The organism is Pseudomonas sp. Pme6b, assembly GCF_058129925.1.
This window is the reverse complement of the sequence record NZ_CM176704.1, coordinates 3270243-3327913: the sequence shown is the minus strand read 5'-3', so window position 1 is coordinate 3327913 and position 57671 is coordinate 3270243. Positions and strand designations below refer to the sequence as shown.

Below are 57671 nucleotides of genomic sequence, written 5' to 3'. Positions count from 1 at the left end.
TATTGGCTGATTGCCTTGGGCCAAGCGGTCTTTGGCGAGAACCTGTTCGGCGTGCGCATTGCTTCGGCGATAAGCACCGGTTTAAGTGTCTTGCTGGCCTACCTGCTGGCAGGAAAGATCTGGAGCGACCCGCGCAAAAGCTTTGCCAGCGCACTGCTTTTCATGAGTTTCGGTTTCGTCGCCGGCCAGGCCGGTTACAGCAATCTCGACCCGCAATTTACCCTCTGGACCAACTTGACGCTGGTAACGTTCTGGTACGCCGTGCACAGCATCGGCCGAGCCCGCCTGGTAGCCTGGACGGTGGTCGGCGTAGCCTGCGGTATGGGGTTCATGACCAAGGGATTTCTGGCCTGGGCGTTACCGGCCATCATCACCCTGCCCTACATGCTATGGCAAAGACGCCTGACTGAACTGCTCAGGTTCGGCCCGCTTGCGGTGGTGATTGCCATTGCGGTCTGTCTGCCATGGGCTCTGGCGGTACACCAGCAAGAGCCCGACTACTGGCGTTACTTTTTCTGGCACGAGCACATTCGCCGATTTGCCGGGGACAATGCGCAGCATGCCCAACCCTGGTGGTTCTACCTGCCTCTGCTGATCGCCGCGTGCCTGCCTTGGGCGCTGCTGCTGCCAGTGACGTTTAAGCAGGCCTGGCAACGAAAAAGCAGGCCCGATACTGCCTTCCTGCTGCTATGGCTGGTCCTGCCGCTGGCATTTCTGAGCCTGAGCAAAGGTAAATTGCCGACCTACATACTGCCTTGCCTGCTGCCGCTGGCATTGCTCATGGCTGACGCTCTGGTCGAACGTCTCAATCAAGGCCGTGGCAGGGCGTTGCGTGTTAACGGAATAGTTAACGCAGCATTGACCTTCCTCGGACTTTTAGCGCTGATCTACGTGCAGTTGAAACAGCCCTTGTACGAAAACGAACCGATGCACTTGTTGCTGGCGGTCATCGTACTTACCGGGTGGACGCTCACCAACGCCCTGCAAGGCATCCGCCCTTTGACCTTCTGGGCGCTGCCAGCGGTGGGAAGCTGGTTGCTGATCGTATTGCTGCCCGCGGCCCTGCCAAACGACGTGGTGTACAACAAGACTCCCGACCAGTTTGTCGCCAGACATCAAGCGGAGCTGGCAGCCTGTACACATTTGCTGAGCAATGATCTGGGCGCTGCCTCTGCCCTGTCGTGGCGCCTGAAACGACCGGACATTACGCTTTTCAATACCTGGGGCGAGCTTGAATACGGCTTGGGCTATCCGGATGTACAGGGCCGCCAAGTCCGTCTGCAGGGCATCGACGCCTGGGTTACAAAAGCCCGAAGCGAAGGCCGGGTCGGCGTGATCATGCGCGGCAAGAGTGATGAGGAGTTGCGGGAGCTTGAACTGCTTCCCAAGGATGGCCAGCGTTACGACGAAGGCAACCTGGCCATCCTCATTTATGAGAAGTCAGCGCCATGACCTGGCAGATGCTCCTGGGCGCATGCCTGCTGACGTGCCTGGGCCAGATCGCGCAAAAGTACGCCGTGGAAGGCTGGCGCGAGACATTTCCCGGCGTATTGGCTGCACTGCGTTCTATGTGGCTGTGGCTGGCGATCGCCTGCCTCGGGCTGGGTCTGCTGGTCTGGCTGTTGGTGTTGCAACGCATGGATGTAGGCATCGCGTATCCCATGCTGGGCCTCAACTTCGTGCTGATCACCCTGGTGGGACGCTATGTTTTCAAAGAGCCGGTTGACCCACAGCACTGGCTTGGTATCGCGTTGATCCTTGTCGGCGTATTTCAGCTGGGACGTCAGGCATGACTCGCCGTAGAGCAACGATGTGCGCCTTGACCAGCGTTGTACTGGTCAGTTCGGCGCAATTGGGCATGCGCTGGAGCATGAGCCGCCTGCCCTCACCTGGACAATGGCTCGACCTGCAGGACATCGGGCAGGTTCAGTCCAGTGCCATCGCCGTCATCTGCGCCTCGATCACAGCCTATGCACTCTCCATGCTTTTCTGGCTGCTGGCGCTGCGCGATTTGCCCCTCAGCCGTGCCTATTCGCTCCTCAGTATCAGCTATGCACTGGTTTATACGCTGGCTGCAACTCTGCCATTTTTCCACGAGACGTTCACGGTATCGAAAACTGTGGGTGTCACGCTGATCGTGGCAGGTGTCTTGACCATCAACCTGCGGCGCATCTCCAGCCCGTCACTTCAGGATCTTTCCCATGAGAATCAGCGTTTTCGGTAGCGGATATGTAGGTCTGGTACAGGCGACCGTACTTGCCGAAGTCGGCCATGATGTTGTCTGTATGGACATTGACCAGGCCAAAATCGATCAACTGCGTCAGGGTCAGGTACACATTTACGAGCCTGGACTGGCCAATCTCGTGCGTGACAATCTGGATCATGAACGTCTGCACTTCACCACCGACGAGCGACTGGCGGTGGAGCATGCCGAGGTGCTTTTCATCGCGGTTGGCACGCCCTCCCGAGCAGATGGCTCGGCCGATCTCGGCGGTTTTTTTGCGGTAGGCGAAGCCATTGCCCGGCATCGCTGCGAGCCGCTGATCATCGTCGAGAAGTCCACCGTGCCGGTCGGCAGTGGCGACGCCTTGCGAGGCCATATCGACAAGGTATTGCGTCAGGCCGGTCGCCTGTTGCAGTTCGATATAGTGTCCAACCCCGAGTTTCTCAAGGAAGGCTCGGCGGTCAACGATTGCCGGCGCCCGGACCGGATTGTCATCGGCTGCGAAAATGAAGCGGTGCGCAAAGTCATGCGCGAGCTGTATGCACCGTTCAACCGCAACCATGACCGCATCATGTTCATGGACCTGCGCAGCGCCGAACTGACCAAGTACGCCGCCAACTGCATGCTGGCGACCAAAATCAGTTTCATCAACCAGATCGCCGAGCTGGCAGAACATCTGGGCGCAGACGTTGAGTCCGTCAGGCTGGGCATCGGTGCCGACTCACGCATTGGTTATGACTTCATCTACCCCGGTTGCGGCTATGGCGGCTCATGCTTCGGCAAGGACATCCGCGCCCTGATTCACAGCGCCAGAGAGGCGCATTGCTCCAATGACCTGCTGTCGGTGGTCGAGGCCATCAACGAACGACAGAAGAACAAACTGTTCGAGCGGGTCAACGCGTTCTATCAGGGCGACCTGCGCGGCAAGACCTTTGCCCTGTGGGGCCTGGCATTCAAGCCCAACACCGACGACATGCGCGATGCCCCCAGCCGCGTGCTCATGGAAGCGCTGTGGGACGCGGGGGCCAGCGTGCGCGCGTTCGACCCCGAGGCCATGCAGGAAACCCAACGCATATATGGTCATCGCAAGGACCTGATTCTAATGGGAACACCTGAGTCCGTTCTCAACGATGCCGATGCGCTGATCATCTGCACCGAGTGGCAACAGTTCAAAGCCCCGGATTTCGAGCAGATACAGCAGCGGCTGAATGCACCGATCATCTTCGACGGCCGGAATCTGTATGACACCGAACGGCTGGCAAAGCGCGGCTTTCACTACTTCCCCATCGGTCGTGGTGAATCGTGCGATCTGCCAATCCCGCAGAAGCGGTGGACACCCTATGACCAGTTAACCAGCAGTCAGGCCATATGAATGGCCCTGCTCCGCCCGCCGTACAGAGGGGCTGTCAGTTACTGACAGCCCCTGCCCCTGGTGCCTGACTGACGAAATAGTAGACACGATCCCCGACCTTTACGCTGTCAACAATCTGCAGAGGCGGTTCGGGTGGCTGCATGCTTTCCATCACAGCGACATTGCCGTCAGCGCTGGTAAGAAAACCAGTCAATTCAGCGTTACTATTGAGTGTTTTCAGAAGGCTCTGACTATAGAACACGCTGGCCCCCGCCAGCCGTTCGCTGGGCTGGAACAAGGCAACCTGCCGTCCCTGCAACTGCAAGGTATGGACTTTGTCGGTCAGCGGCAGAAATGACAACTGCCTGTCGGCTTGTGGCGCGAGCCATAGGGCTGCACTTAGATAGCAAGCTACAACCAGCACAACGCCTGCAGCCATGAGCGCCTTTCCATTCCTCACGATAGACGCCGCAAAAAATGAGCGTCCCGAGCGAGCCTGCAATCGCTCACCCAGAACAAAAGCATATTCCGCAGCAATCACTGCCGCCGCAGGTGCCAACGACATCAGATAAACCATGCGTTTACTGGAGGCCAGCGACAACAGCAGGAACTGCGCGCCCAGCCACAGGGCGAAGAACAGCAGATAACGATTGGCCATTAACTGCTTTCGAAAATGCCACAACCCCAGATAAACCAGGATATTCCATGGCAAAAATGCTTCAAGCAGTTTTGTCAGGTAGTAATAGGCAGGTTCGTAGTGCCCCGCCTCTTCGAAGGAACCACTGAAGCGTCCAACGCTGTTGGTCCACAGCACGTCCTTCAATGACTGCGTGCCACCCTGTCCGTACAGGAAACACAGCCACACGAGCAGCGGAGTCAGAGCAACAAGGGTGAACATTGCCGGGCGCAACCAGTGAGCAATAGCAATGCGTTTGTTCTGCAACGACTCGCAAACAAGCCAGGCGAAAATCACCACGCCCGGCATTGCCAGCCCCAGCACGCCCTTGCTCAGGGTCGCCAGTGTGATACCCAGCGTGAACAGCAACCAGGGCCCTGTAGAGAGTCCGTCACCACGCAGGCGATTACTGGCATGGAAGAATGCCAGCAAGGCCGTGGTTACCCCCAGCGCCAGCAAGGCGTCCTCGCCCACTTGCCGCGAATTGCTCCAAAAGCTGGCCTGGGTCGCCAGCATGAAAGCAGCTACCCAGGCCACGAATACCGGCCGGCCGAAACGCCGCAGCATGCTGTAAAGCAGCAACACGCTGAGCAGGCCGGCGCAGGCAGAAGCCAGTCTCACCGCCCATGGGGCAGGACCGAACACCCGAATAGCCGCCGCATCCAGCCACACACTCATCGGCGGTTTTTCCAGGAAAGGCTGGTTGTTCAATTTCGGCGTAATCCAGTTGCCACTCAAGTGCATTTCCATGGCGATGCCAGCAACGCGCGGTTCCGTCGAATTTTGCAACTGGTGATTTCCCAGTGCGAGAAAAAACAGCAAGACACCCAGCAGTAACAGCAACGGCGAACGCACACGAGAAGTCATCAAGGGAGATACCGGTTTGACGAGAAAGAGGATACCGACAGGCAACAGGACGACAAATTATAAACAGTGAGTTGTTGAATAATTGTTGAACAGCTCTTAAACATTTTTTTCACGCCTGCGCAACCAAATACTCACCCTTGTGTATAAATAATTGGCTAACACTAATTAATAGAGCGTGCAGGATGCACTGTCTTTCCGCGTGTGTTTATGATTACAGAAATTTGACAACGCGAAAAACTCTTCTAACTTTCATGCCGCAGCAGTAGACGCTGATGCTCAACACTTCACCCTGAAATTTCAGATTTTTCCCGTCCAAGGAATTGACAAATGCGGATTTATTCAACAGCCCCAGCCCGATTCTTGCTGCTGGCGACTGGTACATGGCTGATCATTTTCTTTCTGACACGCCTTTTTTTATTTTCGACTCATATGGATGAAGCAGGAACGCAGTTTTTCGCGACCTTCGCAACAGGACTTCTCTGCGACCTTGCATTCCTGAGCTACGCTGCCGTCCCCCTGGGCATTTACGTCTTCCTCTGCCCGCCGGTGTTGTGGCGTGCCCGCGGGCACCGCTGGTTCCTTCAGGGAGTCATGACGTTAAGTATATTCGTCATGCTGTTTGTATCGGTCGCCGAATGGCTGTTCTGGGATGAGTTCGGGGGGAGGTTCAACTTTATCGCGGTGGACTACCTGGTCTATTCCGATGAAGTACTCAATAACATTCTCGAATCCTACCCTGTTGGTAAACTGCTCGGCATTCTGGCGCTGGTTGCTATCGCCGTTAGTCTGCTGATCAGTCGAGCAGTAGCCGCAGCAGTGAAAGCGCCCCTGCCGTCCTATCGTGGTCGTCTTGCCGCCAGTGCATATTGCTATTGTTCGCGGGTATCAGCCTGCAATGGGTCGATCAGGACACACCACGCGGCATGGGCGGCAATGCCTATCAGCGGGAACTAGCCAGTAACGGGCCTTATCAGTTTTTTGCCGCGTTCCGCAACAATGAACTGGACTATCAACAGTTCTACGCCACTCTCCCCGATGCTCAGGTCGCCGGTCAAATGCGCCAGGAGCTTGCCGAGCCCGACAGCCAATTCACTGGCAACGACCCTCTGGATATTCGACGGTCGATCAACAACCCGGGAACGCCACGCACGCCTAACATCGTACTGGTCACCATCGAAAGTCTCAGTGCCAAACACCTGGGCAGCAATGGCGACACACGCAACCTGACGCCCAACCTCGATGCGCTACGCAAACAGGGTCTTTACTTCAACAACTTCTACGCCACAGGTACACGCACCGACCGTGGTCTGGAGGCAATAACCCTTTCCATTCCGCCCACGCCAGGGCGCTCGGTGGTCAAGCGCGTGGGTCGTGAGAGTGGTTTTGCCAGCCTGGGTCAGCAATTGGCCCATGTGGGCTATGACAGCGTTTTCGTTTATGGCGGGCGTGGTTACTTCGACAACATGAATGCTTTTTTCAGCGGCAACGGTTATCGCGTCGTTGATCAGAGCAGCGTCAAGGAAGAGGACATTCACTTCAAGAATGCCTGGGGTATGGCTGACGAAGACCTTTATCGTCAGGCGCTGAACCTGGCGGATGCCGATTTTGCGGCAAAAAAACCGTTCCTGCTGCAACTCATGACGACGTCCAACCATCGCCCTTATACGTATCCCGAAGGACGTATCGACATCCCGTCGGGTAACGGCCGTGATGGCGCAGTGAAATATACCGATTACGCCATTGGCAAGTTCCTGGCGGACGCGCGCCAGAAACCATGGTTCGACAACACAATATTCGTCTTCGTCGCTGACCACACCGCGGGCAGCGCCGGAAAGGAAGACCTGCCTATCGATAACTACGCTATCCCGCTGTTCATCTACGCCCCCAAGCTGATCCAGCCGGCAGAAATATCCCGTCTGGCCAGCCAGATCGACCTGGCGCCCACCTTGCTGGGGTTGTTGAACCTGGACTATCAATCGACGTTCTTCGGCCGCAACCTGTTTCTGGACACCTCGTTGCCGCCTCGCGTGGTAGTCGGCAATTACCAGCACCTGGGCCTGTTTGACGGAAACAACCTTGCGATCCTCAGCCCCCGCCAAGGCCTGCGTCGTCACGACAATGCGCTGGGAGAAAGTGTCGAAAGCAAGGCGACCAGCGATGATCCGTTGATCACTCGTGCCATCGCTTATTACCAGGTTGCCAGTTACGGGTTCAAACACAAGTTGCTTGGCTGGAAGCCTGAAAACGCCAAACCATAGCCGTAACGCAACATCGCCACTTATAGAGGGCAAGCCACGACTTGCCCTCTATCCGAGCAGACCCTCTTCGATGCGCGCCGCCCTCAGTCACTGCCAAGTTTCACCAAGTACCTGGCAACTCAGCGGCTTTTCTGCTGCGCCAGTTGCGTCCAGTCCTCCGGGTTTATAATTCCCCGGATAACGGGTTTACCCTGGCTGTCGAGCGAAATGAAAAGCGCACTGTCGTACTCGCTGGTGGCAGCATGAGGATACCCATGCAGACTTTCCAGCTGACCGATACAACCGCTGTGCGTCACCAGAATCAGATTTCGATTCAGAGACTTGTGCGCCACGACCTCATTCAGCATTGTCTCGTCACAGTTGTACAACCATTCCTGAGCCTCCACCGGATGGCCAAACATGGCTTGTGCGGTCTGGGCGGTGCGGGTCAAGGGGCTGGTTATTACATCGGTGTGTGCGAGCCCGAGTTCGCTGAACGACCGGCCGACATCTGTCGAAACGGAACTGCCGTAGCGAGTGATGCCGTCGTTTGCATCAAGGCACTCGTTGCTGGAGCGGTCGCAGCGTTCGCCGTGGCGAACCAGTACCATCACATCACCTTTCTTCCAGCTGGCATACAAACCGGACATGGCCAGATTCTCGCCCTGAACAAGCCGAACTGGCGAACGCGGCCAATAGGTGTAACCCGTCAACACGAGCAAGGAAATCACAATGGCGGCCCCCATCAGAACAACGTTTATCCTGCCGCCCAGAAGCGAAGATGCCCTGAACGCGGATTTACCATAACTTTTCATCAAGTTGCCCCGCATGCCTGCCTGTTCAATGGACAGCCGAACACGCTGGCTCTGTCCTTTTAAGGCCGCCAGCTTGATCAAGGACGCGTCATCGTCGGGTCAATGACATGTGAAAAAAATGCCAAAGCTGAATGAAACGGTTTTCATGAAACTCCCGCTAGGAATTGAACAGGCGGCTACGTATATTCTGCCTCGCAGAAGACTTGCGCACATCGATATGAACTCTCAAACCACGCAAATGACTACGGAATAAAAAAGAGTGCAAAGCGAAAAATCAAGATTCTATGCGTGGAACTTCGGCGTGCCGATGGCAATAGCGCTGTTGACCTTTGTCGTTTTTGATCTTACTTCGCTCGACGAAGCGATCAGCAACTGGCTGTACTACCCGCTTCAGGTATTTCCGTTTGAGCATGACCGCCTATTTGAAAATCTGACCCACCGCTGGCCCAGGATCATTCCCGACTGGACGGGAGAAGCCGCGGTGATCGGGCTATTGCTGTCCTTTATATGGCCACTGCTGAAACCCGGGCGCAATGACCGAGTGATTGGCTTGCTTGAAACCGCTCGGGTAGCGCCATTGTTACGCTTCACTGCTCGTCACCGTCGCGACCTGCTGTTTATCGTGGTCTCTTTCGCGGTGATCACCGGCATGATCCACTTTTTCAAAAGTCACACGAGCATTTACTGCCCTGTGGAAACCACTCTGTATGGCGGCACAATGGAGAAAAAGGAGTGGTTCGAAAACTTCAGCCTGTTCCATGAAGCAGGCGCGGGTCGTTGCTGGCCAGGAGGTCATGCCTCGGGTGGTTTTACCATGGTGGCACTGTATTTCGTTGCACGCCGTTACTGCTGGCGCCACGCCAAGGCAATCCTCTACGCATCGACCGTACTGGGTGCAATCTACGGCACCACGCGAGTGGTTCAAGGCTGGCATTTCATGTCCCACACGTTCTGGGCTGGTGTGATTGTCTGGCTCAGTGCGCTGCTTACCGCGCTTGCTTTTTATGGCTGGCGGCAGTTGGCGCAACCGCTTGAAACCAGAACGGATAAACCACTCAACTGACTCTGACGGGCTCGCTGTCCGCATCCTCCGGTTGCAGTTCCACCCGGAAACTGCAACCGCCAGGCAGATTGCTTGATGTCACCTGCCATCGCTGGTAGGCACAGATCCGATTAACCAGTGACAGCCCTACTCCCATCCCTTCACCACGTTGTTCATCGCCCCGTGCGAAGGGTCGGGACAACGCATTCTGCGTGTCGTCGGAAATGCCCGAACCGCTGTCCTCTACAGAAAACCCGGTCTTGAACAGCGACAGCTTGATATACCCCGTATCGGTGTAATGCCAGGCATTACGCAGCAGATTCCCCATTACCGAATGCAACAGGGTCGCGTTGTAAGACGCACCTGCGTTCGCGTCAGGACTGAAAATCAACTCCAGCCCCTTTTCTTCTATCGGCTTTCGCCATACCTCAATCAGGTCGCACGCCACTTCATGTACGGTCGCCCGAGGGCCATTGCGCGCATGGGCTCCATTGTCCCTGGCCAGCATGAGAAATGTTTCCACGAGCTGGCGCATATCGGACGTCGCCTGGGTGATACGCAAGACCTTCGCTCGCCCCACCTCATCCAGGCAGGGACTCTCAAGCAGTAACTCACTGGACGAGGCAAGTACCATCAAAGGAGTGCGCAACTCGTGACTGACATCACTGGTGAACAACTTCTCTCGGCCCAGTGCCGCTCGCAATTGCCCGAGCGTATGGTCAAAAGAAACAGCCAGCTCACCCACTTCATCATCGGCATAGTCCGGAGACAACGGCGGCGCAATAGACAACAGTTGATCACGGTGTCGAACCTGACGCGACAAGCGCGCGACCGGAGCGATGACGCGTGTGGCGAGCACACGCCCAAGCAACACGGCAAGCAGCACGCTGAGCACAAAACCGACAAATACAATGGCCAGCAACATCCTTTCGCGCTTTTCGAAACCACTTTGATCTCGCAACAACACATAGCGACGGTCGGCGACGGTACTCACCAGCGCGTAATACTCCTTGCCCTGACGGGTGATTTCCTGAAACCCCGGATGCAGATATTCCAGATCCTGCGGAACAGCCAAATCTCCTGCGCCTTCTTCGACGTAGAACAATTCCTCGCGCTCAGGCCGATGACTCCACTCATTGGTACTTTGCGCATTCAAGAGACGGTGCAGATCGTTTTCAAGATCAATGGTAATGAGCCTGGATTCAACGAAGTGCTCGGTCATGTATATACCGATGCCAAACATGGCCGCCACAAATGCGCTCATCAGCGCAAACACCACCACAATACGACGTCTCAGGTTGGTTTTTATATTCATGGCTTACCAAAACGACACGTTTGTGCATCACGCACGGGCGGGATATCGCGACGCTGGACACTTTACGCAACCGGTTCAAATCGACGATAGCTTATCGGTATAGCACGCAGGATCAGAATCTGCGACAGCGCCAGCCCACGTGCGGCAAGCGTATTGAGCGGCAACGCCAGAACACGCCAGCAAGGCATACGTCAGTCAACAAGACAATTGGCACGCTTGTTCTGTGCTTTATCAATGAGATTGTTTATTGTATGCGTATGATTCTCTATAACTTCGGAGCGACTGCTTTCTCATGACCTGCTCAAGCGCTCCTGATCAGACCCGCATCGACGACCTTTATGCACAGCACTCCGGCTGGCTACGTCAGTGGCTGACCCGGCGCTTTGGCAACTCGTTCAACACTGCCGACGTAGCGGACCTGACTCACGATACCTTCCTGCGCCTGTTGCTCAAGCCTCGAGTATTCAGGCTGCCCGGTGAAGCGCGGTCGTTCCTATGTACCGTTGCACGCGGCCTGTGCATAGATCAATGGCGTCGTGGGCAGATAGAGCAGGCATGGCTGACAGAGCTGGCAAACCGCCCCGAGAACCTGCACCCCTCCCCCGAGTACGTTGCCATTCTTCTCGAGACACTGCATGAAATCGACGCCATGCTGCGTGACTTGCCGCACAAGGCGCGAACCGCCTTTTTGCTGGCGCAACTGTCAGGCAACACTTACCGCGAGATTGCCGAACAGATTGGCACCAGCGAGCGCATGGTGAAACAGTACATGGCACAGGTCATGTATCAGTGCATGGTGCGTGAACTGTCCGCACGTGAACTGCCCCCCAAAAGTTGGACGGTTTTAGCTTGCCGCCTGAGCCCTGTATTTTACGGGGCTTTGGCCGTTGAGCTTCAGCTTGATGCGGTCATGGTTGTAGTAGTGGATGTACTCATCCAGACCTGCTTTCAACTCATCGATGCTTTCAAACTGTTTCAGGTAGAAAAACTCGGATTTCAGTGTACCGAAAAAGCTTTCCATTGCCGCATTGTCCAGGCAGTTGCCCTTACGGGACATGCTTTGTTTGACGCCTCGTACCGATAGCTTATGGCGATACTGCGCGTGTTGATACTGCCAGCCCTGGTCCGAGTGCATCACAAGCTTCGGCTCGTCCTGCAACTGCTGAAGCGCCTTGTCCAGCATGCTGGTGACCAGCTCAAAGCTCGGCCTTGTCGACACTTCATACGCCACGATTTCACCGTTGTACAAGTCCATCACGGGTGAGAGATACAGCTTTCGATTGCCTACCTTGAACTCAGTCACATCGGTCACCCACTTCTGGTTCGGGCGTTGCGCGCTGAAATTGCGCTCCAGCAAATTCGGCGCAATGGTTCCGATTACGCCCTTATAGGAGCGGTATTTTTTGGGGCGCACCACTGATCGCAGGCCCAGTTCTGCCATCAGTCGTTCTACAACCTTCTTGTTGACCAAAATACCTGCAGTGCGAATGACCGCCGTGATACGCCGAGCGCCATAAAGGCCTTTCTCCTCGTGGTAAATGCTTTCGACTAACTGTTTCAAAGCAGCATAGGGATCGGGTCTGGATTGCACCTGAACCTGATAGTAAAACGTGCTGCGTGCCAAGCCCGCCAGCCTCAGCAGAGCGCAAAGCGGGAACCGGCCCCTCAGTTGCTTGATGCTCAGGGCTTTTTCGGTTGCCGTCGTTTCTGCTCCTTCAGCTCTTCCAACTTTTTTAGGTAAGCGTTCTCCATGCGCAGATATTCAAGCTCGCTCATCAACTGGTCGCGCGTCTTCTGCGTATCGTCGGCGGTTACTGGTTTGGCGGGATAAGGCTTCTTTGGCATGGCGACAGGCTTTCTTCTGGCAGGAACATACGGGGCTGTACCGCTACTGTAATGCCGCTTTTCCCAAATGACTATTTGGCCGGGATCCCCGATACCAAAATGCGCAGCGGCCTGACGGAGCGATAGCTTGTGTTCACGCCTGTGCTCAAGCACTGAGCGCTTGAAAGCTTCGCTGTATCGAAGACCAGGCTTGCGATGGCCGGTGTGACCATGACTCTTGTAGTTAGCGACCCAGCGTCGAAGCAGGCTGAAATCGATCGAGAACTGGCGGGCTACCATACGAAAGCCCATGTTGTCTTCAAGATACGCTTTGACGACAGTGAGCTTGAACTGCTCTGAATACTTACCCATTTGAACACCCCCGTGAGGTCGGATTGGTGTCCAACTTCTTGGGGGCAGTTCACACGTGCCGATGAGTGTCGACCATGAACAGTCCTCGCAGTGATCACTATGCTGTTCTCCAGCAAGCTGCGGCATGGTATGCGCGTCTGGGTGCAGAGGATGCTGGCGATTCCGAGCGACGCAAGTGGCAGAATTGGCTGAGCCAGAACGAGGAACACCGCAAGGCCTGGGCACTGGTGGAGAAGATAGGTGGACGCTTCGCCCAGTTTCAGGATCCGCTAGAAAGAAATGGCGCTTACAAGGTTCTACAGTCCACCAGCTCTTCATTGATGAGTCGTCGCCAAACTCTTCTTTCAATGGGCGTTCTCGCACTGGGCGGGGCATTGGGCTGGCAACTGCTGAACAACGGTGAGAACGGCTCGCTGTTTGCTTCTATTCGGGCCGATTTATCCACCTCAACGGGCGAAACACGAGAGTTCACGCTGGCTGACGGCACCCGAATCTGGCTCAACACCGCCAGCGCATTGAACGTTACTGTCGCCCCTGATGTTCAAGCGTTGCAACTGCTGAAAGGCGAAGTATTGATCGACGCTACCCGCTCGCGGAACAAGCGGACGCAGGTAAAAACCCTTCATGGGAAAGCGCAGGCATACAGCGCACGGCTACTGAATGATGACGCCACCTGCATCACGGTCTATTCAGGCGAGGTGTCGGTCATGGCAGCCGATCAACGCTGCGATGTACATGCAGGACAGCAGATAACCCTTTATGGGGATCGACTCGACAGCCCGCAACCCGCTCCTGCCTCTGGCCACGCGTGGACGTCCGGCATTCTGGTCGCTGAAGGTATGCCGCTCCTGCAGTTCGTCAATGAACTGTCCCGCTACCGGCATGGCTACCTTGCTTGTGACGAGAAGATTGCAGGGCTGCGAGTGGTCGGCACCTTTTCCATCAAGGATACAGACAGGGCACTGGCTGCCCTCGCATCGGTACTGCCCGTGGCGATCAAGCGCACGCTGCCCTGGTGGGTCACTGTCGAGGCGCGGGCATAATTGCGCGGTCCTGTTTTTTTTGCACGCGGTGGTTCCCCTTTTGCCCTGCTCGTCCGGTGTAGATGAAAGCCAATATTTTTTCCTTTCATCAGCGTGGACGCCAGCACTATGCATTTCCATAAACGACGCCCGTTTTATCTCAGCCTGACGCCGCTGGCCATGATCATTCCATTGACGGTGGGCGGTGTAAGTGCATCGTGGGTCTCAACCGCCTCTGCCACCGATGCAAGCGCATTGACTCACCGGTTCAGCATCGAGAAAGGCCCACTCACCGGGCAACTTGTCCGCTTTGCCCAGCAGGCAGGTATCGAGTTGGCCGGAAATGCGGCGTATACCGACGGCAAGGTCGGACCGGGCCTTGACGGCAACTACTCGGTCACTGAAGGACTGACCGTATTGCTCGCAGGCAGCGGCATCTTTGCCGCGCAGCAAAGCAACGGCAGCTACACGCTGGTTGCCTCAGAGTCGATGGAGTTGCGCGCGACACAGGTTGAAGCCAACTCCGATCGCAGTACCAGCTACCAGCCAACCGGTGCGAGTTCGATCCTGCACAGCGACAGGTCGACGCTGGAAGTGCCCCAGGTCGTGAACGTGGTTTCTGCGCAAGTTCTGCGCGATCAGAAACCGCGCAATCTGGACGATGCGCTGGCCAATACCAGCGGCATCACTCAGGGCAACACCCTGGCGGCGACGCAAGACACCTTGATGAAGCGTGGCTTTGGCGGCAATCGCGACGGTTCGATCATGCACAACGGAATGCCCATCGTTCAGGGACGTGGTTTGAGCGCTACTGCTGACAGCGTGGAAGTGCTCAAAGGTCCGGCATCGCTGCTTTACGGCATCATGGACCCGGGTGGCGTAGTCAACGTCGTCAGTAAACGCCCGCAGCTGGAGAGCTACAACGCAATCAGTGGTCGCGCCTCCGCCTATGCGCATGGCCGCGACGGTAGCGGTGGCAGCTTTGACAGCACCGGCGGGCTGGGCGACAGCCGTCTGGCTTATCGCATGGTGATGGATTATGAAGACGAGGATTACTGGCGTAATTTCGGCATCCATCGCGAATCGCTGGTCGCACCATCGCTTGCCTGGTACGGCGACACGACACAAGTGGTGCTTTCATATGAGCACAGGGAATTTCTTTACCCTTTCGACCGCGGCACGGCACTGGACCCGCGCACCAATCACCCGCTGGATATTCCCAGAACCCGGCGCCTGGACGAACCGTTCAATGAAATGGAAGGTCGCTCGGACCTCACGCAACTGAGCGTCGACCATCAGTTCAACGACAACTGGAAATCTCATTTCGGCTACAGCTGGAACCGTGAAACCTACGATGCCAACCAACTGCGAATCAATGCCATCAATGCCGCCACGGGCGCAGTGACGCGCAGTAACGATGCAACCCATGGTGCTGTGAGCACCGACAGTTTTGCAATTGCCGACCTGGAAGGCACCTTTCAGATCGCAGGCTTCCAGAATGACTTGCAGGTCGGCGTCGATGATGAGAAACGCAAAATCTTCCGCTCGGACCTGCTGCGTCAAACGGCGCGGTCCAGCTTCAATTATCTGAACCCTGTCTATGGCCGGGAATCGCCGTCCAGCACGGTATCGGCCAGCGACAGTGACCAGACCGATAAACTGCGCGCCACCTCGTTATTTGCTCAGGACTCGTTCCACCTCAACGAGCAGTGGATTCTGGTGGCCGGTGCGCGCTACCAAACCTACGATCAAATAGCCGGACGCGGTCGCCCCTTTGTGGCAAACACCAATATCAATGGGCAGAAATGGCTGCCCCGCGGTGGCATCGTCTACAAATACAACGATGTGTTGTCGTTCTACGGCAGCTACACGCAATCACTGAAACCCAGCTCAACCATTGCGCCGTTAAGCAGTGGCGTGGTCATTGACTCTGCCGTGCTGCCTGAGCAAGCCAGGTCCTACGAACTGGGTGCCAAACTGGACATTCCGGGACGCATTACGGCTACCGCAGCGGTCTTCGATATTCGCAAGAAAAACATTCTGGTCTCCCAGTTCAACGATGCGACCAAGCTCACCGACTGGCGGACATCCGGAGAAGCCCGCTCGCGAGGCATAGAACTGGACGTGGCTGGAGAATTGACCGATCGCTGGAGCGTGATCAGCAGCTTTGCACTACTGGATGCGAAGATCACCAAGGACCCGCTCTACAAGGGCAACGAGCTGTGGAACGTGGCCCGGCGCACAGCGGCAGTGTCTGCGGTATACGACTGGGGCAGCATTATCGGCGGCGGTGACCGCTTGCGCACCGGCGCTGGCGCACATTACGTCGGAGAGCGCCCGGGAGACTCTGCCAACTCATTCGCACTGCCCGCCTATACCGTGGCGGATGCCTTCGCGTCTTACGATACAAAAGTCGATGAGCACAAGCTCAACATCCAGTTCAACGTGAAGAACCTGTTTGACCGCACGTATTACACCTCCAGCGCCAACCGTTACTTCGTGTCCGTTGGTGATACGCGGCAGTTCATTCTTTCCACCACTCTGGAGTTTTAAGCCGATGATGTCGTTGATCAGGTGGCTCAAGGTGACGGGATTACAGATTTTTGCCAGTGTGTTCACGCTGCTGGCACCTCTTTCGGCTCAGGCGGATGACTCGCTGCTGTACACCACCCGCGCAGCAACCGTGCTGCCAGGCGCTGGCTACAGTTGGGGGTTCGCGGCATTGCAGCCGGCACAGCCTCATTTGTACATCGCGCGCCGCGAGAACGGTTTATCCGTGTTCGACGTCGAACGGCAGGTTCTGATCAAGACCCTGGACAACTCGACCGGTGCCAATGCCGTTGCCTTTGCACCCGAGCACAATCGCGCCTATGTCGCCAACATGGACGGGACATTAGGCATCGCCGCGCTGGACCGCATGACCGTACAAAACCGGCTCAAACTGGACTCAGGCAACCTGAACAATGTCATCTACGATGCCGGGCATCAGCGAGTGATCGTTACCAGCGGCCGTCGCGGCAACCACTCCACACTGTATTTCATCGACGCACGTACCGACGCACTCGTGGGTTCCCGGCAGGTTCCGGCACAGAAACTCGACGCGCCGATCGTCCTCAGCGACGGCACGCTGGTAGTGCCGATGCGTGACGAGAATCAAGTGGCCGTTCTTTCAGGCCAACTGCTGGAGAAACATCAGTACTGGACGTTCGAGGGCTGCAACAAACCCTGCGCGGTCGCCGCCGATGAATCGCGACAACGTCTGTTCATTGCCTGTCGTGGCGCAAGCCCTCAGTTAATTATTGCCGACTTGATGACCGGCAAACGCCTCGCAGCATTGCCCACCACACGCGCTGTCAACAGCATGGCGTACGACCGCCAAAACGATCGCCTGTTGATACCCAGTGGTGCAGATGCCAGTCTGACCGTGGTTGCACGTGACCCGGACGGGCAGTATCGAACCAAAGGAAGTGTCAGCACCCGTTTGTGGGCGCACAACATGACGTTTGATTCTGCACGCTCACAAGCGTACTTGCTCAGTGCCGAATTCACCCAGCCTGAGCCCACTGCCGAACAACCAAAGCCCGACCCGATATTCCACCCGGACACCTTCACAGTAACAACCCTTAAAACCCAGTGAATATAGACTTGGCAACATCAATGGCATAGGTGCCACCGTTGAGATTGAATATATATCCCGCAGCACGCTGTTAGAGTATTTGCTCTTTGAAAGTTGCCCTGTTACGCAAGCTGTAGAGCCGCCGATGATAAGGTAAAAAATTGAGGGATGGACTTTACCAACGTGTTGTCGAAGCGGATCGGCACTGACACGATATCGAATGGCTGAAATAAAAACGGGGAGCGATTAACGCTCCCCGTCTGGTACTTCAGTTCAGTCTTGCTGCATTAGATCAGACAGCAGCAACAACTTTGGCTGGCGGCTGAGTACGACGACCCAGTACACCGGCACCTGCTGCTACCAGACCCGAGATCACCAGAGTGATCAGCAGAATCCAGGCACCTTGCGAAACACGTTTGGCGGTCACTTCAGCCGCTTCACGGGCTTTCTGTTCTGCCTGAGCTTTCAGCTCCTGATACTTGGCATAAGCCTGGCGATAGCTGGCCTGAGCCTGATCGACGATCTGATTGGCTTCGGCATCAGTCTTGTTGCCACGCGCCTTGATCAGATTAACCAGCGCCTGACGGTCAGCAGCATCCCACGCCTGGTCACCTTTGGCTTTGATGCGGTCCATCAGGCCACCCAATTGCTCATCGGCTTGCTGAGGATTTTGTGCACTTTGTTTGGCAGTGTTCTGGGCATCTTCCTGGGTTGCCTGAGCTTCCTGCTTGACGTTGTCAGGGTTCAGCTCGGCTTTACCGGTCTGGCGCATGGCTGTTTCAATCTCACCCTGGATATCGTCCAGATTGAAATCAATACCCTGAGCGCGCAACTGATCCTGAATCTTGCCGCCGACGGCCGGCGCTACCTGAGCAATACCGCTGCCCAGTGCCGACATACCGCTGCCTGCCAGATTAAGGCCACCGCGCACCACGCCTGTTACCGCACTGGACACCAGATAGACAGTAATCAGCGATACGCTCGCCCACACCAGAAGACCATGAAAAGCGCCTTCACGCTGAGCCAGACGGCCAGCCGCCCAACCACCGACAAACAGCGAGATGACCGAGCTGACAACAACCCAGATACCCGCACCTGTGCCAATTCCGGACAACGGGTTGGCTTCCTGCATTGGGTCAATACTGGCACTTCCAATGGCAGTGCCCAACAGGTTCAACAACAGCGAAACAACCATGGCCAATACAACACCGGCCAGAATAGCGCTCCAGGAAATTCGTTTAAGCAGAGGAGCCATGGCATGCGTGTCTTGATACACAGGGGAGCCTGGAGCGATACGGTCGTCGCGAATCATAATAAGAGTCCTTTGAGTCATTGGCAGTGAACGCTGAAATGTGTGGCGTACACGTTAATGACCCGGGCGACACTCAAGAAGTTTAAAACTTTTATAGACTTTTTTTCAGGCCTGCAGAATCACATAAAAAGGCGACGAACAGTGATCTCTATCAATGGAACGGAAGGAGACGACAATGCTCCACACGCTTTACAACTTCCCGGCCTCATTATCTGCTTTATTTTATAAGTGAAGTTGTCTGATGTCTGTTAATGCTCGACAGGCATTAACAATCACCGGCACCTCATAAAGCACCGTCAATAGTGGGTATAGCCACACACTCATCGGCCTGACCGAGAACAGTCAGGCCTTCAGGTCTTCGTTAGCGGAACAATCAAGCGATACCGTTAGGCCCGTCCAGCACCTGCCTGACCTTCCGGGCAAGGTCTTGAGGCATGCAGGGCTTGGATACCACATCAAACTCGGAACCACCGATATCAGTTCGTTCGATCGAGCTTTCAGCATAGCCGGTGGTCAGCAGCACCTTGATCTTCGGGTACCTGCGCCTCACTTCCCTCGCGAGCATCACGCCGTTCATGCCGCCCGGCATGATCAGGTCAGTGAACAGCAAATCATACCTGCTGCCGGATTCGAATTTCTTCAGTGCTTCACGAGCGTTGAGTACGATTTCGCAGATATAGCCATAGTCATCCAGCACCATCTTCGCCAGCTCGGCGACGTCGGGCCGGTCCTCGACAATCAGAATCCGCTCGCAGCTGCCAATGCGTCTGTCGACAGCTTTCGGTGGCTCCGCATGGGTCAGCATTGCCTCGTCTACCGGAAAATACAGACGCAGCGTTGTGCCAACACCTTCTTCGGTATAGATCCGCGCCGCGCCGCCCGACTGTTTGGCAAAGCCATAGACCATCGAAAGACCGAGCCCTGAACCCTTGCCCTCTTCCTTGGTGGTAAAAAACGGGTCCATTACGCGGTCACGAATACTCGATGGCATGCCAATGCCATTGTCCATTATGGCAATACTGACGTAGCGGCCAGGCAGCAAGCCGTCATAGGACATGTTGGCCAACTCATCGACGACCAGATTGCGGGTTTCAATGGATATTTTCGGGTCAGGCCTGCCGATCAACGCATCCCTGGCGTTGATGAAGATATTCAGCAAGGCAACTTCTGCCTGGGTCGGGTCGATACGGCAGTTCTTCAATGCCGGATCCAGATCGGTTTCGATCGTCACGTGCGGCCCGAACGTACGCTCGATCAAGGGCTCTGTGCTGGAAACCAGGCCATTGAGGTTGAGCACCCGTCCCTGCAGTTTTTGTTTACGGGCAAATGCCAGTAATTGCTTGGTCAGCGTACTCGCGCGTTCGACAGCAGACTTGGCGTGATGAACGCTACGCTGGACACGCTGCACATCAATAGTGGGCTTCTCTGCAGCGCTACCGATCAAATCAATATAGCCCCCCATGACTTGAAGCAGGTTATTGAAGTCATGGGCGATGCCTCCGGTAAGCTGCCCCAGGGCTTCCATTTTCTGCGCCTGACGCAAGGCATCCTCAGCATCCCGACGTCGACTGATATCCAGTTGCGACGCAAAGAAATAGATCAGGTCTCCGGCATCGTTATAAACCGGAGAAATAAACAAGGCATTCCAGAACGTAGAACCGTCCTTGCGGTAATTGAGAATTTCAGTGGAGATATCGACGCGCTCGTCAATCGCTTCACGAATGGACTGCACCACGGCCCGATCCGTTTCCGGCCCCTGAAGAAACCGGCAGTTGGTACCGATGATTTCTTCTGACGAATAGCCCGTCATTTCCAGAAACGCGCGATTGGAAAAAATGATCGGGTTGTCCGCACGGTTGGGGTCCGTCACGATCATTGGCATCCGTGTCGTTTCCACCGCCGCAAAAAAGATATCTTTTCCCTGATGCTGGATATCTCCCGTTGCAGCATTGTCGACACGGGCTTTTTCTTCCGACACTCCAGAAACTCCACACATATTGGTTGGGTGTAATACACGTTCTCAAAGCTAGGACTGGCGGAGCCTTGAAAGGGTTCTCAGATTTTGGACAAAAAACGAATTATATTCATATGAGGGGCTAAACACTCAAAAAGCGTTCACGCCGAGAGCCGATTTTTCGTCCTTTTGTCGAATGAGAGCCGCAAATTCACTCGCACTCTCGCGTAACGCCACCTGCAAAGGGTGAAAGGAGGCCCGTTTGCCCTGCCCGTCTGCATAACCCAACAGGCCTGTCGGGCAGTATCGGGCGTCGTCCCAGCCCGGATAATCGAGAATGGGGTACCAGCAGATACCTTCTACCGGTAAGCCTGCCCTGACAGCCTTGCTGACCTCGGCACAAATGTAATTGAACCAGGGCAAACGCTGAACATCTTCGGCACCGGTTTCAGAAATCAATATCGGTCTTGCGTACCGTGTATGCAGCTCGCTCAACATGCCCTGAAAAGGCCTGTATTGCGGGTCGTCCTGAGTGAGCTTTCGACCCTTGAATTGCCATTGGTTATGGGGGTAGAAGTTGACGCCCAACACATCCAGATACTCGGATCGGCCGCCCAGCCCAGGCAATTGACGCCCGGATAAAAGATCCCAGGCTTCAAACTGCGCCTGCCGATAGCACTCTGCTGCCGCTATCTCCGCACTACCGCGCGTAGCCGGTACGACGTGAATCAATGGCTCGGCCTGAATAAAACGCGCGCTTGGCTCTATTGCGCGTATCACCTCTATCGCCGCAATGCTGGCCCGGACCAGTTGCTGTTTGAGTTCCATGCCGCGCTGCTGACTACCAGGGTTGAAATAAGCAACTTCACCTCCCGCCCAGCTCCAGAACGAAATTTCATTGATTGGCGAATAAAAGGGGGCGGTCTCCCCTTCGTCTTTGACTACCTGAGCTACCGCAGCGGCAAAACGCGCAAAGCGCTCGACAAACTCCGGCCGCCAGATATCCAGGTCATCAGGATAACCGTAATGGCATAAGTCCCAGATCACCTGAGTGCCCTGACGCCGCGCGGCTCGTAACATGGGCACAGTCGTAACAGTTCGGGCTGGTTTCAATCAGGTGCCAGCGCAAACCGTCACGCACGGTACGTATTCCGTGCGTCGCCATTGCGGCAAAATCTTCGGGTGCCCAACGGTCGTGCCCGGTGGAGTGAAGCAGATCGAGTCGCACGCCGTCGCGTCGTCGATGGCTGGCACACTCGAATCCGCCTATGAAGAAGCTGTCGAACAGACGACCCATGCTCAGCCTCGCGCAGGCTGTTCAATCGGTTCGGCAATCTGCTCCGGCAACTCATGGGCCAGCCGCTGGAACAGCGCCAATGCCTGACCGACAACCTGGTCCATGTTGTAATACTTTTAAGTACCGAGCCGCCCAAGGAAAGTCACCTCATCCGACTGATCGGCCAACGCCTTGTAACGCTTGTACAACTCAGTATTTTCCGGTCGCGGAATGGGGTAGTAAGGGTCGCCCTCGGCACTCGGGAACTCATAGCTGATACTGGTCTGGGCATGCAGTTGACCGGTGAGGTGCTTGTATTCCGTAATACGCGTATGAGCAACTGCCTCATCCGGATAGTTGACCACGGCCACGGATTGAAACTGTGCCTGATCAACGGTCCTGTGCTCGAAACGCAACGACCGATATGGAAGACGGCCATAGCAATAATCGAAGTATTCATCGATCGGCCCGCAGTAGATCAGGTGCCGATACTGCACGGCCCCGCGTATATCGGCAAAATTGACCCCCAGTGCCACGTCGATAAGCGGGTGATCGAGCATCCGTTCAAACAGGTGCGTATAGCCATGCAGCGGCATTTTCTGGAAGGTATCCGTGAAGTAGCGATTGTCCGAAGTGGTACGGGTAGGCACTCGAGAGGTGACCGACCTGTCCAGTTGCGACGGGTCCAGCCCCCATTGCTTGCGGGTGTAGCCACGAAAAAACTTCTCGTACAACTCCCGGCCCACCTGATTGATCACAACGTCTTCGGAGGTTCTTATCATCTCTACCGGCTCGGCCCGGCTGGCGAGAAAGGCTTCGGCTTGTTGCTCATTCATCTGTAAACCGTACAAGCTGTTGAGCGTATCGAGGTTGATCGGAATAGGCAGCAATTGGCCGTCCACACTGGCGAGCACAGGGTGTTGGTAGTCGCGCCATTCGGTAAATCGCGATAGGTATTCCACAATGCGCTCGGCATTGGTGTGGAAGATATGCGGCCCGTATTGATGGACCAACACCCCGGCGCTGTCTAGGTGATCGTAAGCGTTACCCGCAATGTGTGGACGTCGGTCGATCAGCAAAACGCGTTTACCCAATCCGGCTGCCAGCCGCTCCGCCACTACACTTCCCGCAAAACCAGCACCGACGATCAGGAAATCATAGTGCGTCTCTGCAAACGCGGCTGATTGAGGATTTATCCGAGGCATTGGGTTTGCTCCCCGGTAGTTACCAGGCCGATTTGCGCCTTCATGACAGCGCACGTGTTGTCCCAGGACTCACCGGCCAGCACTGCGTCAACCTTACGCAGAAAATCAGCAGGATCCTTATGCGCCAGAGCTTCGCGAATCGCGCGAACAAACGCGTCGGCATCATCGGCAATTGCGACGACTCCGGATTCACCATAAGTTCTGACAACGTCGGCAATCCGGGTTGATACCACCGGACAACCACCAGCAAGGTACTCCGGCGTCTTGGTCGGGCTGATAAAGCGTGTGGAATCGTTCAGGGCAAACGGCATCAATGCGACATCCCAGCCAGACAGATAGGCAGGTAAATCGTCATAAGGCTTGCTGCCCAGATAATGAACGTTGGCCATGTGCGGCAGGGTTGCCGGATCGATTTTAACCACGGGGCCGATCAAAATGATTTGCCATGTGGGCTGTGATTCCGCCACTTCTCGAATCAGTTCAATATCGAAACGCTCATCAATGACGCCAAAATAACCCAGCCTTGGGTAGGGAATGCATTGTTGATCCTTCGGGGCGGCAAGCATGTTGCGAGCGGCTGCAAAATGCCCGATATCGACGCTGCTGGGCATGGAGTGTGCATTTGTATGCTGTAGGCGCTTGGCCTCCCAGAGGCTGAAGCCGCCGGTAAAGACAACATCTGCGCGCTTCATCAGCGCTTGCTCCTGCTCGACAAGCTCTGGCGGCGCACCTTTGAACGCAGACAGCTCGTCCATGCAATCGAAGATCGTCACTTGCGCGCGCAGGTGGTCGGTAAACGCCAGGGCCATCGGGGTGAAATACCACAACAGCAGCTCCCCAAATTGTTGCGCATCCATAAAACCATCCAGCAACGTGCGCTGTGCAGTGATCACTTGATCAGGCTGCATCTGCGAAGGCAGGTGCGGCACCAATACGGTGACACCGCATGCTTGCGGCAGTGACTCAAGCCAGATGCGAGGCGAGTCTGAAAAAACAGGCTCCTCTAGAAACAACACCCGATAATCCTGCGCCATGCGCGACATGATGTGCTGCGGACGCTGGTACACAAACCCCCACCTGAGGTGGGACAGGCATAGCAGCAGCGGTCTGACGGCTGCCTCGACTCTGGCTGAAGCTGACCTTCTGTATTGGATTTTCTGGACACCGTTCATGAAGTCTCCCTTTTTCTAAAAAGTCCTGGATGAAACTGAAGGGCTCTGAAAAGGGCTGAACTTCGACGGCATTCATGATGAGGATGTGCGTTGGCGGCTGTTGCATGCATGGAACAATCACGTGCATGGAACAACTATAGATATTCTCATCAGTTTCGAGCATGCGCCCGGGCCGCTGTTCGCTGATTCCGATAAAGGGTATGCGCCGTCGGGAATGAACCGTTGAACTCGGCGGAACAAATACGCCCCTAGTCTTGAGCGAATGTTTTTTGGCACCTGCGGTACGTTTTCCCCACGCGGTGGTCTGGTCCTGATTTTCGCAAGCAAGGCTCCTCTGTCGTCCTGTTGATAAAGGTCACGACGCCGAGCCCTCAGCACGCCTCTTGCCGAGGCGGCGAACATCCAGGAAGGATAATCATGATTCTGGTTACCGGTGGTGCGGGATACATTGGCGCTCACGTTGCGCTTGAATTGCTTGAAGAGGGCCACGATGTCGTGGTGCTTGATAACTTGTGCAATAGCTCGCTAGAGACATTGAGCCGGGTGGAAACACTCAGCGGGCGACAGGTGGAGTTCATCCACGGCGATGTACGCAGCAAAGCGACGTTGAACCGGCTATTCGCTCGCCACCCAGTGAAAGCTGTGGTGCATTGCGCCGGGCTCAAAGCAGTGGGCGAAAGCGTCAGAGAGCCGTTGCGCTATTTCGAGACCAACGTGAGTGGCAGCGTAAACCTGTGTCAGGCGATGGAGCAGGCAGGCGTGTTAAACCTGTTGTTCAGCTCATCAGCGACTGTATACGGCGACCGTGAGCAAATGCCGCTGGACGAGAACTGCCCACCGGGTTTGCCGACCAATCCTTACGGGCATTCCAAACTGATGGCCGAGCATGTGATGAAAAGCGTCGCCCGCTCGGATCCACGCTGGTCCATCGGGCTGCTGCGATACTTCAATCCCATTGGCGCCCATCCGTCCGGCCTGCTGGGCGAGTCGCCCTGCAACACGCCAAATAATCTGCTGCCCTTCCTGCTGCAGGTCGCGAATCGAAGACGCCCTGCCCTGCACATTTTTGGCACCGACTACCCGACGCCGGACGGTACAGGTGTGCGTGACTACATTCACGTAATGGATCTGGCCGAGGGCCACTTGAAGGCGCTGGACAGAATACGCGGCCAAAAAGGCGTATCCGTCTGGAATCTGGGGACTGGGCAGGGTTATTCAGTGCTTGAGGTGGTGCACGCTTTCGAACGTATCTCCGGCAAAACCGTGCCTTTGATCTTTGAGCCGCGCCGGACCGGAGACATTGCGGTGTGCTGGTCGGATCCGGGGAAAGCATTGCGTGAGCTGGATTGGCGCGCCAGGTTCAACCTTGATTCGATGCTCACTGACGCCTGGCGCTGGCAGTGCATGAACCCACAGGGTTATATGCCGACAGCACTGGTCAGTTGAGGTGCGGCCAAAGGTGTAAAGTGGCGGGGAATTACCCTCGCAGCAGGCTGCTGTGCGCTAAAAATTGGCCGGTGTGTTGGAACTGATGATCTCGGCCTCGTCCTGGCCAATGTTGCGGAAGCGGTGTGGCAAGGTGGTCGGGAAGTAATAACCGTCCCCGGGACCGAGAATATTGACCTGCCCATCGATGGTCAGCTCCACGGTGCCGCGCGTCACCAACCCGCACTCCTCGCCTTCGCTGTGGACGATGGGCTCTTCACCCGAGTCTGCGCCCGGCGCGTACTGCTCGCGCAGAAAACGCATCTGGCGGCTCGGCAGGGTTGCGCCGACCAGCAGCAGGCGAACACCGTTACGCCCCAGGTCAGGCTGGTCACCGGCGCGGAATACATACTGATCCTGCCCCGGTGGCTGGTCGAAGGTGAAGAAATCCGCAAGCGTCATGGGGATGCCCTCAAGCAGCTTCTTCAACGAGCTGATAGAGGGGCTGACACGATTTTGCTCAATCAGGGAAATCGTGGCATTGGTCACACCACTGCGTCTGGCGAGTTCACGTTGTGACAGCTTGTAGCTTTCACGCACCAGTTTGAGTCGTGCTCCCGTATCCATAATGGCCTTGTGCGAAAGATATCCGATGAGTGAAGCAAAGCCCAGGAGGAATGGATTGTCCATCGCCCAGGCCGCAAAGCCGGATATTAAATCACGTTTGTCAGCAACACTCAGCAGCTCATCGCACTAGCTGCCCTGACGGTTCCGGGCATACGCCAGGCAGGCTTCACGGAATGCCGTGAACAGGCTCAGCGACACAGGGTTGTTCATGAACTCCCACTCCGGTGCCACTGCACGCCCAGCACAAAGCCTGGCGCACCGGGCAGGGAAACCGCTTCCACCAGACCGTCGGGTGCCAGTGCTTCCGCGCGCAGATCCGATGCCAGACGATCGATTCCCTGACTGTGCAGGCTATTGACCTCGAACCCCGGCGCAAGCCCGAGCGCCTCCAGCAACCCGCCAGATTGCACCTGCACCGGGTGTTGCGGCGCGTACTGCACGGCCAGCACATCGCTTTGCGGCTCACGGTGATCCAGATAACCGGGCAATTCCTGGACCCGCTGATGCAGGCTGCCGCCCAGTGCAACATTCAGCTCCTGAAAACCACGACAGATGCATAACACCGGCACACCCTGGGCGATAGCGGCCCTGAGCAGCGGTAATGTTGTGCGATCCCGAAACACGTCGTGGGCAGTGCCTTCCACGCTTGCCGGGCCGTTGTAATGATGCGGCTCGACATTGGACGGCGAGCCGGTAAACAGCAAACCGTCCAGTGAGGCCAGCAACTGCGCAGGCTCGGTGGGCACGTCGAGCGCGGGCAGAATGACCGGGACACCCGCAAACGCAGCCGCCTCGACATATTCATCGCCTGCGGTGTGAGAGGAGTACTTGCCCAACTGCTGACGGCAGGCAGTAACGCCGATCAAGGGAGGTCGTGACATACGTTGAGTCCTTGTGAATCTGGTGAGCCAGCACGTCGATATGACGCTATCCAGCCGGGATAAAACCAGTCTAGGATAGTCATCTACGCAACAAACATAGGCATTCAGGCAAAGGAACAATGCAGCGATGCAATATGAAATCACCCATGCCGATCTTGCCCTGGTATTGGCGCTGGTACGCGGCCGGACCTTGGCGCGTGCTGCAGATCTGCTGCACGTTGATATTTCGACAGTGTTCCGCTCGATCCGACGTCTGGAGTCAGCCCTCGGTGCTGCGCTGTTTGAAAAGAACCGCCGCGGCTACATTCCGACGGATACTGCCCAGGCCATGGCCGAGCAGGCTGAACACGCCGAACAGGCACTCGCCGCTGCCCGTATCGCCTTGCAGCAAGGCGAACAGGTGGTCAGCGGTACGGTACGCCTGACGTGCACTGACGCGGTATTGCACAGCCTGCTATTGCCAACGCTCGCGGACTTCATGCCGCAGTACCCTGCTCTCACGCTGGAACTGGCCACCTCCAACGCGTTCGCCAACCTCAGCCGTCGTGATGCCGACATCGCGCTGCGCCTGACCAATACCCCGCCCGAACACCTGATCGGACGATGCCTGGGCAGCGCGGACTACTTCATCTGTGGTCGCCCCGAATACCGCGATGCGCTGACACACAGCCCTGCCTCCATTCCCTGGATCAGCCCGGACGACTCGATGCCCGACCACCCTTCGGTGATCTGGCGTAAACAGGCATTTCCGGCGGTGAGCCCACGCTATCGCTGCAGCAACATGTCGGCGGTCTCTCAGTTGGTCGCTGCCGGTCTGGGCGTGGCGGCCTTGACCGATTTCACGATTCAGGGCCTTGCCTCAGTGGAAAGGTTGAGTGAACCACTGCAAGGGTGCAGCACCGATCTGTGGCTACTGACGCGTCCCGACTGCCGGGCATTGCGCTCTGTGCAGACCCTTCTGGAAGCACTCGCCCCCCGTCTGCGCGCAGCATTGCTGGTGTCCAGATGCGCCTGATGGCCAGTCTGTGGATCCATTAAATAATAGTTAATCAAATTAATCATTGGACTAATCTTGATCCTGTGGCATTAATAATCACGAGGAAAACAACATGATTCATTCTGTGGATCCATAAGACCAATAATCGAACCGTGGAGAACCGTCATGCACCCAAAAAATGCGTGGTACGTCGCCTGTACAGCGGATGAAGTCGCCGACAAGCCTCTGGGCCGGCAGATCTGCAACGAAAAGATGGTCTTCTATCGCGACCAGAACCAGCAAGTTGTCGCCTTGGAAGATTTCTGCCCGCACCGCGGTGCTCCGCTGTCGCTGGGTTATGTCGAGAACGGCCAACTGGTATGCGGTTATCACGGGCTGGTGATGGGCGGCGATGGCAAGACCGCCGCGATGCCCGGCCAGCGTGTTCGAGGCTTCCCCTGCAACAAAACCTTCGCCGCGGTCGAGCGCTACGGCTTCATATGGGTCTGGCCTGGCGACCGGGAAAAGGCCGATCCGGCGCTCATCCATCATCTGGAGTGGGCGGTCAGCGACGAATGGGCCTACGGTGGCGGCCTGTTTCATATTCAGTGCGACTATCGCCTGATGATCGACAACCTTATGGACCTCACCCACGAAACCTACGTGCATGCATCGAGCATCGGTCAGAAGGAAATCGACGAAGCGGCACCTGTCACGACGGTCGAAGGCGAGGAAGTCATTACCGCACGCCACATGGAAAACATCATGCCGCCGCCGTTCTGGCAGATGGCGCTGCGTGGCAACAACCTGGCCGATGACGTGCCAGTCGATCGCTGGCAGATCTGCCGCTTCACCCCGCCCAGCCATGTACTGATCGAGGTAGGCGTAGCCCACGCGGGCAAAGGTGGCTATCACGCGCCCCACGAGTTCAAGGCATCGAGCATCGTTGTCGACTTCATCACGCCAGAGACCGACACCTCGATCTGGTACTTCTGGGGCATGGCGCGCAACTTCAACCCGGCTGACGAGCAACTGACGGCCACCATCCGCGAGGGGCAGCGCAAGATCTTCAGCGAAGACCTGGAGATGCTTGAACGCCAGCAACAGAACCTGCTTCAGCACCCGCAGCGCAACCTGCTCAAGCTCAACATCGACGCCGGCGGTGTGCAGTCGCGCAAAATTCTGGAACGCTTGATCGCCGCCGAACGAGCCAGCACAGCTGAACAGATTCCAGTAATGGCCACTAAATGACCGCCTGCTGCCAGCCCGAATGCGTTGAAAACAATCAGAAGTGACCCGTGCTGCGGTCACCCGAGGACATACCATGATCGACGTGACCGTGTTATCACGTAACGATGAAGCGCTGGATATCTGCAGTTTCGAGCTAGTGCGAGCCGATGGCGAGTTGCTGCCGCCTTTCACGGCAGGCGCACACATTGACGTGCACTTGCCTGACGGGCTGATCCGCCAGTATTCGCTGTGCAACGCACCGAACGAGCGTCATCGTTACCTGATTGGTGTACTCAACGATCCGGCTTCACGCGGCGGGTCGCGCAGCCTGCATGAACAGATTCAATCAGGCGCGCAACTACGCATCAGCGAGCCGCGCAACCTGTTTCCGCTGGCCGGGAACAGCCGTCGCACGCTTCTGTTTGGCGGCGGCATCGGCATCACCCCCATTCTGTGCATGGCTGAACAGCTTGCGCTGGAGGGTGCCGATTTCGAATTGCACTACTGTGTTCGTTCCGTCGAGCGCGGCGCGTTTATCGAGCGCCTGAAGCGTTCATCATTTGCCGACCGGGTCACGCTGCACCTTGATGAACAGCCCACTACCGCGCTGGATGCTGCCAATGTACTCGCCCAGCCGCAACCCGATACCCATCTGTATGTGTGCGGACCGGGTGGTTTCATGCAACACATCCTCGACAGCGCCCGTGCTGCCGGCTGGTCTGAAGACAATCTGCACCGGGAGTACTTTTCTGCAGAGCCGGCGGACACCAGCAATGACGGCAGCTTTTCTATCGAGATTGCCAGCACCGGCCAGGTACTTGCCGTTCCTGCCAACAAGACGGTCGCCCAAGTGCTCGAAAGCCACGGCATCGATATTCCGCTGTCGTGCGAACAAGGTGTGTGTGGCACATGCCTGACGCGCGTCCTCAAGGGCATTCCGGATCATCGGGATCTGTTTCTGACTGAAGACGAGCAGGCGCTCAACGATCAGTTCACGCCATGCTGCTCACGCTCGAAAACCCCACTGCTGGTGCTCGACATCTGATCAGTTCGAGCGCTGGATGACCTTCATGCGTTCGTTCAAACCGGCACCGAAAATCTCCGCGTAGCGCAGGGTAGCATTGGCATGCTCACGCATGATCGCCTCGGCACGAGCGCCCTGCCCGCTCACTAACGCATCCACCACCGCATGATGCTGCATGTGGGCGAAATTGAAGCGCCGGTATTCGCGAATCAGGTTATCGCGATCCACTGCCAGCGCCGTCACCGAGGCAAAAGGCAGATGGTCGTTGCGTGCCAGCGCATCGGCAATGGCGCGATTACCGCTGCCCGCCACGATCACTCGATGCAGGCGCATATTCATGTCGTGATAGACCTCAAGATCGTCCTCAGTGACATAACCCTTTTCGAACAGCGCATCGCCCTGCACCAGGCAGGCTTCAAGCTCGTCCCGAGCCTCCTGCGCCAAGCCACGTTCGGCCATCTGCCGCGCCGCCAGACCTTCCAGAACACCACGCACGTCGACCGCACCGGCGATTTCCATCGGCGTGATCGAGCGCACCTGAAAACCGCGCCCGCCAAAGGGCACCAGCAGGCCTTCCTGCTCCAGGGTACGAAACGCCATACGCACCGGCATGCGCGACACGCCGAACAGCTCGGCGGTCGGCACTTCCATCAAGCGCTCGCCGGCCGCCAGCTCGCCTGACGCAATCATCTTGCGCAACGCAACAAGAATGGTCTGCCCGGGTTTGCTCATTGACAGGATTCCGTGGAGATCGAAAAACGCATCTTACTCCACGTACACAGGGGAATGGTTCAAGCGCAGTCGATCAGATCCGGCACGAGGCTGCATAACCGAAGGTGCGCTCCTCATCCGGCGTTTCGATCCACACCAGGGTTTGTTCAAAACTGATCGGTGGACTGTAGAAATAACCCTGCACCATCGTGCACCCAAGGCTGGTCAGTGCATTCAGCTCATCCTGCGTCTCGACGCCTTCAATCACGCAGCCAAGAGACATGTCCAGACTCAAGGCAACCAGCGATTTCACGATCTTGTAACTCGCCGGATTGTCATGCACGCCAGTTACAAAACTGCGGTCAATCTTCAGTTTGGTCAGCGCCAGCGCGTGCAACTGACTGAGGCTGGAGTACCCGGTGCCAAAATCATCCAGCGAGATACCGCAACCCAGTTGCCGGAACTGTGCAATAGCCTGCTGTACCTGGGCAATGTCCTGCATGACCGCCGTTTCGGTGATTTCCAGATCGAGCCGTGAGGCATCGAAACCGCTGTTTTCGATGATATCGACAATGGTACTGACACTTTCCCAGGTCGCGCAGTCGTGCGCCGACAGGTTGAACGACAGTCTGATGGGCGCCGGCCATGACAAGGCCCTCTTCAATGCATGAGTCAACAAGGGTGCGGTGAGCTTGTTGATCATGCCGATTCGCTCGGCAATCGGAATGAAATGCGCAGGCGATACCGAGCCCAGTTCCGGACTTTTCCAGCGGGCCAGAGCCTCGAAAGCCACCGTTTCGCGTGTGCAGCTTTCAATGATCGGCTGAAACAGCACGTAGAACTCGGTCTCCAGATTGGCACGCCGCAATGCCTGCTCGGTTACGCCATCGGCGTGCAACTGCTCGCGGTGGCTGGCGGAGAACAGGCAGGTAGTTCCGGGGTTATGGTCTTTGCCCTGATAAAGCGCGTAGTCGGCAAACTCGAACAGTTGGGTGGCATTGTCTGCAGTGGCCGGAAACGTAGCGAAGCCCAAAGTTGCGCCAATCTGGATGGACATATCCGACAGCTCGAAGCTTTCATGCATCAGTTCACACAGGTGTTTACCAAACGCCAGCAATGCATCGTTGCTGATATCACCCTTGATAACCAGAGCGAACTCGTCACCGCCCAGTCGCGACACATGCACTGTATCGCTGAAGGCACTGGTCAAACGTTCGGCTACCAGCATCAGCAGACGGTCGCCGGTACGATGCCCATAAAGGTCATTGACTGGCTTGAACCCGTCCAGATCCAGCACGCCGACCGCCAACCCGGTGCGCTGCGCCAGCGCCTCCTGCAAGGCCGTGTCCAGTGTCTGAAAGAACTGTCGGCGGTTCGGCAGCCCCGTCAAACTGTCCTGATTGGCCAGCAGAAGGTTCTCATTGCTCAGTTGCTCGGTTCTTATCTGCACATTCACCAGGCTGGTGAAATCGCGGTATTGATACTGAAGAATGATCAGCATGCCAATCGACACCAGCACGATGTTCACTGCTGTGGCGATGAAAGTAATGTTGTGCGTCGACGCGAAAAAAATAACAAACGCAGTGTTGACCACAACTGCAGTGGTCAACGCCGCAGGCCGCAAGTGCATCATGCAGAAGATGCAGACAATCACGGTGATGCCCATGAAAAACGCCACGTGCGCCTGGGCATAGGCATCGCCATAGGGATAAAGCGACAGCGACCAGGCGGCGAAACCGGCAGCGATCACGCCTGCCAGTCCGTTGGTCCCGCGCAGCGTCGCCAGAATGGTGGTTGGCGCGGGTGGCGGCCGGTTTACCGTGAGCAGCCACTTGCGCGCACGAATAGCGCAAACAATAGTGAGCAGCGCCGGAACCAGCAGGGTCAGCCACATCGGAGCAGTTGCCCAATGGGTGAATGCCAACGCCCAGGTGTTGACCAGCAGCACGAAATACATCAATGGCAGCTGTCGGGACAACGCAACGTATTGGGCCTGCAACAGCCTGGGATTATCAGCGGGTACAGACATCACGGTGCGCAAGGCACTCACTAGTTTTTTCAGCATCGCAAGGCTTCTCTGTCACTACAGTCAAAGCACACGTGGCTTGCTGCTCATCATGTGAGCCAATTAATGATCGGCCCACTTGTCATGCTCTCGGCAGGTGTGATTAATTCTTTACGGTAAAACCGATCCATGCGTCGGTTTAATGGAAATAAACAGGCGATACCCTTTTCGAGCAGGTGCTCGGGTATATCTAAAACGCTTGCAACCCCCCTCTTTTCAAACGTCCCCTATGGGCAGGGAGCATTACCATGAACAGGAAAGTCATTATCGATACGGACATGGGCTGGGACGACGTACTGTCCATCGCCTACCTGATGAAAAGGCCGGACATCGACATCATCGGTATCACGGTCACTGGATGTGGCGAAACGGATCTAGGCTGGGGCGTCATCATCGCGCAGCATTTACTGGGCATTGGCAACCGTCTCAGTACTGTTGTGGCAAAAGGCACCGATCAGCCACTTGAGTACGACAACCGGTTTCCACAACCATTCAAAAACGATATGAATGACATCATGGGCCTTCTGGGAACGCTCAATCCGGCTGCCTTGCCGGCGTTATCAAACCTTCCCGCGTGGGAGTTCATGTATCAGGCCGTGAAGAACAGCCAGGATAAAATCACTGTTCTTTCGCTGGGTGGCTTTACCAACATTGCGAAGATGCTCTCACTGAGTAACCAACCCGCAGACTTCCAGATGATCGAGCAGATCGTCGCCATGGCTGGGGCTGTCTATGTTGACGGTAACGTCGCCGCCTTGAACGGCGCTCAAAAGGAATGGGATCAGGGTGAGGCCTACAGCAGTAACCACTACGCAGAATGGAATGTGTTCGTCGACCCTGTCGCGGCCGATACCGTTTTTCAGTCGAGCCTGCCATTGACCCTGGTCCCGCTGGACGTCTGCAACCAGGTTATTCTCGACGCGAGCTACTCGCAAAAGATTACGGCAAGCGACCCTGTCGCCTTGCTGGTCAAGCAAGTGCTTGAAACCAAATCAGGCACGCACGCCGAAGGTTATCCGGTACCGATATTCGATCCGCTGGCAACGATGCTGATGGCAGGCGGTATTGAAGCGACGAAAATTGATGAGCAGTTTCTGTCCGTCAACACGAGCATTACACCGCAGGACAATCACTGCGGACAGATACAACTACAAGGCAGCGGTTCGCGAACCATCACCTCCGTGCTGGGTGTGTCGCAGTTCGCGTTCAACGCGAATTTTGCTCAGGTCATCAACAACCGGACATGAACCAGGCGCGACCTAGACTCAGTTCGCCGCCACCTGAGCCCTATCGGCTTGCATAACCAGCGCTTTGAGCGATGCATCGAATTGTTTCAGCGCATTGACCTGCAGCTCACGCTGCTGGTCAATCTGTGCGGCAATCTCTGGAGCAGCTTTGCCCTGCACCCAGACCGAGGTCATCTCCTTGACCACCTCACCTTCTGCCTTGCCGATGTATTGCAGATTGGTGTCATAAAACCGGGCCATGAACCGCGCTTCGACCTGACTATTGCGCTTGCTTACCAGACGGTTGTAGGTATCAAGCATCACCACCACGTCGGGGCGCGCTTTCATCAGCGCGTCGAGGTTGTCGTAAACGGTCACCGAGGCGAATTCTTTCTGCAATGAGCCTACCAGCCAGTCGGTTGCCAGTTTCGGGTCCGAACTGCTGATGAATGCATTGCGGATACGCGAATCGAGCGCGCCGTTCTGTCCGCTCCTGAGCGCTACCGAGTGATAGTTGTTCAGGTACTGGAGGTTACTGACGGTGTTTTCGCTGTACAACACCCCCACTGACTGAGTGTGTTGCAGACTGGAGGCGCTGTCGGCCACCGGCATGAAGTGGCAAGACTGCTCTGAGACCGTAGAGACTGACGAGACGGCAGCATTGGCTGGCGCAGTGAGCATCATGCTGGTGCTTAGCACGGCAGCAAACGTCAACAGGTTAAACATTCTCATCGCGTCGTCTCCCTTTGGAGCAGGTGGCTATGGCGCCATCCTCCTCCTTTGCCGGAAAAACAGAACTTGCCTTGCTTGATGATGACTATCGACTGAATGAATGATAGTTGATGCCAACGCACTGCAAGGTTTTCCGCTTTAATTTTCATCCGCCCGGACAGCCGCACGAATAGCCTTGAGCAGCATCCGGCACGCTGGATTGTCATTGTCGGCACGCCAGACCAGATGCAACTCGCTCTGCACACCCTCGCCCAGGTCAATGTCACGAAATACGACGTCCTTGAACACCACATTGGTCGCACAGCGCGGCACCAGTGCCAGGCCCATGCCGGCGTTGACCAGTGCCAGAATAGTCAGTGACGACCCAAGCCATTGGACATACTCCGGCGCAACTCGTGCGGAACGAAACATACCGGTCAGCAGTTCGTTGAACGGTGGATAGGCCGAATGCGAATACATCAGAAACGGCGCGCCTTCCAGGTCCGCCACCGTAACTGAATCAGCGTGAGCCAGCCGATGATTGCCCGGCACCGCCAGCACGAATGGCTCTCGCACCAGGCATTCGCTCTCGTAGCCGGGCTGAAACAGCGGCGCTCGCACGATCCCCAGGTCAATGCGTCGCGCCCTGAGCGCTTCGTGCTGCTGATAGGTGTTCATTTCAGTCAGGGAAATCTTCACCTGCGGCTGCTTGAGCCGCGCCTCGGCGATCACTCTGGGCAGAAATTCGTACACCGCGCTGCCGACAAAACTGATGGTCACCGAACCAATATCGCCTTCGGCAAAGCGCCGCGCGGAGATGGCTGCCTGCTGCGCGCGCTCCAGCAACGTCTGCGCTTCAATGAAGAACGCCCTGCCCGCTGCGGTCAGGGCCACACTGCGGGTGCTGCGCGTGAACAGCTCGACACCCAGATTGTGCTCCAGTATCTGGATTTGCCGGCTCAGCGGAGGCTGGGTCATATTCAGCCGTTCGGCAGCGCGCCGGAAATTGAGTTCCGTGGCCACCGTGGTGAAGCAGCGCAGTTGAGAAAGCTCGAACATTGATCCACTCCCGGTATCAATCAAGTCATTAACTGGATTGGACGGGAATAATACACCCCCTCATGATCGACTCATCCCCAAAAAAACAATGAATGGGAGTCGCCTCTTGAATACCGTCCCTGGCACTACGGACCCCACGGTGCTTGCCCGTGCGGCCTCCAAGGTGAAACGCCACGTGTTGCCGCTGTTTGTAGTGATGTTCATCGTCAATTACATCGACCGGGTCAATATCGGTTTTGTACGCAGTCATCTGGAAACCGATCTGGGCATCGGTGCGGCGGCCTACGGGCTGGGCGCCGGATTGTTCTTTGTCGGCTATGCACTGTTCGAAGTACCTTCCAACATGCTGTTGCAGCGCTACGGTGCCCGCGCCTGGCTGACCCGCATCATGTTCACCTGGGGCGCGGCCGCGATGGCCATGGCGTTCGTTCAGGGTGAAACCAGTTTCTACGTGCTGCGTTTCATTCTGGGTGCCGCCGAAGCTGGCTTCTTTCCCGGCATCATCTATTACTTCACCCAATGGTTGCCTTCCAGCGATCGCGGCAAGGCCATGGCGCTGTTTCTCAGTGGCTCGGCAATCGCTTCGGTAATTTCCGGCCCGGTATCCGGCGCGCTCCTGGGCATCGAGGGCCTGAGTCTGCACGGCTGGCAGTGGATGTTCCTGATCGAGGGTTTCGCTTCCATAGTGCTGTGCGGATTCGTCTGGTTCTGGCTGCAATCACACCCGCATGAAGCCACCTGGCTCAGCGATGAAGAAAAAACCGCACTCAGCACCGCCATATCCGAAGAGCAACGTCTGCGCGAAGCAACTCAGACCGTCAGGCCATCGGTGTTTCGCTTGCTGGCAGACCGGCAGATCCTGCTGTTCTGCTTCATCTACTTTTCGGTGGCGCTGACCATTTACGGGGCTACCTTCTGGCTGCCAAGCATGATCCGCAAGATGGGCAGTTTCAGCGACTTTGAGGTCGGGCTGTTCAACTCGGTGCCATGGATCATCTCGATTGTGGCCATGTATGGCTTTGCCGCACTGGCGGCACGCTTCAAGCACCAACAGGCCTGGGTCGCTGTCACGCTGGTGATCGCCGCCGTCGGCATGTTCATGTCCACCATTGGTGGTCCGGTGTTTGCTTTTGTTGCCATCTGTTTCGCGGCAATCGGTTTCAAGGCCGCGTCTGCACTGTTCTGGCCGATCCCTCAGGGCTATCTGGATGCGCGCATTGCCGCAGCGGTCATTGCGCTGATCAACTCCATCGGCAACCTGGGCGGTTTCGTTGCTCCCACTACGTTCGGTTTTCTGGAGCAGACCACCGGTTCGATTCAGGGTGGTCTTTATGGGCTGGCTGCCACCTCGTTGCTCGCTGCCGTCGTGATTTTCTTTGCCCGCACCACCCCGCGTGGTGACCTGCGCCGCCCGTCCAGAGATGAGCCAGCCAAACCCCACCGCGCCGTCGTACCTGGCACCCCTTCCAGCCTCAAACCTGATCACCGGGAGACCGCCCTTTGAAAATCATACGCGTGACCGTAACCCCTATCGCCTTTCGCGATCCGCCGCTGCTCAACGCCAGTGGCATCCATGAACCTTTCGCACTGCGCTCGATCATCGAAGTGGAAAGCGACAACGGTTACATCGGCCTCGGCGAAAGCTATGGCGACGCCCCGGCGCTGGCCATTCAGCAACAGGTGCAGAACCAGTTGATCGGGCTCGACCCGTTCAACCTCAATCAACTGCGCAGCATCGTTCAGGCGACGGTTGCGGCACACAAACCTGCCAGCCTGGCCGGTGCTGAACTGGCACCGGGTTCGCACGCCAGCAAAGCGGTAAGCAACGCTTATTCAGCATTCGAGGTGGCGTTTCTGGACCTGCAGGCACGTTCCATGAACCTGCCGTTGGTGGACCTGCTCGGCGGTGCCATTCGTGACCAGATACCCTTCAGCGCCTACCTGTTCTTCAAATACGCGCAGCATGCCGATGCGCCTTACGCGCCCGACAGCTGGGGTGAAGCGCTCAGCGAAGAACAGATTGTCGCCCAGGCACGGCGCATGATCGAAGCCTATGGCTTCAAAAGCATCAAGCTCAAGGCCGGTGCGCTGGAGCCGGAACATGAGGTGTCCTGCATCAAGGCATTGAAAAAAGCCTTCCCCGGCTACCCGCTGCGTATCGACCCCAACGGCAACTGGTCGCTGGAAACCTCGATTCGCATGGCCGAGCTGCTGGGCGATGACCTGCAGTACTACGAAGACCCAACTCCTGGTCTGGATGGCATGTCGGAATTGCGCAAGCGTACCGGCCTGCCACTGGCGACCAACATGGTCGTGACCGATTTCGATGAATTCCGACGCAGCGTGGCCCTCGACAGCGTGCAGATCGTACTCGCCGACCACCATTACTGGGGCGGCCTGCGCGACACCCAGGCGCTGGCGAAGATGTGCGACACCTTCGGCCTCGGTGTGTCGATGCACTCCAACTCGCATTTGGGGATCAGCCTCATGGCCATGGCCCACGTCGCTGCGTCCGTGCCCAATCTGGACTACGCCTGCGACACACACTACCCGTGGCAGGAACCGGACGAGGAAGTCATCAAGGGCGGCAAGCTGCCGATTGTCGACGGCTGCGTCAGCATCACCCGCGCGCCGGGCCTTGGCCTTGAGCTGGATTACGACCAGCTCGGCAAGCTCAACGATCAGTACCACAGCTGTGGCATTCGTCAGCGCGATGATGTGAAGCAGATGCAGAAGTACCAGCCGCAATGGAGGGCTGTAAAACCAAGATACTGAGTACGTCCGGGCAGCGTCAGTCAGGCCTTGGCGCAGAATTGGCCGGCGGGTAGACACTCGGCACATCCTGCCGGGTGCGACCACGGATCAAGGCTTCGGGGTTGCGGCTTATATAATCGGTCAGGACCCGCACCGAGCGGGCCGTACGTTGAACCTCATCCATTGTCCGGCTGACCTGCTGGCGTACCGGCGAGTCTTCTGCAAGGGCCGCCCCGGCCATCTCCATCGTGCTTCGGGACTGCCCCAGAACAGTGTGAAGTTCGGGCACTACGTCTGCGTTGAACAGCTTGAACGTCTTGTGCGCTTCGTCAAGGCTGCCATTCAGATTGCCGGCGATCTCCTGCACCGGCAATTTGCTGACCTTTTCAACGATCAGCTGTACCTGCTCCTGCATTTTCTCCAGCTCTCCCGGTACGGTGGGGATTATCAGCGGCCGTGCGTTGACATCGAATTGAACCGGCGCAGCGTTGGCAAAGAAACCCAGAGAAATATAAAGCTGGCCGGTCAGCAGACTCGCACTGCGAGGCTGTGCGCGCAGGCCCTGTTTGACGAAGTCGGCGATCAACTGCGCGGTACGCGAATCGTCGGGTGTGCCCAATGTCTCTAGGATCTTTTCGTTGGCCTGCCCAAGGCGGTCCGGGTAGATCACCGCCCCCACAATGCTGGAAAAAGACTTGCTGGCCGCATCGTAGTCAAGATCGACGGAGATCACTCGCCCCAGATTTATGCCCATGAACTCGACGGGCGAATTGACTTCAAGGCCACGCAAGGACTGCCTGAACATCATGCGGATATAACCCGGCTCGCCATCGGGAGGTGACAGCGCCTTTTGCTGATCCTCGAACAGCTTGAAACGTGCATGCTCTGCAGCCCTTGGCGCGCTCGAACCGTATCCCGGCTCAACGAAGGCCACACCTCCGGCCAGTAACGTCGAAACCGATTCAGTCTTTATCTTCAGCCCATCGGCATCAACCGTCAGGCCAATACCGCTGGCGTTCCAGAACCGTGTATCGGTGGTCACAAACCTGTCGTTGGGGGCATTGATGAAAATTTCCGCATCCACACCTTTGCCATCCTCGGACAAATGACAGGCAACCACTTGACCGACTTGAATGCGCCGATAATAGACAGGAGAACCGACATCGAGTGAGCCCATGTCCTCGGCGTGCAGGGTAAAACGTGTGCCTTTTGTGCCAAACGTTAGGGGTGGTGGGCTTTCCTGACCAATAAAGTGTTTTTTCGGGTGCTCGGACGTCCCGCTGTCTGCCGCGATATACGGCCCGGAAAGCAGGGTATCCACGCCGGACACGCTTTTGGCCCCGATACGCGGGCGCACCACCCAGAACATGGAATCCTCGGCAGTGAAAGCACGGGCGTCGGCATTCAGATCCACTGTCGCCACAACACCGGTACGGTCTTTGCTCAGGGTGACGGCCGACACCTCGCCGATCACGACATTTTTGACCTTGACTCTGGTCTTGTGGGCTTCAAGCCCTTCGGCGCTTTGAAAACTGATAAAAATTCTCGGCCCTTTCGACAGTGAGCTGCTAATCAGCAGCGATACGCATACCAGGGCAGCAATCACCGGAATCAGCCATACCGGCGAGGCACCGAATCGCCTTTTTCCAGTGATTGAAGCGCCAATTGTCGATGCAGAAACGGAACCTGAGCGATCAGACATTTTTTCCTCTGAGGCGCCCACACGGGGTCATGCCGACGGTTAATACTGTCGGCAGAACTCTGAACGTCGACTATCAATAAACCCTCAAGGAAATATCAAGATTTGATCAAGGCAGCGGGTCGAACTTCAATTCACTGAGGCTTTGCACCTTGTCTTCACGAACCATTTTGTATTCGGTATTCGGGCCGATCCACTGCGCCCAGATCGCGTCGATTTCACCTGCTGCTTCCATCGCACGCAGCGATTCGTTGACCTTGGCCAGAAATGCCGGCTCGCCCTGACGCATACCGGCACCGATAGGCTCCAGCGCCATCGGCTCCTTGGCGATTGCCAGCTCCACACCACTGGCCTTGGCCTGCCCGACCAGCTTGATCGCGGTCATGGTGTTGGTCACCAGGCCCACCACCTTGTTCTGTTGCAGCGCCATGTAGGCAGAACCGGTGTCCTGGAAGGTCACAGGCGTGGCATCAGCCAGCCGAATCGACTGTTCGGACGTAGAGCCTTTGGTCGAGCTGATGCGTTTGCCTTTGAAAAAGGATTTCGGTTGATCGGCATTGGCGGCGCGCACTACCAGCGTTTCCTTGGCGATGTAGTACGGATCGCTGAACTGGATCTGGTCGGCGCGGCTCTTGGTGTAGGCCAGGTTGGCAAAAATCACGTCAACGCGGCCCATTTTGACTTCAGGAATGCGCGCTTCGACCGACAGCGGCTTGAGCTCCAGCTCGACGCCCATATGTTTGGCCAGCGCCTTGCAGAGGTCAACGTCCATGCCTACCAGTTCACGGGTTTTCGGGTCCGGTGCCGAAAACGGCGGGACGTCAGCATAGACGCCGCAACTCAGGCTTTTCTTGCTCATCACATCACTGAGCTGATCAGCGTGAGCAACCGAAACAGCCAATGGCGACAATGCCAGTGCAACCAGCAAAGACTTCATACGCATGGTGAGACTCCTGGAAATAAATGGAGGGATTGCTGAAACAGGGGCCTGTGCTCAATGGCTGCGCAGGTCGGAAATGAAGCGTTGGGCACGCGGGTGGTCCGGCTGCTGAAAGAAAGCCTCAGGACTGGATTTTTCAAGGATCTGCCCCGCATCCATGAACCAGATGGTATCGGCCACTTCACGGGCAAAATTCATCTCGTGGGTGACGCACATCATGGTCATGCCCTCTTTGGCCAGGCCTTTCATGACGCTGAGCACCTCGCCGACCATTTCCGGGTCGAGTGCGCTGGTGGGCTCGTCAAAGAGCATCACGGGCGGTTCCATGGCCAGCGCCCGGGCAATCGCCACGCGCTGCTGCTGGCCGCCGGACAACTGCGCCGGATAAGCGCCGGCCTTGTGTGCCAGCCCCACCCGATCCAGCAGTTCCATGGCCCTGGCGCGCGCCTCACTGTTTTTCAGGCCGCGCACTTTGGTCGGGGTCAGGATGATATTGTCTAGCACCGACAGATGCGGGAACAGATTGAAGCTCTGGAATACAAAACCCACCCGACTGCGCAAGCGATTGACGTTGGCGTCGGTGCCGTTCACGTCGTGGCCGTCAAACAGGATCTGGCCCTGTTGAACATCTTCAAGACGGTTGACGGTGCGGATCAGTGTCGACTTGCCCGAGCCCGAGGGCCCGCACAGCACCACCACTTCGCCGCGCTGCACTTCAGCGGTGATATCGGTCAGGGCCTGGTACTCGCCATACCACTTATTGATCCTGGAAAACATGATCATCGGATGCATTGGGCAACCCTCAATTATCGGTAGTCAAAGGCAGGGGAACAGGTGCAGGCGACACGCTGCCCTCCCGTTTGCGGGCAATCCGCCGTTCCATCACTGCGGCCAGCCGGGTCAGGCCGTAGCACAGCACGTAGTAGGTGATCGCCAGAATGAAGAACACCTGAAACGGCTTGGTCAGCAGCTGGTTATTGATCTGATTGGCGGCAAAGGTCACTTCCTGGACGTTGATCACGTAGCCCAGCGACGTTTCCTTGATGATCGAAATGAACTGGCTGATCAGGCTTGGCAATGCGTTGTACAGCGCTTGCGGCAGAATCACCCAGACCGTGGTGCGCATGTAGCCCATGCCCAGCGCGCGTGATGCTTCGTACTGACCAGCCGGCAGCGCCTGAATGGCACCGCGGATGATTTCGCACAGGTAGGCGCTCTGATAGACCACCAGCGTGCAGAGCATGGTGGTGAAGCCGGTGATGTTATGACCGATCAGCAGCGGGACCAGAAAGTAAGTCCAGAAAATCACCATCAGCAGCGGAATGCCGCGCATCACATAGACCCAGACCGTGGCCGGGTAACGCAGCCAGCGCCACGGCGAGACCCGTGCCAGCGACAGTAGCAGCCCTAGCGGGAACGCCAGCAAAAGCGCCAGCGCAGCCAGAATCAGCGTTGAAACCAGCCCGCCCATCGGGCCGTGAGGGTATTGGCCGACCAGCAGCAAGGTCCAGTTATCGCGAACAATCGTGAACACATCGAACATCGCCGCCTACCTCGCCATGGCTTTGCTGAAATGCCGGGCCAGCAACGCACCCAGGCCCATCAGCATCAGTGAAATGGCCAGGTAGACCACGGTTGCGACCAGATACGCCTCGAAGGTGCGAAAGGTGTAGTTCTCGACCTCGCGAGTGGCATAGGTCAGCTCGACGACGCCGATGGCCATGACCAGGCTGGTGTTCTTGAACAGCAGCACCGTGTGATTGATCAATGACGGCAGGCAGTTGCGAACGCCTTGCGGCAGGATCACGTAACGCATCGAACGCACATAACCCAGGCCCAATGCGCGCGATGCTTCGACTTGCCCGGCCGGAATGGCGCGCAAGCCGCTGCGGATGTCCTCACTGAAGTAAGCCGCCTGGCACAGCCCCAGCGCGATCACCGAAAACAGGTACTCGGTGCTGTAGTTGGCCAGCCAGAGCTGCGTGCTTTCGGTGAGCAACGTCGGAATACCGAAATACCAGAGCATCAGTTGCACCAGTGTCGGCACATTGCGATGGTAGGACACATAGCCCGCCACCAGACGCTCGGCGTATTTGTTGCCGGTCAGGCGAATAGACACCAGCAGCAAGGCCACCGCCATTGCCATGCACCAGGCAACGAACGCCAGTTGCAGGGTTGTCTCTATGCCCTTGACGATCAGCTCGGCATACTCGCCCTGCAGGATCGCCGAAAGATCGAATTTACTCGTCATGGTTGTTCCCATTGACATTCAGCCAGGGCAGAAGCAAGGCGCCAGGGGTACTGGCGCGGGTGTCGCATGGCGGCTGGTGCCGCTCTCGTGATGGGTACAGCGCTCGCAGCGAGGCGCAGCCTCAGCATTCATAGTCCTGCGGGCGCGCGGTCGACAGCCCGCCGGGTACCTGTAGCGTCGGGGTGATTTCCATATGGCCGATGTTGACCGCGATGGGCGCAGCGATCACGTAGGCGATTGCATCGGCAATGTCCTTGGCCACAGGCAGCTCATAGCCCTCGATGAAGCGTTTGCGCACTTCCTCGGAATCGCCATGCACATGGGCAAAAATATCCGTGGCCACACGCCCCGGGCAGATTTCCGTCACCCGCACGCGCTTGCCGAACGCATCGATACGTAGCTGGCGAGAAAGCATGCTCACGGCAGCCTTGGTGGCGTGGTACGTCGAGTTGCCGCCGAAGTTGTAGGCGGCGGCAATCGAGCTGATGTTGATGATGTGCCCGCTGTCACGCTCGACCATACCCGGCAACGAAAGCCTGGCGATCTGCAATACCGCGCGCAGGTTCACATCGACCAGCAGATCAATCCCTTCTGCGTCGGCCTTGAGCAGCGAACCGGGCCGGTCGACTCCGGCATTGTTGACCACAACATCGAACTGATGGGCCTGGAACAGTGCCGTCAGACCGGCCAGATCAGTCACGTCGATAGCATGTGCGATGCAGCCGGTGCGCTGCGCCAGTGCCGCCAGCTTGTCTGCACTGCGCGCCAGCGCATGAACCTGCAGACCTTCGGCACACAGCCGTTCGACGACGGCTTCGCCAATACCGGAAGAAGCGCCGGTCACCAGCGCAGTTTTGTAATCGGAAAAAGGCATGTCGGGGTTTCCTTGAATAAGCGTCGATCAGCCGCTTGGCTGTTAATGCTGATCGCCTTGTACTGGACTTTAACGAGCGTCATGGGCAGCGACCAAGACACAATGGTTGTGTGGCAATAAGCTGCGCTTATGACCCGAGCAGCTGTGAAACCGGGGTGATGACACCGCCCTGCTCTTCGATGCTCTGGCGAATGCTGCGCGCAAGCTCCACCGCCCCCGGCGTGTCGCCATGCAACAGGATTGATTGGGCATTGACCGCCACGCGCTTGCCGCTCAGGGTCGCAACCGTACCGTCCTGCAACAGTTGCGCAACCCTGGCGCGGACCTGCTGCGGGTCCTTGATCACCGCCCCGGCAATGCCACGCGGCACCAGTAGGCAGTTTTCGTCGTAGGCACGGTCGGCCAGAAACGTGGTCGCGACTCTCAGGCCGCACGCTTCGGCGGCCTGTTCGATGGCCGCGCTGCTGGATGAACTGATGATCATCTGCGCATCGAAACTGGCGACCGCCTTGACCAGCGGCCTGGCCAGTTCGGCATCGGCCGCGGCCATATTACCCAGCGCGCCGTGGAAGCTCATGTGCGTCACGCGGTAACCGGCAGCGGCTGCAATGCCTGCCAGAGCGCCCAGCTGATACACCACCATGCTGCACAACTCGTTGAGTTCGATGTTCATTCTGCGCCGCCCGAACCCCTGCAGATCAGGAAAACCGACATGTGCGCCGAGATCGATGCCCAGCGCTTTGGCGCGGTGCACGGTGTTGTTCATTATCAATGGATCACCGGCATGAAAACCACAGGCCACGTTGGCCGAGGAGATCAGTTGCATCAGTGCCTCATCCTCACCCATGGTCCAGGGACCGAAGCCCTCACCCAGATCAGCGTTCAGATCGATGCGCATCGTGTCACCCCTCCAGTTCAATCAGCGGCTGGCCGTAACCGACCCGTTCATGCTCGGCAGCCAGAAAACGCGTCACACGCCCTGCCTGCTGGCTGCGAACCGGCAGATAAAGCAGGCCGATGCGCAACAGGCCCAGCAACTGCCCGACTGCAACGGTGTCGCCGGGTTTTACGTAGCTGTTTTTTTCGTCGGGGTGTCTCGATACAAAAACGCCGGGGTTATCCGCAGCTATTACAAGCGCAGTGGCTGGCGGCTGTTCGACTGCGACGTCCACGTCAGGTCGCGATGCAGGGTTATCCGCACGTACTCCGCGTCGGATCAACAACTCGAACCCTGGTCGTTTCAGTTCAAGAACCGTGAGCCCGGCATCACGAATCCAGCCTGCCAGTTGGCGAATTTCATTGATGTTCATCAGCGATGTCCTTGCAGGCCGCGCAGCGCAAGCAAGCGCCGGGCGTCTTCGATGAAGGCGTGATTGGTGTCCAGTGCCTCGACGGCCTCCTCGTAGCTGCATTGCACGAAGCGCACCTTGCTGCCGATGGGGGCCTGACCGAGACGCCACAGGTCGGCTTCGATAACCGTCGCAAACTTTGGATAGCCGCCGCTGGGCTGGGCATCGCGCATTTGCACAATCGGCTGGCCGCCGTGGGGCACCTGAATCACCCCGGGCACAATGCCGTGAGAGCGAATTTCCAGCGCCTCCCTTGGCAATAGGGGCGTACCCTCCATGCGATAACCATAGCGATTGCTTTGCGTGGTGATTTTCCACTCGCCGGCAAAAAATGTTTGTTGGGCTTCAACGCTGAAGCAGTCGAACTCGGCGGCAGGCAGTACGCGTATGGCCGGTAGCTCGTCGATAATCAACGGCAAGGCCGCCGCAGCAGATTGCAGACCAAAATCACCAGCGCGCGGTTGATTAGCCGCACCGGCGGGAATCAGATCGCCCTGCTGCAAGGCGCGGCCCTGCCAGCCACCAAATGCACCGCGTAATTGCGTGCTGCGCGAGCCCAGAACCTGCGGCACATCCACACCGCCCGCCAGGCATAAATAGGCGCGACTGCCCGTCGTTGGGTAACTCAGCTTCAACACCTGATTCTTGCGCGCCTGAGCGACCCAGTTACCCGGCAGTCGCTCGCCATCCAGCCGTGCAGAACAGGCAGCACCGGTGATAGCAAAAGTGCAGTCCTCGACAAAACGCACTTCGAACGGGAACAGTGGAATTTCGATGCCTGCCGCGTCTTCGTCGTTGCCCAGCAACAAATTGCCGAGCTGCAACGACAGCGTGTCCATTGCGCCGGAGGTGCCGACGCCGTAGCCCAGGCTGCCATGGCGGCCCAAATCCTGGACCGTCGCCAGTGCGGTGGCGCTGATAACTTCGATCATCGAATGATCCTCTCGATACGCAAGCGCAGTTGATCGCCGGGCTGCATCAGCGCTGGAGGGATCTGATCAGCGTCGAAAAACACCATTTCCGTGCGCCCTATCGTGTTCCAGCCACTGGGGCCGGCTGAAGCGGAGATACCCGTCTGCACGCCGCCGATGGAAACCGAGCCGGCACCGATATCGAGTACCGGCACTTTGCGCCGAGGCGTCGCCAGACGCTGATCCATGCCGCCCAGATAGCAATAACCCGGGTGGCTGCCCAAGGCGTACACCGGGTAAAGCGGTTCGCAATGCAGATTGGCGATGGTCTCGATATCCAGTCCGGTATGGGCGATGACATCGGCCATGTGCGGTCCGCCGTCACCGCCATACACCACCGGCAACTCGATGATCCGGCCTTGCAACGGCAGCGGCTGGCATTGCTCCCAGGCCTCCAGCAAGCGGGTTTTCAAGCCGGTCAGGTCGCGTGGCGGCGCTGCGAAGGTCAGCATCAGGTTGTTCATGCCCGGCACCGATTCGCGCACCTGCGGCCAGTCCTTGCTCAGGCTGGCCAGCGCCCATATGCGTTGCTGCGCTGCCAGCTCAAGCTCGCCGGGTGCTTCGAACAGCAAGGCGGTGGTTCCCAGCAAAGTGATTCGTGGCGGCAACTGCTGGAGGGTCATGGGTGGCTCCTTGTCTGTAACCAGCGCTCCAGGTGGTGAATGTCCATGCCACCCTTGCAGAACACCGGGTCCTGCAAAATGTCGCGATGCAGCGCGATGTTGGTAGAGATTCCCTCAACGTGCATTTCGCTCAGTGCCAGGCGCATACGTGCCAGGGCCTCATCGCGACTGGCGCCGTGAGTGATGACCTTCGCCACCATCGAATCGTAATAAGGCGGAACGCGATAACCGTGGCTCACATGCGAGTCGACCCGTACGCCAAAACCACCAGGAATCTCCCAGCGGGTGACTTGCCCCGGCGTAGGCATGAAGCTGCGCGGGTCCTCGGCGTTGATCCGGCATTCCAGAGAATGGCCCGACACGCTGACGTCGGCCTGGCTGAAACTCAGGCGCTCACCCATCGCCATGCGAATCTGCTGCTGAACGATGTCGATTCCGGAAGTCATTTCCGTGACCGGGTGCTCGACCTGCAGGCGAGTATTCATTTCGATGAAATAGAACTCATCGTTTTCAAACAGGAATTCGAACGTGCCTACGCCCTGGTAACCGATCTGCCGGCAGGCCAGTGCGCAACGTTCGCCCACCCTGGCCATCAATTCCGGGTCGATGCCCGGTGCAGGAGCCTCTTCAAGCACCTTCTGGTGGCGGCGCTGCATCGAGCAATCCCGCGAGCCAAGCCAGACGGCATTGCCATAGGCATCGCACAGCACCTGAATCTCGACATGGCGCGGCTGGCCCAGAAACTTCTCGATATACAACTCGGGATTGCCGAAGGCCCGGCGGGCTTCTTCGCTGGTCAGCGCAATTGCATCGAGCAATTGCTGCTCTTCCTGAACCACGCGCATGCCCCGCCCGCCGCCACCGCCAGCGGCCTTGACGATGACCGGGTAACCAATGTCACGGGCAATCTTCAGGATACCTTGCGGATCGGCAGGCATGCTGGTGTCCGGGCCTGGCACGCACGGCACGCCAGCCTCACGCATTGCCCGCTTGGCCGCGACCTTGTCGCCCATCACCCGAATGCAGGCGGCACTGGGGCCGATGAAAGTCAGGCCAGCCTGTTCGATGCGCTCGGCGAACGCGGCGTTTTCAGACAGAAACCCGTAACCGGGATGGATCGCCTGAGCACCGGTCAACTGCGCAGCGTAAAGAACGGCAGCCTGATTCAGATAACTCTGCCCCGGCGCGGCCGGGCCTATGCACAGTGACTCATCGGCCTGCCGTACATAGCTGGCATCGCGATCCGCTTCGGAATAGACCGCAACCGTACTCAGGCCCAGGCCTTTGCAGGCGCGCTGGATGCGCAGGGCAATTTCGCCGCGGTTGGCGATCAACACTTTATCGAACATCAAAAACCCCTGATCTGTGAACCCGGAAGGCAGCCGCACGGCCACCCAAGACCTTCAACCGATGCTGAAAAGCGCTTGTCCGGCCTGAACCTCTTCGCCGTTGGCAACCAGAATGGCGGTCACGACCCCTGCCTTTTCAGCCGTCACCGGATGAAACATCTTCATGGCTTCAACCACTGCCAGGGTCTGTCCCACGTCGACTGACGTGCCGACTTCAACGAAGGGCGGCTGGTCGGGCGCCGGGGTCAGGTGCAAGACCCCATACAGCGAGGCGCAGGCCTGAGCCTCTTGCGCATTGGCAGTTGCACTTGCCTGAGAGGAAGCAGCAGCATCGGTTGCAGGCGCTTTCAGCGACGTTGATGCAGATGGACTGACGCCGCTGGCGGCCTCGACCGACTCACGCAGCAAGCGCAACTGCGTATCGCCTTCAGACAGGCTGAGTTCACTCAGGTCTGATTCGGCCATCAGGTCGATAAGTGCTTTGATACGTTCCGGTTTCATGCAAGAGCCCTTGCCTGGCAAAAGAAATGTGGCTGAGGGCAATGTAACGAGAGCGATTTTTGACCGCCAAGACGGTTTGACTGTGGGGTGATAAGCGCCCCTTATGACGCCGGGGTTACTCTGTACGGCGATTGCCGCGCATCTCTGCGACCAGTTCCAGTAGGATGGCCTTGACTGCCTGGGCCGGAACCGAAAGCGGCAAGTGGCCTGACAGGCACAGGGCCAGCGGCGCTTCGATCTCGGGTTCGGCGATCCGGCTCAGATTGACCGCATGCGTATCGGCCAGCACCCGCGCAGCAGACTCGGGAAGAATGGTCGAGCCGAATCGATCCGCTACTGCGGCAGCCAGAGTCGTCGATGATTCGACTTCTGCAACCACCCGGGCACTGCGCTCGATGCGCACAAATGCCTCATCCACCAGACGGCGGATGGTGTTGTAGGTGCGCGGTAACAGCAGGTCGATATCGGCCAGCTCGGCGAGGGCTATTTCCTCACAGCCCTGAAGCGTGTCCTGGGCGCTGACCAGATACAGTTGCTCGCGAATCAACGGCACAAAACTGAGGCCATGCACCTCACGTCCGCCATAAAGAACGGCCATGTCCATGCGCCCGTTCATGATCAGTTCGCTCAGCGTGGTGCCAAAGTTCTCGTTGAGGTACAGGAGAATACCCGGATGACGCTCGCGCACCCGTTTCAGCAACGGCAGCGACAAGGTTGACGCAGCAGTGCCCGGGGCCAGCCCTACCGACACCGGCCCCGACAACGCCAGGCCGCTGGCGTTGACATCACTTTGCGCCTGCTCACACTGACGCAGTATGACCTGAGCATGGCCATACAAAACCTTGCCCGCCTCGGTCGGGGTAACGCCGCGCTTGGTGCGGATCAGCAACTGCTGCTGCAACTCGGCTTCCAGCGTCACCAGTTGCTGGCTTAACGCAGGTTGCGCGATGTGCAGTACATCGGCGGCCTGGGTCAGGCTGCCGATGTCGACAATTTTCACAAAGTATTTCAAGCGGCGAAGGTTCAAGGTGCTGCACTCCAGAGTCACGACCCCGATGCCTCAGCAAGACACAGGCCAGCTCTGAAAAAACCAGACATAAGCAATTGCTATGTCAGAAACTGCCGAGCGTGATTGCAACGCATGGATGCCCCCGCAGGCATTGCTCGCCCGCTTTTGGTGCAGCATTGGTTCATCTGCGGTCATAAGCGCTGCCTATCAACCCAGAACAAACTCGTCTTATGGCCTGCCGTCTGCAGGCTCGTAACGTATTCCCCGTCAAGGCCATCAACGAGGAATGCCAACGTGACCGCATCTCGCATCGCTGCCCGCGTGCTCCGCATCAAACCATCGCCCAGCAGCGCTGCTGCCGATCGGGCCAATGAACTGCGGCGCGCAGGCAAGTCGATCATCAATCTGGTGGTTGGCGAACCCGACTTCGATACGCCTGCCCACATTCGTCAGGCCGCCTCTGCCGCCATCGAAAACGGTGAAACCCGCTACACGCTCAATGCGGGTACTGCAGCGCTGCGCGACGCGATTGCCACCAAACTCCAGCGCGAAAACGGCCTGACCTATGCCCCCGGCCAGATCGTAGTCACCAGCGGTGCCAAGGCTGCGATCTTCAATGCCTTCGCAGCGACCCTGGGCATTGACGACGAAGTGCTGATCCCCGCGCCGTACTGGGTGTCGTACCCGGACATGGTGCTGGCCTGCGATGGTCGCCCGGTGACCTTACCGTGCCCCGAAGACAATCAGTTCAAGCTCACCGCCGAGCAACTACGCCACGCAATCACGCCGCGTACCCGCTGGCTGCTGCTCAATTCGCCGAGCAACCCGACCGGCGCGACCTACAGCGCAACTGAATGGCGGGCACTGGCCGACGTGCTGCTCGACTACCCGGACGTGCTGGTCATGACCGATGATATTTACGAACACATTCGCTATGACGACACCCCGCTCAGCCATCTGCTGAATGTCGAACCCGCCCTGCGCGAGCGTGTGCTGATCATCAATGGTGTATCAAAAACCTACGCCATGACCGGTTGGCGCATCGGCTATGCCGCAGGCCCCAGCGATATCATCAACGCGATGGCTACCCTGCAGTCGCAATCCACCAGCAACGCCTGCTCGGTGAGCCAGGCCGCCGCAGTGGCGGCCCTCAATGGCGACCAGTCGTTTGTCGGCGAGAGCGTCAAGGTCTACAAACAGCGCCGCGACCGCTGCCTGGAGTTGATCAACGCAATTGACGGCCTGAGTTGCATCCAGCCACAAGGCGCGTTTTATCTCTACGTCAATTGCGCAGCGCTGATCGGCAAAACCACCCCGTCAGGCTCGGTACTGGAAGCCGACACCGATGTGGTTCTGTACCTGCTGGAAAGTCAGGGTGTTGCGGTTGTAGCAGGCACCGCGTATGGCCTGGCACCGTTCTTCCGGATGTCTACGGCGACGGCCCTCGAAACCCTTGAAACCGGTTGCACACGCATTGCGACTGCTGTCGCTGCGTTGCGCTGAGCGCCTGGCCATGACCACGCCGAGCCACCCGGCCCTGACCTTCAAACAGGCCCTGCTGGCCATGCTCGGCATTTCCCTGGTGCTGATGCTGTCCGCACTCGACCAGACAGTGATCGGCAACGCATTGCCAAGCATCGTCGCGGAACTCGATGGTTTCGAGCTGTATGCCTGGGTCGCCACCGGCTACCTGCTGGCGTCCATTGTGACCATTCCGATCTTTGGCCGACTGGGCGATTTCTACGGGCGTAAACCGTTCGTGCTGGCCGCTACGGTCATTTTCACCGTTGCTTCGCTGGTCTGCGCGCTGGCCGACAGCATGCTGGTGCTGGTCATTGGCCGGGCCCTGCAAGGCGTCGGTGGCGGGATGCTGATCGGTACGGCATTTGCCTGTGTGCCGGAGCTGTTTCCCGACACCCGTCAGCGGCTGCGCTGGCAGGTTCTGCTGAGTGCGATGTTCAGCGTGGTCAATGCCATCGGCCCAGGGTTGGGCGGTTACCTGTCCGGCGAGTTCGGCTGGCGTTCGGTGTTCTGGCTGAACCTGCCGCTGGGCGTGATTGCGTTGTTTTTTGCCTGGCGCTTTTTACCCTGGTATCGCCCGCCAACAGCCGGTGCGATCAGGCTCGACTGGATCGGCGCAGTGTTGATTGTCCTGAGCCTGGGCAGCCTGCAATTGTTCGTTGAATGGCTCGGTCAGCGCTCTCTGGCGATCAGCCTGCTGTGCGGCGCTATCACTGTTATTGCCTTGACCGGACTTTGGTTCAGAGAGCGCCGTTGCGCGTTCGCCTTGCTGCCCGCCGGGCTGTTTGCCAATCGCAGCATCCGCCTGCTGTTCATCATGTCGCTGCTGGCCGGTGCGATCATGTTCACCCTGCTGTTTTACCTGCCTCTGCTGTTGCAGGGCAGCTACGGTTACTCGCCGCAGGACGCCGGGCTGCTGCTCACACCGCTGGCCCTGAGTATCACTTTGGGCGCAATCGTCAACAGTCGCATCGTCACGCGTCTGGCAAACCCCAACTGGTTACCGATTGGCGGATTCATTGCCCTGTCGATTGCCTGCATCGCCTTGGCACTGGTCGGACTGCACGCCGGGTTCACGACCTTGCTGGGACTGATTCTGCTGGCGGGGTTGGGGCTTGGATTCATTCTGCTCAACCTCACCGTATTCACCCAGACGCTTGCCGAGCGGCAGTTTCTCGGTATCGCCACAGCACTCACTCAATCGTTGCGACTGGTTGGCGGCTTGCTGGGCACCGCGGCCATGGGTGTGCTGGTCAAGTTGCTGTACGTCGCCAATCTGCAACATGCGCTGTCAGCGGCAGGCCAGATGCAGGCAATAGCGCGTCTGGCCGACCCTCAGGTCTTGCTGCAGCACACGCCCAAAGATATCGACACCACGTTGCAGCTGGCTCGCACTGCCCTCGCCCATGCAGTCGGTACAGGGCTGTTGATCTGCGCCGCACTGGGCGTACTCGCACTGGTGGTTCTTTACCGCTTACCTCGCGTCACGCTGTATCAAGCGCCTCACACAACGACACCTGAAACGGATTCAGCTGCAAAACACGCCTCTTAAAACAACAAGAAACCTGACTGCCGCCCGACCCTGCCTCTCACAACACTTAATGACAGCATGAGGATGAACCCGATGGAGCGTATCAATCGCGCCACCCCTTTCGTTGCGGGCTTTTGTGGCCTGCTGATCGCGCAGCAGAGCTTCGGCGAAGGTTTTCTGGAAGACAGCAAGGCCAGCATTCTGGCGCGCAACTTCTTCAGCAACGCAGACAACCGCAGCGGTGCTGCTGACCCGAACTACACGCAGGAGTGGGGCCAGGGCTTCATGCTCAACTACCAGTCCGGCTACACGCCCGGCACCGTCGGCTTTGGTGTCGATGCGCTGGGCCAGTTGGGCATTCGTCTGGACTCGGGCAAGGGCCGCCACTACAACCCGCAAAGTACCGCATTCAATGGCAACATATTCCCGACTGACAGTGACGGCCGCGCGGTCGATGAGTTCAGCAGCCTGGGCGCGACGCTCAAGGCACGCGTTTCAAAAACCGAGTTGAAGTACGGCACGCTGGTGCCGATGCTTCCGGTGGTCATGTCCACTGATCGCATGCTGCAACAGACTTTTCGCGGCGGGCAGATCCAGTCGAAAGACCTGAGTGATTTCACCTTCACTGCCGGGCAACTGGAACATGTAATGGGCCGCGGTTCGACCAACCAGATGGGCATGTCGATTCCGGGTGCCAATAACCCGCTGACCGGCGAATTCGTCAACAAGTTCTACTACGCAGGCGTCGATTACAAACCGACCAAAGACCTGACCTTGCAGTATTACTACGGCAACCTGGAAAACTTCTACAAACAGAACTTTCTCGGACTGAAATACGACATGCAACTCGGTCCGGGCACCCTGCGCACCGACCTGCGCCACTTCGACAACCGCTCGGACGGTGCAAACGGTCACGATCCGGCGTTCTACACGGTGGGTTATTACGGCAACGGCGTTACCAAGGGTGAAGTCGACAGCCGCCTGTCCAGCGCCCAGTTCACCTACCTCATCAACGGTCATACCTTTGCTGCCGGTTATCAGGCAGTGACCGGCGACAGCGACGCGGTATGGTTGAATCAGGGCGATGGATCAACTGCTTACTTCATGACCGAATCCATGATCGGCAAGTTCCAGCGCGCCGGAGAACGCACCTGGCAGGTCCGTTACGGCTATGACTTCGCCAGGCTTGGCGTTCCCGGGCTGAACTTCCTGGCCATGTATGAAAGCGGTTCGAACATCCAGACGTCCGACGGCGACAAGAAGGAATGGGAACGCAACGTTACCCTGAGTTACGTGGTGCAGTCCGGCCCGGCGAAAAACCTCAGCGTTGCACTGCGTCATGCACAACTTCGTACCGAGTTTGCCAGTCAGCGTGATGCCGACGAGCACCGGATCATTGTCAGCTATCCGATCAATATTTTCTGATCCTGCGAAAACAGCAGATGGAAGTAGCGTCTGCTGTCTGAGCACCTGTTAAACTCCCCCGCCGTTATTTTTCACGTCCGGGCATCTTGCCCGGACGCTTCTGCATTCCTGTCTTGGTATACAAGGAGTTCGTGACCCCATGGTTGCAGGTACAGACCTGAGCGCAATGCAGTGAATTGCTGGTCTATTCTGGGGCTGGACGCTCCTTCTGATATTCGCAGTATCAAGCGCCGTTACGCTGTACTGCTCAAACAGAACCGCCCGGACGAAGATCCGGCTGGTTTTCAGCGGTTGCGTGATGCCTATGAGCAAGCGCTAAGCTGGGCTGCCGAAACTCAAGAAGAGCCGGTGGAACAGCAAGGCCCATTGCTTGCGCCGACTCCCGAAATGCCGTCGCCAGCTCAGTCTTCCAGCGCCTCAGATCTTCAACGCCGCAGGGCTGACCTGCTGCTTGAAGGTGTCACTGCGAAGAATCTGGACCAGCGACTGGAACACGCCCGAGCTACACAGTGTGAGCAGGCGTTCGAAGTAGGCATGCTGGAATATTGCCAGACGGATGCTCCCGATGTCTGCGAGCTGACCGAGCGCGCAGTCGAGCTTTTTCAGTGGCTAAGTGCCTGGCAACGCATCGACCTGTCCTTGCGGGCGACGCAAACTGTTCTGAACAATCTGTCACGCAATACCGAACAGAAGCTGGCAGAGGCGCTGAACAGCAGCAATGCCGAATCCTTCTCCAGTCTGTACCTGCATCTTGACCAGGCTGCCTGGATGCAGACTCTCGACCGGCGTATATGGCTTAACAAATACCTCGCTGGGTTACTGGCCCACGCTGAAGTCTGGTCCAGCCCTATTTTTGATGCCGTGTGCGAGTGGCAAGGCTGGAAGAAAACCGACGGTCGCACTTTTTGCCCGGAACCCTTCTGGAGTCGGCTGTTGGCACGCAGTCGTCAGGCCTTGTTTCTCGAAGAGCTGCAGCGTCTTGCCACGCAGAAAATCGACAGTACAGGCTCACGTGCAGCCCGCCTGCTGTTCCTGCCCATGAGCGATGACGCTCGCGTGTCAATGACCATCCGCTTCACCCCTGCCGACTGGCAAGCCTGTGAGTCGCTGGCCAACACAGTGGCGCGACATTACCCGGATTTGGCCAGCCATGTGCCCGGCGAAAACGTGTACTTCTGGCGACCGTTGCGCCGACATACATCGTTTTGGGCATTGCCGTTTGCAATCGTTGGCGCAGCGTCCATGACGGCATGGGACAGTTATTACCGACTGGGAAGTGATCCGGGCGAAACAATGATCGCCCTGTTGCTGATTATTGGCGCACTTGGCCTGATGGCGGGTTTGCTTTACGTAGGCGGCCAGACGCTCGGCGTTTTTGCCTGGCGCCTTGATGAGCGACTCACCAAGCGCTTTGGTCGCTGGCTCACACTGCGCCGCCCGGTGCCGCTTTTGCTGCGAGAAAGCACCGTAAGCTGGGCGCCCGCAGTACCCGCCTGGCTGATCGGGGGATGGAAAGCGTTACTGATTTACTCCGCAATACTCACCGTGGCTGCTGCCGGCACTCGCATTGCCTGGCCGGAAGGGCTCAAGCGGACATTTTCAATCGCTCCAGGCTCGCCGGCCAGAGAATTTATGATTGGTATTGTGGTGATGGGCCTGACAGTCTCGTTGCTGTTCATCTCCGGCACTGTCATCAACTACCGGCCGGTGCAAGAAGGTCAAGGTCTGCAGGCGTGGCCGAAGCGCCTTTGCGCAGCCCTGCTTGAAACAAACCAGCCCTGTCACCCGCCCTCGCGGGACCAGTGGTATGCGCCCGCATCTGCTCTGGAGGCTGGCCATGATCAGTAATCGAGCGTTCATCGCCGCTATTTGTGTTTTCGCGACCATCGTCTGGGCGCATCACAGATTGACCAGCACCCACCGCATTCCGACAGACACGATTGCAGATACTTCAATGATGCGGGACGCGGCAGCGTGCCTGGTATTTGACGATGCTCTTCTGCTTGAACGCTATGCTGATTATCGCAAGCACTATCAGGCGCTGATTGATGGCAGCGAGGGTGTGGGGCCGTTCATCCAAAGCTTTGCAATGGGTGAGAGCAGTCGTTCCATCGCAATCAATAAGAGTTTGGCCTGCCGTATCCGTTACCCACAACTGCTCTACCCCAAGTCAGATCCGCTGGTCATTGCCGTAACCGAGTACAGCGAGACGCTCGACGCACTGCGTGAAAAAACGTTTGATGCCGAGGCGCTCTACAATCAACCACGCCCCGATGTCAAACTTGCCCGGCAGCTGGATGCAGACATTACTCAAGGGATACAACAACTGCAGCAGCGCAGTCTTGCCGTTCGAAAACGCTTCGAGGAACCTCAATTTCTGGCACGCAGCGAACAGCTCGTGGCCATTGACGATCACCTTGGCCACGATCAGCACTGGCACACGCTCAACTTCATGATCCTCGCCCGGCAAACGATCAATTACCTGAACCAGAACGCAGATAACGTTCGCCTGAACCCGGACGCGCTTGAAGCCTTGCACACCGAACTGGCTAACGCATGGCTGGATGCCGAGCGCTATTTCAAAAATATGCCCAACCTCAAGTCTGCCAATGGGAAACGCCCGATATGGCTTGTGATCAAGACGCCCGCACAGAACTGG

At 57.5% G+C, this 57671-nt stretch carries 45 protein-coding genes and 5 pseudogenes (2 of these 50 cut by a window edge); 22 read left to right on the top strand and 28 right to left on the bottom strand.

The window, feature by feature from the left end; translation table 11 throughout:
- The 4 genes in view from arnT to AC4ANE_RS15010 are tightly spaced (each overlapping or abutting the next) and all read left to right on the top strand, a layout consistent with a single transcriptional unit that may run on beyond the window.
- A protein-coding gene (gene arnT / locus AC4ANE_RS15025; RefSeq protein ID WP_460408380.1) for a lipid IV(A) 4-amino-4-deoxy-L-arabinosyltransferase crosses the window boundary here: on the top strand, nt 1-1452 show its 3' portion. 222 nt of this gene lie to the left of the window's left edge; only the last 1452 of its 1674 coding nucleotides appear in the window; its start codon lies beyond the left edge, outside the window; it ends in the stop codon at nt 1450-1452.
- Nucleotides 1449-1793, top strand: coding sequence for a 4-amino-4-deoxy-L-arabinose-phosphoundecaprenol flippase subunit ArnE (arnE, locus tag AC4ANE_RS15020; RefSeq protein WP_002553512.1), 345 nt, complete (start codon nt 1449-1451; stop codon nt 1791-1793). Before arnT ends, arnE begins: the two co-directional genes overlap by 4 nt.
- Nucleotides 1790-2224, top strand: coding sequence for a 4-amino-4-deoxy-L-arabinose-phosphoundecaprenol flippase subunit ArnF (gene arnF / locus AC4ANE_RS15015; RefSeq protein WP_031597975.1), 435 nt, complete (start codon nt 1790-1792; stop codon nt 2222-2224). The genes arnE and arnF overlap by 4 nt, the downstream gene beginning before the upstream one ends.
- Nucleotides 2202-3596 carry a UDP-glucose dehydrogenase family protein gene (locus tag AC4ANE_RS15010; RefSeq protein WP_002553510.1) on the top strand — a complete coding sequence of 465 codons (1395 nt, stop codon included), beginning with the start codon at nt 2202-2204 and terminating at the stop codon, nt 3594-3596. The genes arnF and AC4ANE_RS15010 overlap by 23 nt, the downstream gene beginning before the upstream one ends.
- A 34-nt stretch (nt 3597-3630) precedes the next feature.
- Here the strand turns inward: AC4ANE_RS15010 and AC4ANE_RS15005 are convergent, their stop codons facing one another.
- Entirely contained in the window at nt 3631-5118 is a 1488-nt protein-coding gene (locus AC4ANE_RS15005) for an ArnT family glycosyltransferase (protein ID WP_460408378.1), read from the bottom strand.
- A 327-nt stretch (nt 5119-5445) separates the two neighbouring features.
- Between AC4ANE_RS15005 and AC4ANE_RS15000 the strand changes: the two are divergent.
- Nucleotides 5446-7376: pseudogene (locus tag AC4ANE_RS15000) on the top strand (LTA synthase family protein).
- 119 nt (nt 7377-7495) lie between these two features.
- Here AC4ANE_RS15000 and pmrG read toward each other — a convergent pair.
- Nucleotides 7496-8185: a lipopolysaccharide core heptose(II)-phosphate phosphatase PmrG gene (gene pmrG / locus AC4ANE_RS14995; protein WP_220273661.1), complete on the bottom strand. Its 690-nt coding sequence runs from the start codon at nt 8183-8185 to the stop codon at nt 7496-7498.
- Between the two features lie 244 nt (nt 8186-8429).
- On the opposite strand from pmrG, the gene AC4ANE_RS14990 reads away from it, so the two are divergent.
- Complete coding sequence (locus AC4ANE_RS14990) at nt 8430-9233, top strand: phosphatase PAP2 family protein (RefSeq protein ID WP_031598433.1); 804 nt, start codon at nt 8430-8432, stop codon at nt 9231-9233.
- On the opposite strand, the gene AC4ANE_RS14985 is transcribed toward AC4ANE_RS14990, so the two are convergent.
- Nucleotides 9226-10527: a sensor histidine kinase gene (locus tag AC4ANE_RS14985; RefSeq protein WP_002553504.1), complete on the bottom strand. Its 1302-nt coding sequence runs from the start codon at nt 10525-10527 to the stop codon at nt 9226-9228. The two genes, AC4ANE_RS14990 and AC4ANE_RS14985, sit on opposite strands and share 8 nt — an antisense overlap.
- Nucleotides 10528-10819: 292 nt before the next feature.
- On the opposite strand from AC4ANE_RS14985, the pseudogene AC4ANE_RS14980 reads away from it, so the two are divergent.
- Nucleotides 10820-11341, top strand: a pseudogene (locus AC4ANE_RS14980) (sigma-70 family RNA polymerase sigma factor); the annotation flags it as partial.
- 30 nt (nt 11342-11371) lie between these two features.
- Here AC4ANE_RS14980 and AC4ANE_RS14975 read toward each other — a convergent pair.
- Nucleotides 11372-12723, bottom strand: a protein-coding gene (locus tag AC4ANE_RS14975; RefSeq protein ID WP_095077641.1) for an IS3 family transposase whose coding sequence is annotated in 2 segments (ribosomal slippage) — nt 11372-12264 and nt 12264-12723 — 1353 coding nt in all. Because the reading frame shifts where the segments join, the coding sequence is not laid out codon by codon here.
- Nucleotides 12724-12797: 74 nt separating this feature from the next.
- Between AC4ANE_RS14975 and AC4ANE_RS14970 the strand changes: the two genes are divergently transcribed.
- The 3 genes from AC4ANE_RS14970 (at nt 12798) to AC4ANE_RS14960 (ending at nt 17382) form a co-directional block, all read left to right on the top strand.
- Entirely contained in the window at nt 12798-13766 is a 969-nt protein-coding gene (locus tag AC4ANE_RS14970) for a FecR domain-containing protein (RefSeq protein WP_460408376.1), read from the top strand.
- Between the two features lie 159 nt (nt 13767-13925).
- A complete protein-coding gene (locus AC4ANE_RS14965) occupies nt 13926-16298 on the top strand; it encodes a TonB-dependent siderophore receptor (RefSeq protein ID WP_369812057.1) in 2373 nt (790 codons plus the stop codon).
- Between the two features lie 4 nt (nt 16299-16302).
- Nucleotides 16303-17382: a YncE family protein gene (locus tag AC4ANE_RS14960; protein WP_002553499.1), complete on the top strand. Its 1080-nt coding sequence runs from the start codon at nt 16303-16305 to the stop codon at nt 17380-17382.
- Nucleotides 17383-17653: 271 nt separating this feature from the next.
- Here AC4ANE_RS14960 and AC4ANE_RS14955 read toward each other — a convergent pair whose 3' ends face one another.
- The 5 genes and pseudogenes from AC4ANE_RS14955 to AC4ANE_RS14935 all read right to left on the bottom strand — a co-directional run bounded on the left by AC4ANE_RS14955 (nt 17654) and on the right by AC4ANE_RS14935 (nt 24280).
- The gene (locus AC4ANE_RS14955) at nt 17654-18673 is read right to left on the bottom strand and encodes a hypothetical protein (protein ID WP_002553498.1); all 1020 of its coding nucleotides are present in this window, start codon (nt 18671-18673) and stop codon (nt 17654-17656) included.
- 373 nt (nt 18674-19046) lie between these two features.
- Nucleotides 19047-20651, bottom strand: a complete 1605-nt coding sequence (locus tag AC4ANE_RS14950; RefSeq protein ID WP_002553497.1) for a hybrid sensor histidine kinase/response regulator — start codon at nt 20649-20651, stop codon at nt 19047-19049.
- Between the two features lie 126 nt (nt 20652-20777).
- Nucleotides 20778-21924 (bottom strand): annotated as a pseudogene (locus AC4ANE_RS14945) (glycoside hydrolase family 1 protein).
- 119 nt (nt 21925-22043) lie between these two features.
- Nucleotides 22044-23108 (bottom strand): annotated as a pseudogene (gene glf, locus AC4ANE_RS14940) (UDP-galactopyranose mutase); the annotation flags it as partial.
- Nucleotides 23096-24280, bottom strand: coding sequence for a glycosyltransferase family 1 protein (locus AC4ANE_RS14935; RefSeq protein ID WP_031595670.1), 1185 nt, complete (start codon nt 24278-24280; stop codon nt 23096-23098). The pseudogene glf and the gene AC4ANE_RS14935, both read right to left, overlap by 13 nt.
- A gap of 417 nt (nt 24281-24697) precedes the next feature.
- On the opposite strand from AC4ANE_RS14935, the gene galE reads away from it, so the two are divergent.
- Nucleotides 24698-25726 (top strand): UDP-glucose 4-epimerase GalE, encoded by a 1029-nt coding sequence (galE, locus tag AC4ANE_RS14930; RefSeq protein ID WP_002553495.1) that lies wholly within the window; start codon nt 24698-24700, stop codon nt 25724-25726.
- A gap of 57 nt (nt 25727-25783) precedes the next feature.
- On the opposite strand, the gene AC4ANE_RS14925 is transcribed toward galE, so the two are convergent.
- Nucleotides 25784-26332 carry a cupin domain-containing protein gene (locus tag AC4ANE_RS14925; protein ID WP_002553494.1) on the bottom strand — a complete coding sequence of 183 codons (549 nt, stop codon included), beginning with the start codon at nt 26330-26332 and terminating at the stop codon, nt 25784-25786.
- Nucleotides 26333-26458: 126 nt separating this feature from the next.
- Nucleotides 26459-27213, bottom strand: a pseudogene (locus AC4ANE_RS14920) (gamma-glutamyl-gamma-aminobutyrate hydrolase family protein).
- Between the two features lie 127 nt (nt 27214-27340).
- Between AC4ANE_RS14920 and AC4ANE_RS14915 the strand changes: the two are divergent.
- From AC4ANE_RS14915 to AC4ANE_RS14905, 3 genes are all read left to right on the top strand, one after another.
- Entirely contained in the window at nt 27341-28228 is an 888-nt protein-coding gene (locus AC4ANE_RS14915) for a LysR family transcriptional regulator (RefSeq protein WP_002553493.1), read from the top strand.
- Nucleotides 28229-28375: 147 nt separating this feature from the next.
- Complete coding sequence (locus AC4ANE_RS14910) at nt 28376-29440, top strand: aromatic ring-hydroxylating dioxygenase subunit alpha (RefSeq protein WP_005743729.1); 1065 nt, start codon at nt 28376-28378, stop codon at nt 29438-29440.
- A gap of 73 nt (nt 29441-29513) precedes the next feature.
- A complete protein-coding gene (locus tag AC4ANE_RS14905) occupies nt 29514-30464 on the top strand; it encodes a PDR/VanB family oxidoreductase (protein ID WP_002553491.1) in 951 nt (316 codons plus the stop codon).
- Here the strand turns inward: AC4ANE_RS14905 and AC4ANE_RS14900 are convergent, their stop codons facing one another.
- Both AC4ANE_RS14900 and AC4ANE_RS14895 read right to left on the bottom strand, forming a co-directional pair.
- The gene (locus AC4ANE_RS14900) at nt 30465-31175 is read right to left on the bottom strand and encodes a GntR family transcriptional regulator (protein ID WP_031595667.1); all 711 of its coding nucleotides are present in this window, start codon (nt 31173-31175) and stop codon (nt 30465-30467) included.
- 73 nt (nt 31176-31248) lie between these two features.
- Entirely contained in the window at nt 31249-33219 is a 1971-nt protein-coding gene (locus AC4ANE_RS14895) for a putative bifunctional diguanylate cyclase/phosphodiesterase (protein ID WP_460408375.1), read from the bottom strand.
- A 248-nt stretch (nt 33220-33467) separates the two neighbouring features.
- Between AC4ANE_RS14895 and AC4ANE_RS14890 the strand changes: the two genes are divergently transcribed.
- Nucleotides 33468-34466, top strand: coding sequence for a nucleoside hydrolase (locus AC4ANE_RS14890; protein WP_002553488.1), 999 nt, complete (start codon nt 33468-33470; stop codon nt 34464-34466).
- An 18-nt stretch (nt 34467-34484) separates the two neighbouring features.
- Here AC4ANE_RS14890 and AC4ANE_RS14885 read toward each other — a convergent pair whose 3' ends face one another.
- Nucleotides 34485-35177 (bottom strand): hypothetical protein, encoded by a 693-nt coding sequence (locus AC4ANE_RS14885; protein ID WP_002553487.1) that lies wholly within the window; start codon nt 35175-35177, stop codon nt 34485-34487.
- Between the two features lie 138 nt (nt 35178-35315).
- Complete coding sequence (locus tag AC4ANE_RS14880) at nt 35316-36215, bottom strand: LysR family transcriptional regulator (protein ID WP_002553486.1); 900 nt, start codon at nt 36213-36215, stop codon at nt 35316-35318.
- A gap of 139 nt (nt 36216-36354) precedes the next feature.
- On the opposite strand from AC4ANE_RS14880, the gene AC4ANE_RS14875 reads away from it, so the two are divergent.
- Entirely contained in the window at nt 36355-37719 is a 1365-nt protein-coding gene (locus AC4ANE_RS14875; protein WP_031595664.1) for an MFS transporter, read from the top strand.
- Complete coding sequence (locus AC4ANE_RS14870; RefSeq protein WP_002553484.1) at nt 37716-38990, top strand: glucarate dehydratase family protein; 1275 nt, start codon at nt 37716-37718, stop codon at nt 38988-38990. The genes AC4ANE_RS14875 and AC4ANE_RS14870 overlap by 4 nt, the downstream gene beginning before the upstream one ends.
- A gap of 16 nt (nt 38991-39006) precedes the next feature.
- On the opposite strand, the gene AC4ANE_RS14865 is transcribed toward AC4ANE_RS14870, so the two are convergent.
- The 13 genes from AC4ANE_RS14865 to nac form a co-directional block, all read right to left on the bottom strand.
- A complete protein-coding gene (locus AC4ANE_RS14865) occupies nt 39007-40671 on the bottom strand; it encodes a PqiB family protein (protein WP_057425913.1) in 1665 nt (554 codons plus the stop codon).
- A gap of 106 nt (nt 40672-40777) precedes the next feature.
- A complete protein-coding gene (locus AC4ANE_RS14860) occupies nt 40778-41611 on the bottom strand; it encodes an ABC transporter substrate-binding protein (protein ID WP_002553482.1) in 834 nt (277 codons plus the stop codon).
- 51 nt (nt 41612-41662) lie between these two features.
- Nucleotides 41663-42391, bottom strand: a complete 729-nt coding sequence (locus AC4ANE_RS14855) for an amino acid ABC transporter ATP-binding protein (RefSeq protein WP_005731847.1) — start codon at nt 42389-42391, stop codon at nt 41663-41665.
- 19 nt (nt 42392-42410) lie between these two features.
- Nucleotides 42411-43151 carry an amino acid ABC transporter permease gene (locus AC4ANE_RS14850; RefSeq protein WP_002553480.1) on the bottom strand — a complete coding sequence of 247 codons (741 nt, stop codon included), beginning with the start codon at nt 43149-43151 and terminating at the stop codon, nt 42411-42413.
- A gap of 6 nt (nt 43152-43157) precedes the next feature.
- A complete protein-coding gene (locus tag AC4ANE_RS14845) occupies nt 43158-43859 on the bottom strand; it encodes an amino acid ABC transporter permease (RefSeq protein ID WP_002553479.1) in 702 nt (233 codons plus the stop codon).
- 121 nt (nt 43860-43980) lie between these two features.
- Nucleotides 43981-44733: an SDR family oxidoreductase gene (locus tag AC4ANE_RS14840; RefSeq protein ID WP_002553478.1), complete on the bottom strand. Its 753-nt coding sequence runs from the start codon at nt 44731-44733 to the stop codon at nt 43981-43983.
- Between the two features lie 127 nt (nt 44734-44860).
- Nucleotides 44861-45631, bottom strand: coding sequence for a LamB/YcsF family protein (locus AC4ANE_RS14835; protein ID WP_002553477.1), 771 nt, complete (start codon nt 45629-45631; stop codon nt 44861-44863).
- Between the two features lie 4 nt (nt 45632-45635).
- Nucleotides 45636-46043: a biotin/lipoyl-containing protein gene (locus AC4ANE_RS14830; RefSeq protein ID WP_031595657.1), complete on the bottom strand. Its 408-nt coding sequence runs from the start codon at nt 46041-46043 to the stop codon at nt 45636-45638.
- Nucleotides 46043-47014: a 5-oxoprolinase subunit C family protein gene (locus AC4ANE_RS14825; protein ID WP_002553476.1), complete on the bottom strand. Its 972-nt coding sequence runs from the start codon at nt 47012-47014 to the stop codon at nt 46043-46045. Before AC4ANE_RS14825 ends, AC4ANE_RS14830 begins: the two co-directional genes overlap by 1 nt.
- A complete protein-coding gene (gene pxpB, locus AC4ANE_RS14820) occupies nt 47011-47676 on the bottom strand; it encodes a 5-oxoprolinase subunit PxpB (protein WP_002553475.1) in 666 nt (221 codons plus the stop codon). Before pxpB ends, AC4ANE_RS14825 begins: the two co-directional genes overlap by 4 nt.
- Nucleotides 47673-49025, bottom strand: a complete 1353-nt coding sequence (gene accC, locus AC4ANE_RS14815; protein ID WP_002553474.1) for an acetyl-CoA carboxylase biotin carboxylase subunit — start codon at nt 49023-49025, stop codon at nt 47673-47675. The genes pxpB and accC overlap by 4 nt, the downstream gene beginning before the upstream one ends.
- A gap of 54 nt (nt 49026-49079) precedes the next feature.
- Nucleotides 49080-49526: an acetyl-CoA carboxylase biotin carboxyl carrier protein gene (locus tag AC4ANE_RS14810; RefSeq protein ID WP_002553473.1), complete on the bottom strand. Its 447-nt coding sequence runs from the start codon at nt 49524-49526 to the stop codon at nt 49080-49082.
- 115 nt (nt 49527-49641) lie between these two features.
- The gene (gene nac, locus AC4ANE_RS14805; RefSeq protein WP_002553472.1) at nt 49642-50553 is read right to left on the bottom strand and encodes a nitrogen assimilation transcriptional regulator NAC; all 912 of its coding nucleotides are present in this window, start codon (nt 50551-50553) and stop codon (nt 49642-49644) included.
- A gap of 276 nt (nt 50554-50829) precedes the next feature.
- Between nac and AC4ANE_RS14800 the strand changes: the two genes are divergently transcribed.
- The 5 genes from AC4ANE_RS14800 to AC4ANE_RS14780 all read left to right on the top strand — a co-directional run.
- On the top strand, nt 50830-52038 hold the full coding sequence (locus AC4ANE_RS14800) for an aspartate transaminase (protein WP_002553471.1): 1209 nt from the start codon (nt 50830-50832) through the stop codon (nt 52036-52038).
- Nucleotides 52010-53608: an MFS transporter gene (locus AC4ANE_RS14795; RefSeq protein WP_031595654.1), complete on the top strand. Its 1599-nt coding sequence runs from the start codon at nt 52010-52012 to the stop codon at nt 53606-53608. The genes AC4ANE_RS14800 and AC4ANE_RS14795 overlap by 29 nt, the downstream gene beginning before the upstream one ends.
- A gap of 72 nt (nt 53609-53680) precedes the next feature.
- Entirely contained in the window at nt 53681-55012 is a 1332-nt protein-coding gene (locus AC4ANE_RS14790; RefSeq protein WP_002553469.1) for an OprD family porin, read from the top strand.
- A 171-nt stretch (nt 55013-55183) separates the two neighbouring features.
- Nucleotides 55184-56860 (top strand): J domain-containing protein, encoded by a 1677-nt coding sequence (locus tag AC4ANE_RS14785; protein WP_002553468.1) that lies wholly within the window; start codon nt 55184-55186, stop codon nt 56858-56860.
- A protein-coding gene (locus tag AC4ANE_RS14780) for a DUF3829 domain-containing protein (RefSeq protein ID WP_002553467.1) crosses the window boundary here: on the top strand, nt 56850-57671 show its 5' portion. Its footprint extends 141 nt past the window's final position; the window shows 822 of its 963 coding nt (coding positions 1-822); its start codon is at nt 56850-56852; its stop codon lies off the right edge, out of view. The genes AC4ANE_RS14785 and AC4ANE_RS14780 overlap by 11 nt, the downstream gene beginning before the upstream one ends.

Coding starts and splice junctions, on each gene's coding strand:
- AC4ANE_RS14905 (WP_002553491.1), top strand. CDS start 29,514: ATGATCGACGTGACCGTGTTATCACGTAACGATGAAGCGCTGGATATC.
- AC4ANE_RS14965 (WP_369812057.1), top strand. CDS start 13,926: ATGATCATTCCATTGACGGTGGGCGGTGTAAGTGCATCGTGGGTCTCA.
- AC4ANE_RS14790 (WP_002553469.1), top strand. CDS start 53,681: ATGGAGCGTATCAATCGCGCCACCCCTTTCGTTGCGGGCTTTTGTGGC.
- AC4ANE_RS14860 (WP_002553482.1), bottom strand. CDS start 41,611: ATGCGTATGAAGTCTTTGCTGGTTGCACTGGCATTGTCGCCATTGGCT.
- AC4ANE_RS15005 (WP_460408378.1), bottom strand. CDS start 5,118: ATGACTTCTCGTGTGCGTTCGCCGTTGCTGTTACTGCTGGGTGTCTTG.
- AC4ANE_RS14900 (WP_031595667.1), bottom strand. CDS start 31,175: ATGAGCAAACCCGGGCAGACCATTCTTGTTGCGTTGCGCAAGATGATT.
- AC4ANE_RS14985 (WP_002553504.1), bottom strand. CDS start 10,527: ATGAATATAAAAACCAACCTGAGACGTCGTATTGTGGTGGTGTTTGCG.
- AC4ANE_RS14810 (WP_002553473.1), bottom strand. CDS start 49,526: ATGAAACCGGAACGTATCAAAGCACTTATCGACCTGATGGCCGAATCA.
- AC4ANE_RS14910 (WP_005743729.1), top strand. CDS start 28,376: ATGCACCCAAAAAATGCGTGGTACGTCGCCTGTACAGCGGATGAAGTC.
- AC4ANE_RS14885 (WP_002553487.1), bottom strand. CDS start 35,177: ATGAGAATGTTTAACCTGTTGACGTTTGCTGCCGTGCTAAGCACCAGC.
- AC4ANE_RS14960 (WP_002553499.1), top strand. CDS start 16,303: ATGATGTCGTTGATCAGGTGGCTCAAGGTGACGGGATTACAGATTTTT.
- AC4ANE_RS14840 (WP_002553478.1), bottom strand. CDS start 44,733: ATGCCTTTTTCCGATTACAAAACTGCGCTGGTGACCGGCGCTTCTTCC.
- AC4ANE_RS14865 (WP_057425913.1), bottom strand. CDS start 40,671: ATGTCTGATCGCTCAGGTTCCGTTTCTGCATCGACAATTGGCGCTTCA.
- AC4ANE_RS14935 (WP_031595670.1), bottom strand. CDS start 24,280: ATGAACGGTGTCCAGAAAATCCAATACAGAAGGTCAGCTTCAGCCAGA.
- AC4ANE_RS14880 (WP_002553486.1), bottom strand. CDS start 36,215: ATGTTCGAGCTTTCTCAACTGCGCTGCTTCACCACGGTGGCCACGGAA.
- AC4ANE_RS14895 (WP_460408375.1), bottom strand. CDS start 33,219: ATGCTGAAAAAACTAGTGAGTGCCTTGCGCACCGTGATGTCTGTACCC.
- AC4ANE_RS14855 (WP_005731847.1), bottom strand. CDS start 42,391: ATGATCATGTTTTCCAGGATCAATAAGTGGTATGGCGAGTACCAGGCC.
- AC4ANE_RS14970 (WP_460408376.1), top strand. CDS start 12,798: ATGAACAGTCCTCGCAGTGATCACTATGCTGTTCTCCAGCAAGCTGCG.
- AC4ANE_RS14955 (WP_002553498.1), bottom strand. CDS start 18,673: ATGATTCGCGACGACCGTATCGCTCCAGGCTCCCCTGTGTATCAAGAC.
- AC4ANE_RS14850 (WP_002553480.1), bottom strand. CDS start 43,151: ATGTTCGATGTGTTCACGATTGTTCGCGATAACTGGACCTTGCTGCTG.
- pmrG (WP_220273661.1), bottom strand. CDS start 8,185: ATGCGGGGCAACTTGATGAAAAGTTATGGTAAATCCGCGTTCAGGGCA.
- accC (WP_002553474.1), bottom strand. CDS start 49,025: ATGTTCGATAAAGTGTTGATCGCCAACCGCGGCGAAATTGCCCTGCGC.
- AC4ANE_RS15010 (WP_002553510.1), top strand. CDS start 2,202: ATGAGAATCAGCGTTTTCGGTAGCGGATATGTAGGTCTGGTACAGGCG.
- AC4ANE_RS14925 (WP_002553494.1), bottom strand. CDS start 26,332: ATGGATACGGGAGCACGACTCAAACTGGTGCGTGAAAGCTACAAGCTG.
- AC4ANE_RS14890 (WP_002553488.1), top strand. CDS start 33,468: ATGAACAGGAAAGTCATTATCGATACGGACATGGGCTGGGACGACGTA.
- AC4ANE_RS14835 (WP_002553477.1), bottom strand. CDS start 45,631: ATGCGCATCGATCTGAACGCTGATCTGGGTGAGGGCTTCGGTCCCTGG.
- arnE (WP_002553512.1), top strand. CDS start 1,449: ATGACCTGGCAGATGCTCCTGGGCGCATGCCTGCTGACGTGCCTGGGC.
- galE (WP_002553495.1), top strand. CDS start 24,698: ATGATTCTGGTTACCGGTGGTGCGGGATACATTGGCGCTCACGTTGCG.
- AC4ANE_RS14915 (WP_002553493.1), top strand. CDS start 27,341: ATGCAATATGAAATCACCCATGCCGATCTTGCCCTGGTATTGGCGCTG.
- pxpB (WP_002553475.1), bottom strand. CDS start 47,676: ATGACCCTCCAGCAGTTGCCGCCACGAATCACTTTGCTGGGAACCACC.
- AC4ANE_RS14825 (WP_002553476.1), bottom strand. CDS start 47,014: ATGATCGAAGTTATCAGCGCCACCGCACTGGCGACGGTCCAGGATTTG.
- arnF (WP_031597975.1), top strand. CDS start 1,790: ATGACTCGCCGTAGAGCAACGATGTGCGCCTTGACCAGCGTTGTACTG.
- AC4ANE_RS14830 (WP_031595657.1), bottom strand. CDS start 46,043: ATGAACATCAATGAAATTCGCCAACTGGCAGGCTGGATTCGTGATGCC.
- AC4ANE_RS14845 (WP_002553479.1), bottom strand. CDS start 43,859: ATGACGAGTAAATTCGATCTTTCGGCGATCCTGCAGGGCGAGTATGCC.